Below are 54307 nucleotides of genomic sequence, written 5' to 3'. Positions count from 1 at the left end.
CTTTCGAAACTACTGCTCAAATTCAAAAAATCAGTGTTGAAGACTTTCAAGAAAAAGCCTACGAGTATGCTAAACAGTATGACCTGGTGAGAAATGACAGAGAAACCTTTACCTATAATGTAACACTTAGTGTAGAGGAATACAATGCAATACGAGCGATCAATACTGCAGAGGAATTTATCAACATAATAAGGCAGTTGATGGTATAAAATGCCGGAACTTGATGTTTTAGAAGAGCTAGGCTTGTCAGAAGCAGAATCAAAAGTCTATCTTGCATTAATAGAAACAGGATCAACTTTAGCAGGGGCAGTAATCAAGAAAACAGGCCTGCATAGGGGAACAACTTATCAGATCCTGCAGCGATTAAAGGAAAAAGGCCTTGTTTCATCTGTTATTAAAGGCAAAAAGCAGCATTTTGAGCCTGCAAGCCCTGAACGATTGATGGATGTTTTAAAGGAAAGGCAGGAAAAATTACAAGAAATAATGCCGATTCTTAAATCAAGATTAGAAGCAAGCAAGGAAAAGCAGGAAGTTACTGTTTATTATGGCATTAAAGGAATTCGCTCTGTATTGGACAAAATACTGGAAGAGCTTGGCAATAAAGGAGAATATTATGATTTTGGAGTTTCTGGATTGTTTAAAGATATAATGGGCCCATACTGGGAGCTGTGGCAGAAAAGAAAGAGAAAGCAAGGAATAAAATCGTATTGCATCTTTAATGAAGAAATAAAAGAAAAAAATTCTCAATTATTAAAAGACTATATTGGCGAAGCAAGATTTCATCCAAAGGAATATTCAAGCATTACAGACACAATGATCTACAAAGACACAGTAATCTTATTTATCTGGACTGCAAAGCCGCCGATTGCTGTTGTTATTAAGAACAAGGACAATGCAATGAGCTACCTGAATCAATTTAAGCTAATGTGGAAACAGGCGAGGAAATGATTGAGCTTTGTTGTATTGTACAACATAAACTACAAAATAACGTTATTTTGTTGTACTGTATGAATTGTTGTATATTACAACCAAAAAGCTTAAATACTCATATTAAGTTGTATCATACATGAATGAAAAGGAAGGAATATTAAAAGAAAATTTTTATGAGTATTACGAGCTCGGTGTAAGCGCATTTAAACAAGGCAAGCATAATACAGCTACGACTCTTTTCTTTAAAGCACTAGTTGCTTTATGCGATATATACATCCTCAGAAAAGAAGGCCGTGTCCCGACTTCCCACTCTGACAGATTCAGGGTTCTTGAGGAGAAATTCAGAGAAATCTACAAAATAGTGGACAGGGATTTCCCTTTTTACCAAGACAGTTACACTAAAAAGATGGACAAGGAATCCGCGGAATTGATAAAAAATGATATTGAAAAAATTAGAAAAATGCTTGAAATCTGAAAAAGCAGGAAAGGAAATATTTGATATTGTTGTATACGGATCGCTGGTTAAAGGAAAATATAAAGCCAGAGATATAGATATACTTGTTATCTTTCTGGCAGGAAGTTTGGAGGAAAGGCTCAATGCCATTCAGGCAATAAAAAATAAAATAAAAGAAAAGCTTGAAGAAGACATTGATATAAAACAGATATTGCTGAAAGATTTATTTTCAAATGAATTCATGGCAAGAACGGGTGTATTTTTTGAGGGCATAAGCATTTTTAAAAATAGAAAATTTTGTGAAACACTCGGATTTAGGTCGTATTCCTTATTTTGGTATAATTTAAAAGGATTAAACCATTCTCAAAAAGTAAAATTTAACTATATCCTTGCAGGCAGAAAAAAAGAAGGCATTCTTAAGATGCTTAATGGGATAAGGATTTCGGCAGGCGTTGTAAAAATTCCTCTTGAACATTCAATGGAATTTGATGAGATATTAAAAAGAAGCAACGTAGAATATAAAAAGAAAGACATTCTGGAAGAATTATAGGAAAATTGAAGTGATAACAAAATGCAGATCTACAAAAAAGGCAAGCGCGGATTGATTTATTTTTCCAAATACAAGAACAAGAAAATAATCATCAAAATAAAAAATCCTGAAAGCAGGGCTGAGAACAGGATCGAGAATGAATTCAGATTCTTGAAAATACTGAACAAAAAGAATATCGGGCCAAAGGCTTTATTTTTTAAAAATGGAAAGCTGGGAATGGAGTTTATTGACGGCATTTATTTTCTGGATTTTATTGAAAAAGAGAACAATAAAAATATAATATTGAAAATGATAAAAACACTCTATGATCAATTATATCAATTAGACAAGCTGAAAATAAACAAGGAAGAGATGTCGCATCCGCACAAGCACATTATAATAACCAAGCATAATAAACCTGTTCTGGTCGACTTCGAGCGCGCTCATTATATCGAAAGGCCAGCCAATGTCACGCAGTTCTCGGTTTTTCTGGTCTCAGATTTTGTTTCAGAACTGTTAAAAGAGAAAAGTATAAAAATAAACAGGAAAGAAATGATTGAAAGCTGCAAGATTTATAAAAATAACATAAATGACAATAATTTTTTAAGAATAATAAGGCAGATCGAATGACGAAAAAGAGGATTACACAGAAAAGCTTCAGATGCGAGAACTGCGGACAGTGCTGCAGGCTTCTTTTCAGGCTGAATAAATCAGATATAACCAAGATAGAGGCTGCAGGCCATGCTGATTTTCTCATGAACCATCCGTTCAGGAAGGATCAGGAAGGCTATATGAGGCTGATCAACGGAGACTGCGTCTTCCTGGTAAAAAATACCGACGGCACAACGTCATGCAAAATATATAACATACTGCCGAAGGCATGCAGGGATTATCCTTTTTTCAGCAAAAAAACAGCTGAAGACTGCAAGCCAATGCACCATCTTGAGGAAGTAAAGGTCAGATATGCAAAAAATTTATATATTCCAAAGATATAGCAGCTAATATGATCGAAATATTCTCAAAAGAGGGCATTGTAATCGCCGTTGTCCTGTTTGTTTCGTTCTTTGTCTTCCACTGGCTGTTCAACAAGCCTGACAACTCGTTTGACAAGGAAGTTGAAGAGATCCTGAAATCAGACAAATACAAGGTCAAGGGAAGGTTTGAGAGCTAGGATATAAAAGAAAAGTTTTAAATAGAGAATACTCGTTAAAAAATCTTATGCAGTTGAAATTAAGGATTACACTATCTCTGTTTTTATTAGTAAACGTTCTTTTATTATCTGGCTGCAATAGTTCACAGTTTCCTATAGAATTTGAAGAAAGAATTTCATGGGCTCCTAATGTAACAATATTTTATGCTACTCAAGATGGACTCTACTCAATACAGGCCGACCGAACAAATAGCAAAAAAATATTTGATGGTTTAGTAGACCATTTTATGCTTGACCCTGCTAAACACCAGATTGCTATTCATTTAGGCAAACAGATATATATAACTAATGAGAATGGTACTGAAACATCCTCTGTTTTCCAAACTAAAGGTGAGAAGATACGCTTATCACGTTTCTCACCTGATGGAGACTGGTTGTTTGTTATTTCTACTGAAACAGATAGTAATTATAATCCAAAATTACTTCATTCCATTGATGGTCAAATAAATGGACTAGACCAACCATATTTTTATATCGTAGACCTTAATACTAATCAAGTTACCGAATTAAAAGAATTAGAGGATATTTCAAGATTTAGTGCAGCTGTTGGAGTAAATGCTTATTTTTACAAAGAGGGCAAAAAAGTTCTTGTTTATGGTTCACGGATATTTTCAGAGAACGATGGGCGTGATTTATTTTTCGAATATGACTTTTCATTTGAAAAGGCTGTTTTAATTTGTAGTTATGCTCAGAAAAAGCCATGGGAAGAAGGATACGTAGACGACCCTTTCGAATCCTGTATTAACAATGCTTCTTTATCTTTATATCAACGAGATTTTACATCTGGAATGGGGGATGGTTATGAATCCTCCAATGATTACAAAAAAGTAATTTTCATAAACGAAGGCAGTATTAAAATGAGCTCTTATGCTCCCGCTGCCATAGAACATGATTTGAGTGCTAAGATGAAAAAGATGTATGCCAATCCAAATTATACAGAGACTATCATCCAATGGAGAGGTGATAGATATAGTGGTTATAGTGACCCAACATGGCTTCCTGACGACAGGCACATACTTGTTTATCTCCCTATCGGGCATATCTTTATTGTGGATACCGAAACAAAGAAGATAGCAAGGCTTGTTGATGGCGGTGATGCGAAATACTTTATGAAGGGTCGCGGGTTGTAAACTCAGAATATCTTATTTTTAGACTAAACACACTTCTTCATGTTGTTTATTAGAAAATCACAATCTTTAAATACTAATACTGATAAAATACTATATAAATACCTAAATAATACTATAATAATACTAAATACAGAACCCGCACAATGAAAAAAAACACCAGAAACAACATGGTCCATGTTTACCTTAATGACCATGAAAAGGCTGCAATTGAAGAGGAAGCAAAAAAGCTAGGGATCTCTGTTTCTTCATATATCAAGATAAAGCTGTTCTCAAAAACCGAGGTGAAATAATGGACAAAAGATTAAGGGACGTGGTAGATTACCTTGATGAAGATGAATTAAAAAAGATAAAAAGAGACCTTGAGGAAGGCGGCTTTCACCTGAGAAAATTCGTTGAAAACAAAATAAAAGAAAGGGAAAAACTGCATCAGACAATATGCAAGGTTTGCGCAAATGAGCTTGATCCGTACTCCACAAGCAACTATACCTTGATCTTCGGCCCGGATGACTTCAAGAAAAAGGCATCGTTCTGCGGCATTGACTGCTTAGAGCATTTCTTGAATAATCTGAAAGAAATAAAAAAAGAATCATTGAGATGGCAGAAAAAAGAATAAGATGGAATATTATCAAAAAACAGCTGGTGAAACTCTGAAAGCCTAAACAGCTCAAGAAAAGGCTTAAGCAATGAGGAAGCTGCAAAAAGGCTGCAGCAATAGGCCTTAACTAGCTTAAAGAAGGCAAAAGAACCAGCCCTTTTGAGATTTTACTGAATCAATTCAAAAGCTCAGCCTTAAAGGCAGGTGTTCTGAGAAACAATGAAGTCGAAGCAATAGATGCCATCAATCTTGTACCTGGCGATATAATAATTCTGGAAACAGGCGCAAAAATACCCGCAGATGGAAGGCTCATTGTGATTGCCATGTTCGAGCTTTACCAGGCATTTTCGTGCAGGTCTGTGAATTATCCATTATCAAGAGTCGGATTTTTCAAGAACAAATGGCTCATTTTGTCAGTGCTGGTTTCTTTGCTGGCAGTCATATCAGTTGTCTATATTCCGGCATTGCAGAATGTATTTGATACAACCGCATTGAGCATTTACGAATTCCTGCTGCTGATCCTCATGTCAGGAGCCGGAGCGCTTTATCTGGAGATAAATAAGTTTGTGAAGATGAAGATTGCTAATGTAACAGTTTAGTGTTAGGATCGGCCATAATTCTTAGTAATTCACTGAAGCTGTTTTTCTTAATAAAGAAATAATCTCCTCTAAGTTTTCAGGCGCTCTTTGATCTTTCAATTCCAAATACATCTGTTCATATTCTATTCTTATATCTCTATTTACAGCACCATCGTACGCTTTTGTTTTTAATTCCTGAACTAATCCGTGAAATACTCGTTTTATTGCTTTTAAATCATTGGATCCGAGTTCAACTTGGTAATCAACGCTTCTCCCAAATTCTTCCAATTCGTCTCGTGAAAGAAACAGTCTCTGGGCAAACATATATTCGCTTGTTGCAGGATTCACTTTATGATGTTGTGCAACCCATAATTCTAATAATCTAACAAATGCTCCTGCTTTATGCCTGCTCATCATCCCGGAATCTTTTTCTACACTTATTCTTTGTTCAAGGTCTGGAGTATTTTCTTTATCTAGCATTAGTCCAAAAGTTTCTGGCTTCAATGCCATAGGAGACCATTTTGAAACTTTATACATTATTGGCTTCATAGTAGTAATGTATTGAGCAGTTTCTTCTAAGAAAGTAATTAGCCGAGATGCCTCAATTATACTGTCATCTGGCAATCCAATTAGAATAAAGGCATGATTCATAATCCCGGTTTCATATGTATTTCTCAAAACTCTTCCAGTCAATCCGGATTTGTAGCCTTTATTACTTGTGTCCAGAACTTTTTGGCTGGCAGATTCAATACCGAACTGTATAAATCTACATCCGGCCTCTCTTAATCTTTTGCAAAAGTCTTTATCTAAATAAATATCTTCAATCCTTCCATAACATTCCCATTCTATATCTAAATCAGATTCTAAAATTTTATCAACAAAATCTCTTAATGAATCTCCAGCCAATTCTTCATCCCCAAAACTAAAATACTTTGTGCTATATCTTTCTTTTAGGTCTCGAAGGTCTTCAATAACCTTATCCAAATCTTGGACTCTTCTTTTTCCAGTACTGCCTTCCACTTCAAATTTCTTGCCTGTCACTTTTTCCATTCTTGTTCTAGAACCATCATAACCCGCAGGGATATCGCAGAAATTACAACCTCCCCAATCACAACCTCTTCCAATCAAATATGGAATTACTAATTCAGGAGTCCAATGGTTTCCTTGAGCAACTAAATCATCGAGATCTGGTGCAGGAATGGCATTAACATTTTCAACAACAAACCGAAGATTTTCTTTGATTCTTCCACCATCTCTGTAAATAAGTTTAGGGACACCTTCTACAGCCTTACCTTCTTTTAATCTTTCTACTAATTCTTTAATTGCAACTTCTCCTTCATGATGAACCAAATAATCAAAATGATCAAATAACCTTCTATTCAATTCATTATCCTGTGAAAGAACATCGTAATTTCTTGTGATTATATTTCCACCAATAACAACTTTGGTATCAGGATACTGTTCTTTAATCACAGAAGCTAAAACCATTGTAGGAACCAATTGTTTCTGGTCGCTAACAGACAGACCAACAAGATTAACTCCCTCTAAAGATGGAAGAACTTCAGTTCTGAAATATTCATAAAATAAGTTTCTTTCTTTTTGTTGAGCAACTTGAAGCAATCCAGTTCTAGATTTGTAATCCTCTCCTGTTTGGGCTAAGTCGTAATTGACAGTGTTTCTTACAATATGTAATCTTCCTTCTGTTGCGTGCTCTATTCTGGCAGATAGTTCTCTTCTTGCTTGTTTATGCCCCTGAAAATCCCTGTACGAAGCAATATTTCTCATGAACTTCGGGGTAGATCCTAAAAAATAATCCAAAGAGCCTGTATTAAGATCTTTTTGAACAACTTCAACATCAGGCAAATATTTTTTAAGATAACCTGTTAAATAAGGAACTGCAGGGTGCATATAAACAGGCTGGTAAGGAGGTAAGCTAAACAATGCGATTTTGTAGTTTTTTTGTTTTGCCATTATTTTATCACATTACAGTAATAACTTGATAGATAATTAAAATGTTCTATTGATTTTTTTGTCAAAATAACAAAATTTATAAACTAATTGTCATTATATCATAATATGCTCTCAGAATTCCTTGATCTGAAGGATCGAAAGATATTGTACCAGCTTGATGTTAATTGCAGGCAGGCAGATTCAGAAATAGGCAAGAAAGTAGGATTAAGCAAGCAGGTTGTGGATTACAGGATTAAAAAACTCTTAAAAGATAACATCATCACAAGATTCTCTACTGTGATCGATACTTACAAGCTCGGCTTTTCAAAGTATAAAATATACCTTTCGCTTGAAAACGCAGATAAAAAGACAATAAGCGAAATTATCGGGTTCTTAAAGCAGCATAAAAAGACAGAATGGATTGCCACCTGCTCCGGGAAATTTGATATAATTGCAGGGTATATAGTTAAAGATGTTTATGAGTTTAATGAAGCGATAAAAGAACTGGATGAAAAATTCAGCCAGCACATAAGCTTAAGGGAAACTTCAATCAGCACAGGAGTTCCTCACTGGAGAAAGGAATACCTTTTGGAAAATAAAGAGCCTTTCCCTGCTGTTTTTCAGGGAGGCAAAAAAGATGATTTAAAAATAGATCCCGTGGATGAGGAGATCATAAAAATCCTTGTCAATAATGCGAGAATGCCGATAATAGAAATTGCGCAGAGGCTGAAAACCACGCCAAGAATCGTGAATTACAGGATTAAAAATTTGAAAAAAGAGAATATTATTTTGATCCACAGGGTATTCTTAAACTTAAATAAATTCAACTGGATTTACTGCAAGGCACTGATAAAGTTCAGGAGCTTAACAAAACAAAAATACAGCCAGTTCTTCCAGCACTGCAATTATTTAAAGAATCTAACATATATTATAAACTGCATTGGTGAATGGGATATTGAACTGGATTTTGAAATAGATGATTTCAACGCATTCCATAATATTATGCTGGATATAAGGGACAAATTCTCAGATATAATCAAGCACTATGACTTCGTTATTGTGATGAATGAGGACAAGCTGGACTATTATCCTGGGTGCTATCCACAATTTAAGCAAGCTCTATGATTTAATAGAACTCTAACTAAAAACCTCTATCATTTTCGCTATTACTTCATATCCTTTTAATAATCTGAATATATCTTCTTTATATTGTATTGGAAACATTACACAACTTTTTCCAAGTTTTTTTCCGTCAAATTTTGAAATCAGGCCGGCATAATGTTTGCCTTTGATTTTGAAGCCGTATAATTTATTAAGAAAGGCTCCTCTGTTTTTTCCTATTTTCTGCCAGAAAACAATGACGGAATGCTTAACCCCGGAGGGAATTTCTTTTATTTCATATGGGCCGTATAAGACAATCCCGGTGGAGGCTATGCTCCTGTATAATTCTTTCCAGTCTTTTAATTTTCCTATCTTAATATTAAATTTATTATCTGCGCCTTTTGATTTGAATAAAGCAGCATCCCTGCTCTGATAAAATCTTTTTTCTGCTTCTTTTAATTCTTTCTCAATTTTTTCTGTCTTTTTTTTAACTTCAATAAAAATATCAATATCGCTCTCTTTCGTGGCCTCTTCTTTTGCAACAGAGCCATAAAGTATGATCCTTTCTATATTTTCTGTATTTTTCAAATTATTCAGCAGGTATGCTGCAAAATATCCTGAGTATGCCTTTAACATTTTAACATCTTTTTAAATTCGAAAAACAGATTTATTTTTTCCTGCAATGCCCTCTCCGTTGCAGGAGCGCCATAAGCCAGGTCATCTCTTTTTTCTTCTATCTTGATGGCCATTTCAATAACCTTATCTATGTCCTGCACAGAATTTATTGGTGAAATTATCTGTTTCTGCAGATACCCCAGAACCTTTTCTTTTTTCTTTTTGAACCATAAATGATTAATTTTCGATCCTTCTTTTATGATACTGAGCTTATGAAAATGAAGTTCTAAGAGATTCGTTGCTCCCAAAGAAAGCGAAAAAGCCAGTCTCCTTTGATGCGCTAATAATCCCCTTGGGTCTTTGAGCGCCGCCTCTATCTCATCTAAAACTTCCTTTAAAGTTTCATCGTGCTTCTCTTCTTTCATTTTAAGTCATCTGTCTCATTACTATTAAGACACCTGACTTTATAAATCTTTCGATTTTTATCAAGACACCTGTCTTATACCAATAAAGGCATTTGTCTTGATGATATGCGCATATTATTTGCTTTATTCTGTTTCTGCAATAAATGAAGTTTTCAATAGCTTTATAAAATAAATGCACCTTCTTATTTCTATGGAAGGCTTTTTCAAAGAAATAATTGAAACCATAAAAAAACAAAAGATCAGCAAGAACAGGCTGAATAATGTAAAGATAAAGCTCTCTAAACAACACCAGATGAAGGTTATTCCTACAGATATACAGATCTTAATGCACGCTTCTAAAGCGGATCTTCCAAAAATAAAAAAATACCTGCAGACAAAGCCAACCAGAACAATAAGCGGAGTTGCTGTTTGTGCAATTATGACTAAGCCGTTTAAATGCCCTCATGGAAAATGCATATACTGCCCCGGCGGGATAAAGAGCTATTTCGGCACAGTTCCTCAGTCCTACACAGGAAAAGAGCCTGCAACATTAAGGGCAATGAGGAATAACTATGACCCTTATCTTCAGGTGTTCAACAGGCTGGAGCAGTACATTGTTCTCGGCCATTTCCCGGGAAAGATCGAGCTGATCATAATGGGCGGAACTTTTCCAAGCTTTCCGAAAAAATACCAGGAGAATTTCATCAAATACGCGTTTAAGGCAATGAATGATTTTTCTGATTTGTTTTTTGAAAAAAATAAAGAATTTAACATTTTGAAATTTAAAGATTTCTTCGAATTGCCTGCAGAAGTGAAAGATAAAGAAAGGACAAAAAGAATCCAGAAAAAATTATCAGTTATGAAAAATAAAATAAAAAGCATAGCGCTTGAAAAAGAGCAAAAAAGAAATGAAAATTCAAATATCAAATGCGTTGGCCTGACAATGGAAACAAGGCCGGATTACGGAAGATTAAAGCAGGGGAATGAAATGCTGAGATTGGGGGCAACAAGGGTTGAGCTTGGCGTCCAGACAGTTTATGATGATGTTCTGAAGAAAATTGAAAGAGGCCATACAATAAAAGATGCAATCGAATCAACAAGAATTTTAAAAGACCTGGGTTTCAAGATAAATTATCACGTCATGCCCGGCCTGCCCGGAGTTTCATATAAAAAGGATTTAGAGGCATTAAAAGAGCTTTTTGAAAATCAGGATTTCAGGCCTGATATGCTCAAAATCTATCCCTGCATGGTTCTGAAAGGAACTAAATTATATGGTATGTACAAAAAAAAGGAGTATAAGCCATTAACAACTGAAAAAGCTGCGCATCTGATTGCAGAGTTCAAGAAATGCGTTCCTTCTTATGCGAGGATAATGAGAATACAGAGAGACATCCCGACTTATGCCACTGAAGCAGGTGTTGATAAAACCAACTTAAGGCAGTATGTTGAAAAAATAATGAAAGACAAGAAAATAAAATGCAATTGCATACGGTGCAGGGAAGCTGGGAATTATTTAAAAGGCAAAAATATCAAGAAAATCATGAAAAGCATAGAAATAAAATCAATTTATTATGAAGCATCAAAAGGCACAGAATTCTTTATCTCTGCAGAGGATTTCAAAAACAAGATTTTGTTCGGATTCTGCCGCTTAAGATTCCCTTCGCAGTTTTTAAGAAAAGAGATAACAGAGGATTCTGCTTTAATAAGAGAGCTGCATGTCTATGGCGAGGCAGCTGCTATTGGCAAAAAAGGCGCAATACAGCACCGCGGCCTGGGAAAAGAATTATTGAAAACGGCGGAAGAGATCGCAAAGACATATTACAAAAACAGGATTGTTGTGATTTCAGGGATCGGCGCAAGGAATTATTACAGAAGATTAGGCTATAAAAAAGAAGGGCTGTATATGGTTAAAAACTTATAACATCTCTTAAGTAGTAAATATAGAAAGGTTTTTAAATAAGTTGTTTTTTTCATAGTTGCATGGATGATACTAACTACCAACCAAGCAAGGATGTCGCAGAGCGTTTTGGTCTAGAGCGCTGTACGTTAAGAAAATATGCTAACATGGGTTTAGTTGGATTCGTAAGAAAAAGTAAAGAGCTTTACGTCAGCGTAGAAGACACAGCACGTCTTGTAAAGGGGATTAAAGGGAGAAGATTACTTGATTCTTTCATTAAAAAAATGTATGTGCTTCAAAGAGAGGAAGTAGAAATTGAAAGGTTACCTACACTGTTTGAGTTCTCTAAGAATGATCAAAGGCTAACTGAACTAATTGAACCTGCCCTGTGGTTTTATTCACACGAGAGAAAAAGGTATATCGATGTATATGATCTGGATGGAAAAGAAAATGAGGTTTTACTCATGGGAGAGGTATTAGCCAGGTTGGGAATAAGCTGCAAAAATGTCATCTACTATTTAGTTTCTGAACGCTACCTTGTCGGTTATGAGCCAAAAAAGAACAGGGCTAAAAACGGAGTTAGATTTATCCTGCTTGATTCGTGGTTGGAATATATAGGAAATAGAAAGGGCAAACCGCTATTTAATTCGGAGAAAGTAATCAAATCATTATCCTTAATAAAGCCAGAAGTGAAAATAACTAATCAAAGGCTTTGTGATATTGCCAGAGAAAACAACATAGGATCTAAAATTTCTCCAAAAAAGAAACAAAGCACATTCTTGTTTACTCAGAAGGACATATACAATTTAGTTAGTTTAATATAAAAAGAATAAATAATATCAGACCAGCATGGCAACATTCTTAATAAGTGAATTCCCGACCATAACCAACGCCAGCGAAGCAATGACAATTAAAGCATAGGCAATTACATTCCACCTTATCACCTTTGCTCCGTCTAAAATTCCGAAAGGAATCATGTTAAACAATGCAAGCCAGCTGTTGATCAGCAGCCCGTACAAAGCAAAGACAGTAATAAAAGAAAAAGGAGTTGCAAAGCTTAACCCTAGAAAGATCAATGCCAGAAAAATATTAATTAACGGGCCTGCTGCTGAAATCATTCCGTATTTGTTTTTCTCAACTCTTCCTGCTATCATGGTTGCTCCAGGAGCGGCAAAAACAAATCCTAAAAAGCTCATTACAATCATCAAAAAAAGCATCTGAAAATTCGCCCTGAATTCAGACCAATACCCAAAATGCTGCGCTGTAAGCTTATGCGACAGCTCATGCAGCAAAAATCCGATTCCGACTGTGAATGCTGCGAATATTATGTTTAGCAAAAATTTGAAAGAGAACAGGCTGACTGAAAACCCTCCGCCAAGGACTATTGCAAATGCTATTGAAATGGCAAGCCATGCTTTCCACAGATGATCGATTTCTGTTTTTGATGTTTTTAGCCTCATTTTATGCCAGAAAGTTTTTGTTATTTTAAAAGCTTTGCTCTAAAATGTTCTTTCCACGAATAATATCATTAATGCCCAATCCATTTGCTTCCGATGTGATGAAAATTTTTTTAATGATTTCTTTGTCAAAATCCCTTAATGTTTCTTTATTTACATTCTTGTGCTGATCATAGCTCCCGTCATTCTCATGGCAGTGCACTGCAAATGCCTTTGGCTGCATTGATTTTATAAAATCGCCCCTGTCAAAGCCGAATTTTTTAGCTGCAGTGTTCAAATGCCCTACATCAATCAGGATTCCGAGGTTTTTTATTTTTAATTTTTCAAATAAATTTAAAAAATGCTCTTTTCTTGTGAAAAAATCATCCCCGCATTCGCCGCCATGGTTTTCAATTGCGATTTTTATTCCCTGGCTGCCTGCAAGCCCGCAGATCTTTATTAAATTCTCTTCAAAAGTTTCAAGCACTTTTTCCTTGTCGTATTTCTTTGTTATGTAAATCCCGTGGGCATCAACCTCGCCAAGCACTGCTGCATGCAGGCTGTAAAGTTTTGCATCAAGCTTTCTGCACAGATCTATGGCATTTGTCGCAATCAGCATTGACTTTTTAAGAATGTCCTTGTTTTGCGATCCAATATTGATCATTACACTTTCCTTAATCGGAGGAAAAAATCCGTGGATTATGAATTTTGCATCGTTTTCTTCCTTGTACTTCAATAAAAATTTTAAAAGAAAATCAGGATCCATTTCAGAATGGACGCTGCCAAGCTCTATATTTTTTATATTGCTGTTTTTATAAAGCTCTAAAACCCTGAATAAGTCCTTTTCAAATCCTCCATTAAGCCCTTTCAGGCAGGCTGTTGAGACGAAGATCATTAATTTAAGCAAAAGCCATTCGGTTTTTAAAGATTATGAAGCTCAAGAGCATAAAATAAATCTCTTTCATAGTAGTTACAAAAGAAAAGTTTATAAATAACATCTTATTTCAATAAAGCAGGGGGTATGAATGCCAAAATATAAAACAGTTGCACAAGCGATAAAAGAGTTAAAATCCATTGATCCTGAGTTGATCAGCAAATATGCTGTTCAGCCTTTTAATGGCGGCGTTGTGCTGTTGCGTAGAGGAACAATCATAAGTTCGCATCGCGGCGTAGGCAGCGGAGGATATGGGCTATATGAAGTCTACCCGATAATACGTGGAGATGGATTCAGAAGCTTGTTTGGAACAACAAATGATGCAATCGGAGGCTTGTCTTTGGATAAGGCAGTAATGATTGCTGAAGCCACCAATAGTGCTGCAACACATAAGTCATTCTCATCCATCATGGCGCTGGAATTGATTGCAAAAGAATATTTTGGATATGAAAACAAAAAAACTGAATCTTAGATTCACATAACTTTAAAAATAATTCATTTTCTATGTTTCATGCGTGAAAAAAGAGAGCCAGTAAAAGTGATGGAAAAAGCATGCCCTCTCTGTGGAAGCGACATTAAAGGCAATGAAAAGATTCTTTATTACTGCAAAAGATGCAATTTGTTGTTTAAAATAAAAACCACGAAAAAAAATTCACCATAAAAACATTTTCCCAAGAAACCCTTTCTTGCCCTCTTTCTCAAACTCTTCGATCAGCTCTTTCTGCTTCTTTGTCAGTTTATCAGGGACTTTTACAACAACCTTAACATTCTCAGATCCTTTCCCGAAGCCATTCAGATTGGGAATTCCTTCTCCTTTCATCCTGAAGATTGTATTCGACTGGGTTCCAGCAGATATCTTCAAAGTTTTCTTGCCATTCAAAGTCGGCACTTCTATCTCGCCGCCAATAGCGGCAGTTGAAAAGCTTATTGGGATTTCAACATTAATTTCATTGCCATCTCTTTCAAATGTTTTGTGCGGCTTTATGCGGATAACCACGTAAAGGTCTCCTGCTCTTCCGCCTTTACCGCCAGCCTCGCCCTCTCCTGTAACCCTAAGGTGCATTCCATCTTCAACACCAGCAGGAATTTTGAGCTCAATTTTTTTATTTGCAGTTATTCTGCCTTTGCCATTGCATTCAGCGCATTTCTCCCTTATATATTCTCCAGAGCCGCTGCATTTCGGGCATGCTGTTGTGGTTGAAAAAATTCCGAATGGAGTTCTCTGGCTTCTTTTAATATAACCAGTTCCAGCACAATCAGGGCATGTGATAAAATCAGTTCCCTTTTCAGCCCCGGTTCCATTGCATTCAGGGCATTTCTCCAGTTTTCTTAAAGAAATTGTTTTCTCTGCGCCAAAAGCAGCATCTTCAAGCTCAATATCCATGTTAAACCTTAAATCAGACCCATGCGCTGCCTGCCTTCTTCTGCCTCCGAATATATCGCTGCCGCCAAAAAAACCCTCAAATATATCGCCAAAATCAACATCCATTCCAAGGTCTCCAAAATCAAATCCCGTAAATCCAGGCGGAACCTCTGCTGTGCCGAATCTGTCATACTGCTCTCTCTTCTTCTGGTCGCCCAAAACAGCAGCAGCCTCATTTATTTCCTTGAATTTTTCAGTTGCATCATTGTCTTTGTTCAAATCAGGATGGTATTTTTTAGCAAGATTCTTGTAAGCCCTTCTTACTTCTTCAGTTGATGCATGCTTATCAACGCCAAGTATTTTGTAGTAGTCTTTTGCCATATTGCTCTGCTGCAGTCAGCTTGTTTATTTCTTCAGGCTTCAGTTTAATCTTTGAAAATATCTCTTTTTCCAGCCTTTTCACTTTAGGCTCTGCTTCGTTGATCATTTTCATTATTTTTTTATCTTTTGTTCCATATTGCTGCCTTAAATAATCAAATCTGTTTTTCGCTGAAACTATCCCTTCGGGATTGACTCTCCTGTCAGCATAATAAAAAATCTTTTCTTCCCATGTTTTAGGCATGGTTCTGGTGCTTAAGATTGCATGCAGTACGTGTATGAGAGCAAATCTTGCAATCGCATTGAATCTTTCTTTTTTCAGAATATCGCAGGACATTATGCCGTGCCTGCCGTTGTTCAGTGTATGGATCTTGTCAATATCATGCAATAAGGATGCTGCTTCCAATAAATTCAGATTTATCTTTTCTCCCCTTTTCTTCATTCTCTCTCCGATAAACAAAGAAACCCTGCACACATCTTCAGCATGCCTTATTACATTAAGTGGAACAGAATATTTCTTCAACAGCTTATAGCACTCTTTTTTTGTTGGAATTTTCATCTTTACCCTGCAATGCTTAATCTTCTGACTCTCTGCTTTGCCTTTTTGCCGCTTTCTTTCCTCATCGTAACCCATGACCTGTCCTCATACTGTATGAATGCAAAGTTGTTGAGAACATAATCCATTGAAATATCATCCATTTCCTCGTTTGCGCTGCAGAGATCAATAACCTCTTCTTTGCTCAGGATCCTGCACTTTCTAGTATCCTTGCATACGCCTTCTATTTTCAGCTCGCAGATTTCGCAGTATGGTGTTTTATCTGCCCGAACATACGGAGTGCTTTTGGCATCGCTTTGTGATTTGATTTTTTTCATTCTTTATTTTTTCTTTTTATTATTTTTCTCATCTTTCTCTTTTACAACCTCTGCATCAACAACTTTATCTTTCTTTTTAGGCTGCTCTTGCTCTTCTTCAGGAATGTCTCCTGGATTGACGTAATCAGGGCCTGCTCCATTTTGCTGCGTATCACTCTGCTGCGCCTTAGCCCTTTCTTCTGAAACCCTTTGATACAGTTCAGTGCTTAATTTCTGTATTTTCTCATTTATCTCTTCAAACTTTTTCTTTATTGCATCAACATCTTTCTTCTCAGCTTTCATCAGCTCTTTCAATTCATTTATTTCCTTTTTCACATCATTAAGCTCGTCTTCTTTTACTTTGCCTTCGAATTCCTTGAACAACTTTTCTGTTGTGTAGATCAATGTATCCGCGTTATTGATGATCTCGACATCTTCTTTGTGTTTTTTATCCTCTTCAGCATGCGCTTCTGCTTCTTTCCTCATTCTTTCAACATCTGCTTCATTTAGTTTGTTTGGCGCAATTATCTTGATTGACTGCTGCTTCCCTGTTCCAAGGTCTTTTGCAGTAACATGCAATATCCCATTAGCATCAATGTCAAATGTAACTTCAATTTGAGGAATTCCCCTTGGCGCAGGCGGTATGCCAACTAAATCAAACCTCCCCAAGCTCTTGTTGTCAGTAGCCATAGGCCTTTCACCCTGCAAAACATGTATTGTAACTGCAGTCTGGCTGTCGGCAGCTGTTGAAAATACCTGGCTCTTCTTTGTCGGGATTGTTGCATTTCTTTCTATAAGCGGAGTCCTTATGCTGCCCAATGTTTCAATTCCCAATGTCAACGGAGTAACATCAAGCAATAAAATGTCTTTAACTTCTCCAGCTAATACGCCTGCCTGTATTGCTGCACCCATTGCAACGCATTCCATCGGGTCAACCCCTCTTTCAGCTTTCTTGCCAACGAAATCCTCGACAAATTTCTGAACAATGGGCATTCTTGTAGGTCCACCGACTAAAATAATCTTGCCAATATCTTTTGCTGCAAGCTTTGCATCAGAAATTGCCTGTTCCAGAGGGTGTTTGCATCTCTTTATGATTGGATCAATGATCTGCTCCAGCTTTGCCCTTGTCAGCTTGAGCTGCAAATGCTTCGGGCCTTCATTTGTTGCTGTTATAAATGGAAGATTGATGTCTGTTTCAATAACATTTGAAAGCTCTATCTTTGCCTTTTCCCCTGCTTCTCTAAGGCGCTGCATTGCCATCTTATCTTTGCTTAAATCAACTCCTTCCTGCTTTTTGAATTCAGAAACTATAAAATCAACAATTAAATTATCCATATCAGTTCCGCCAAGCTGCGTATCGCCGGATGTGGATTTAACCTCAAAAACACCCTGGCCGAATTCCATTATTGTAACATCTAAAGTTCCGCCGCCCAAATCAAAAACAAGTATCTTGAATTCCTGATGAGCTTTATCCAAGCCATAAGCAAGGCATGCGGCAGTCGGCTCATTTACTATTCTTACAACTTCCAATCCTGCAATTGTCCCGGCATCTTTAGTTGCCTGCCTTTGGTTGTCATCAAAATAAGCAGGGCAGGTTATGACAGCCTTTTCTATTTTCTCGCCTAAGAATTCTTCAGCATCTTTTTTTATCTTTTGCAGCAAAAATGCAGATAATTGCTGAGGCGTGTATTCTTTGCCCCTGATATTATATTTGAATGTTGTCCCCATTTTTCTTTTGAATGCAGAGACTGTTCCTTCATGATTGGAAACAGCCTGCCTTCTGGCGGGCTCTCCAACTAACAGCTGCCCGTCTTTTGTAAATGCAACATGGCTAGGAAATGCCTTTCCATATGCTGTAACGCCCTCGCTGCTCGGTATTATCTTCGGCCTTCCGGCTTCCAAGAATGCTGCTGCTGAGTTTGATGTTCCAAGATCAATTCCGATTATTTTTTCCTTTCCCATTTTAGTCCTCCACTTTTAATTTTTATTTGAATTAATTTTAATCGCAATCATTATTTTGTCAAAGCTTTCGCCCTTAATTCTTCCACTCTTGCATCAGTCAGTATGCTCTTCTGCTTGTGCATTGTTTCCTCGTATGAAACAATCTTCACAACTTCAAACATTTTTGTCAGCTTGTTCAGCTTGAAGCTGTCATATGGCTTTATTGAGCCGAGCGCTTCATAAATCTCAAAATCTGATGTCAGGATTTCAACTTCTGAAGATTCGCACATTATCAGCGTCTCTATCTTGTCATCTTCGCCTATCAAATACCTCAGTATTGCTTCTGACGTGATGTATTTTTTTTGCTTTGTAGTTGTGTTCATTTTTTACCTCTTATTTCAACATTTCATAACTTAAAATTTCTTTCAGCCTTTTTTCGTCTTTTATTAGCTCCCCTAACTTGCCGCCTTCTATTGCATTGCTTGATTTTAGGAACGATGCATACTGCCTTACTGATTCCGGGTCATTTGCATTCACGCAAAAATTCAAGTCAAACCATTTCACTATCTCTTCGCCGTCTTTGCTGCACGTTCCTATTCTGCAGTATAGCGGCTTGAACTCGTTTATTGCGCATTTTTTATTTTCTAAAAAAATGCACGGCCCGTAATTGTTTTTTATTTTTATTGACTTAAAGCGGAATAATTTTGTGTTGAACTTTTCTGCTTCTTCCAAATGGTTTTTTTTGAACTCATCCTCGCTTAATTTCAAATTTTTTGAAATTTCTTTGATCTCTCCAGGCAGCAGATAACCGCCTCCAAAGCGGCAGCAGTGATCGCAGTCTCCGCATTCTATTTTGCCTAATTCTACAATTTCTTCTTCTTTTGTTTCTCTTGTAATAGTCATTTGAATTTATATACGCGGACTCATTGCATGATCATATGCAATTTCATAAATGCCTTCTACACCTGTTCTTTTTCTTGTTTCTTTGGACAAACCATCTTTTACAACATCGTAAAAAAGATCCCCTATTATTGTCATCTCTGCTTTTTTGTTTATTTTATCGGCTTGAGCAAAAACTCCATCTGTTTCTTCAATCATTTTTTGCTCACCTTCACTTTGCTGTGCCTGATCACAACATCTCCCAGCTTGTAGCCCTTCTGCAGCTCTTCCAAAATAATATCCTCATCCTTGTCTGATTTTTCGCTCAATAAAGCTTCATGCTCGTAAGGATCAAACTTCTTTCCAACTGTCTCAATCGGAGTTAATCCAAAATCTTCCATTAACGAATAAAACTGCGAGTAAATAAGCTCAACGCCTTTTACAAATTTCTGATGATCCTGGTCATTCTTCAATGCAAGCTCAAAGCTGTCCAGTATTGGCAAAAACTGCGAAACAAGCTTGCATGCAGTATATCCTGCAAGATCGCATTTCTCTTTTTCAGCCCTTTTTTTATAGTTTTCAAAATCAGCCTGCAGCCTCTGCAATAATTCTGTTAATTCTTTTATTTTGCTGTCTTTTTCTGATAAGTGTTTATTGAAATCCAAGTTATCTTTCAGTTCTTTTTCTTTGTTTTTATTCTCTGATTTTTCAATCATTTTTGCCTTGTCAAAACACTATAACCCCTCTTTATTTCGTTGACTTTAAATCAACGAAAACGTGGTAAGATGAACTTATTTAAATAGTTTTCGGTTTAAAAGAGAAAGTTTTATATATAAAGACGTCTTGCTCTCAGATATGGCGCCAACATTTAAATTCACCATAATAAGCTCCAACAAGCCTGTTGAAAAGAACATTAATCGTGAACTGCAATGGCTGGGCAGCTCTCTTGGCCTGTTCAATCTCCGCGACAAGGACAGCAGCTGCTTCCGAATCTTTGTTGAGTTTGTGAAAAGCGCCAAAACAAAGAAGCCGCTGTCAAGCGATGAAGTCGCTTATAAGCTTGACCTGACCAGGGGAACTGTTGTGCATCATATGAACAAGCTCATGGAAGCAGGAATTATCACGCACGAAGGAAGGAAATACCTGCTGAGGGTTGACAAGCTGGAAGTTCTTATTGATGAGATCGAGAATGATGCAAAAAGGGCTTATGAAGATCTGAAAAAGATAGCAAAGGATGTTGACAAGTGGATTGGATTGTAGAACGTTATCATTTAGAATGTAATTATTGCTATCGTTCTATCATCCTTAGATTTAGTCGATTTATATTTTTTCCATTTATCTGGATCTTCTTCTTCAACTTTTTCAAAAGCTTTTTCCCATCCTTTAATTGAGACTTCTTGGGATGTATCAAAATAACCATCAGTAAATAGTTCGATTGTCTTTATTTTTTCAGTATAGTATTCAAAGGTTTTTATAAACTTAGAGGGTGTTTTAGAGCCATCAATTACTCCATATCCCAAAGAGTCATTGGGATTATTTTGATATTCGAATTGTTTTACGAGTAAATGCATTATGTGATTTCTGCTTCCTTCAACGTCATTTGTTTCTCGAATATATTTTGATCTTTCTTCTGAATCATTAATGTCAATTTGTTTTATTTCCTGATAAACTTCAATTCCATTAATTCTAAAACCCAAATCTCCTAAATAAGTGATTATTGTTTTACCGCCAATTACCCTTACACAAATGAATCCGCAAGTAAATCTATATTTTGGGTCTTTGATATCTTTCAAAATGTTCAGTTTAGTATATGCTTCCCTGATTTTTTTGTTAATGTGGTTGATCAATTCAATTCCATTTAGATTGGTTGATAAACATTCATTTACGACAATTCGAGAAACAAGTTCTCCTCCTGTTTGGCCATTATAATTTCGACCGCTTTTATCAGTAGCACCATCGGCAATAACAAAACAACTCTCACTATAATTAAAATAATCCTCATTTCTGTTTTTCACCTTTCCTTCTGAAAAAGTTTGTACTTGTACCATGATAAATTAAATGAATAGACTAAGTTAAAAATGTATCGGATAAAAGAAGCGATAAAGGGATCATTTTCACTTAACTGCTATTCACAGCCTTAATCAGTAAATCGGAAACTTCCTGCAAAGATCAAGAACATTCTGCCTTACTTTCTGCTTTAATGCTGCATCATTTGGATGTTCAATAATATCTGCAATCCACTCTCCGATCTGCTTCATTTCATCTTCATTCATTCCCCTTTGCGTCAATATAGGAGTTCCCAGTCTTAATCCGGATGGCTTAAACGGAGTTGAGGGATCAAATGGGATTGTGTTTGCATTAAGGACTATTCCTGCTTCTTCAAGCGCAACAGCTATTTCTTTGCCCATGCCTTGTTTTCCTGCTGATTTTGTTTTGATAAGATCAATCAAAATCAAATGATTGTCTGTTCCATTTGAAACCAGCTTTATGCCCTTAGCCATGAGTGTTTCTGCAAGCGCTTTTGCATTTTTAACGATCTGCATTGCATACTGCTTAAATTCAGGCTCCATTGCTTCCTTAAAGCAGACAGCCTTTCCGGCTATGGTGTGCTCATGCGGTCCGCCCTGCAATCCAGGGAATACTGCCTTATCCAGTTGAGCTGCATATTTTTCCTTGCAAAGAATTATGGCACTTCTTGGGCCCCTCAATGTTTTGTGCGTTGTTGTCATCACAAAATCTGTGAACGGCAATGGAGAAGGATGAACATCTCCGACTATAAGCCCGGCAATATGAGATATATCTGCCATTGAATATGCTCCGATTTCCTGGGCTATTTCATGAAATCTCCTGAAATCAACTGTTCTCGGATATGCAGTATAGCCTGAAACAATCATCTTTGGCTTTTCTTTAAGCGCAATTTCCCTCACTTTGTCCATATCGAGCATTTCAGTTTCTTTATCAACGCCGTAATGCGCAAAGCTGAAAAGCTTTCCTGAGAAATTTACAGGGCTTCCGTGAGTCAGGTGGCCGCCGTGGCTTAAGTCCATGCCCATTATTTTGTCTCCGGGATTTAAGACAGAAAAATAAATTGCCATGTTTGCAGGGCTCCCGGAATTTGGCTGCACATTTGCATGCTCTGCATTAAAGAGTTTTTTGGCCCTTTCAATCGCAATAGTTTCTATTTCATCGCAATATTTATTTCCCTGATAATATCTTTTTTTAGGATAGCCTTCAGCATATTTATTGTTCAGCACACTTCCCATTGCCTCTAAAACAGCCCTGCTTGCGTAACTTTCAGAAGGGATCATGTTTAATTCTGTTCTTTGCCTTTCTAATTCATTTTGTATTGCATTATAAACTTCAATGTCTGATGATTTCAGCTCTTCTGTTTTCATTTTCTCTTCCTCTTGTAAGTCAGGAAAGAAAACTTAACATTCTCTCCTGTTTTTTTATCCTTTCCTTCTTTATCTTCTTTTTTAACCAGTTCCCATTCATTAAAATTAATTTCAGGGAATAAAACATCGCCTTCATAATCTTTATATATTCTTGTCAGCTCAAAGGTATCTGCCACTTTTAATCCTAATTTGTAGATGCTTGCCCCTCCTGCAATGAATGCCTTCTCCACGCCTTTTTTCCTGCAGCACTCTATTGCTTCATCAAAATCAAAGAATATTGTTGTTCCTTTTGGCTTGTAATTTTTGTCAAAAGTAAGCACAATGTTTTCCCTTCCAGGAAGCGGCTTTGCATTTTCAGGCAATGATTCATATGTTTTATCACCCATAATGCACGGATGGCCCCATGTTGTTTCCTTAAAATGCTGGAAATCCTCCTGTATTCTCCACGGAATGTCGCCTTTATTTCCGATCACATTGTTCTGCGCAACTGCAGCAATCACGATTATTTCAGTCATTTCTTACACCGCTATCTCAAATTTTATTGCCGGATGACACTCGTAATTTTCAGCTTTTGTGTCTTCAAATTTCCAGTCAAATATAGACTTAAAATTCTCGGTTTTTATTGAAGGCAGTTTGAATGGCGCTCTTTTAAGCTGCTCTTTCAGCCCTTCAACATGGTTTAGATAAATATGTGTGTCTCCCAAGAAACCAACAAGCTTTCCCTCTTTAAAGCCGGTTTCCTTGGCGAGCAGATGCAGCAATAATCCATAGCTTGCAATATTAAAAGGCAGGCCTAATGCGCTGTCAACAGATCTCTGATTCCACATCAGGTTCAGTTTGTTATTTAGGACAGTTACCTGAAAACCATAATGGCAAAAAGGCGGAATTACTTTGCTTACATCAACAGGATTCCATGCCAGCACTAGCATCTGCCTGCTGTACGGCTTATTTTTTAAATCATCAACCAATCTTTTAAGCTGGTCAACTCCTTTTCCATTATAATCCTTGTCATAGCCTTCGTATTTTGCTCCAAAATGCCTCCACTGCCATCCGTAAATCGGTCCTAAATCCCTTTCTTCCATCATTCGTTTTTTTGCTGCTTCATCATGGGAATAAGGAATTATCTCTGGAGAACACCATTCATCCCAAATGTGGTTGTTTCTCTCCTGAAGCCATTTTTTATCTGAAATCCCTTTAATAAAAAATTCAAGCTCAGACGCAACCAGCCTTAAAGGAACTTTTTTAGTGGTAAGCAAAGGAAAGCCTTCAGCCATGTCATGCTGAAACATAGCTCCTGCAATAGCGATAGTGCCTGTTCCAGTCCTGTCTTTCTTAATAACTCCTTCATCAAGAATCCTCTTAATAATATCCAGATATGCTTTCATCCAAAACCCCCTATATGGATTTTAGATATCTTGTTTATATGCTTTATGGTTTTGGATTTAGTAGTCTCGATTTATCAAATAAAAAACTCCATTTAGAAGCCAACTATAATTCTTCCTTGAAATACTCTTGAATAATAGGAGCATATTTCCTATCAAAATCCTGTTCATTTAACCGAAAATCCATGGCATTAATTCTTGATACCACAAACCAATGATATTTGATTGAAGATCTCAAAGTTAAAAATTCCCCTCTTTTATAATCGTCATAAGATCCTGCTAAAAAACTAATAGAAAAAGCAAACGGAACACTAACCGCCATATTAAATGCAACGAATTCGCCCAATAATGCCGTCAAAGTTATGCTCATATATCAGAATAATTAAGACTCATATAAAAACTTTTCCTCTCTGCTCTTTTTTCACAAACTATATAAATAAACTGATAAGACACAATCACGGGGTGCATCAAGATCATAATCGGGCTTACAGGAACAAACGGAGCTGGAAAGACAACTGCTGCAGACTATTTGAAGCAGAAAGGATTTGCTTATTTTTCGCTTTCTGATGCCATAAGAGACGAGCTGAAAAAGCAGAACATCGCTGAAACAAGGGAAAGCTTAATAAATATGGGGAATAAACTGAGATCAGAGCTTGGGGCGAATATACTTGCAAAGAGAATTGCTGAAAAGATTGATCTGTCAAAAAATACAATCATTGATTCAATAAGAAATTCAGAAGAAGTGAATGAACTGAAAAAATTAAAAAATTTCATTTTTGCTGCTGTTGATGCTCCGATTGAAGCAAGATATAAAAGGCTGAAAGAAAGGTTTGGAAGGCAGGAAGCTTACAAAACACTGGAGCAGTTCAGGGAACAGGAGCAGAAAGAGTTCAGCCAGGATAAAACAAAGCAGCAGCTTGGGATCTGCATCAAAATGGCTGACAAAATCATTATTAATGACGGAACAATTAAAGAGTTAAAAAATAAGATCGATAATACAATAAAATGACACAAGAAAGAAAAACAAACAGGCCGAGTGTTGATGAATATTTCCTGAAGATAGCTGCGGTTATTGGCGAGAGAGCTACCTGCCAGCGCCATAATGTCGGAGCTGTTTTAGTCAAAGATAAGCACATCATAAGCACAGGCTATAATGGCGCACCTGGAGGCTGCAAAGACTGCCTTGAGCTCGGCTGCTTAAGGGATGAATTGAAAATACCTTCCGGAACAAGGCACGAGATATGCAGGGCAGTGCATGCTGAGCAGAATGCAATAATACAGGCTGCGCTGCACGGCAAGCATACAGAAGGATCAACAATGTACTGCACTCATTCGCCGTGCAACATCTGCGCAAAGATGATCGTTAATTCAAAAGTTAAGAGATTTGTCACATTCAGCGATTACCCTGACAAGGATGCCATTGAGCTGTTCAAAGAAGCAGGGGTTGAGTTTGTAAAGCTGAATATTCCAGATACGAAGATTTATTTGAAAGCGTAATTATTCTATTCTTATGATCTTTTCTTTATCTTTCAATCCATAGATTATTTTTACATCTTTCTTCAGCAGCTTTTTAAAAAACCTTATGATCTCTATATTCGCCTTGTTCTCTTCAGGAGGGGCTTTCACATTCAGCCTTAATGCGGATTTTTCCTGATCATAGCCGATGATCTCTGTTTTAGAAGAATTTGGCTTTGCAATGATCTTTATTTTTTCCCTGTCTTTTAAGAAATCCGGAAATTCACTCATTTCAATTACTTATATTCTCTCCATACATGCTTGCATTTTTCGCATTTGTAGAATCTTGTTTCAGCTTCATCACCTGCCCTTGTCTGCATTGTCCAGAAATATGCCTTGCCATGCCTGCATTTGTCACATTCTGCATCTGTCAACGGAAGCATCTCATTACCTGCATCTGCAACCCCGAACATTATGTCTTTCTTGGCTTCTTTTTTTGATTCATCTTTCAGCTTTAAGTTTTCCTTTCCTTTATCCTTATGGCCGCACGAGCACTGCCAAATGCCTTTTTTAGGCAGCATTATTGAGCCGCATTTTGGGCAGAACATATTATTCACCTCACGCAAAAGTTAAATTTTCCAAACACGCATAAAAACTTCACAAAGCCGATTTTCACATAGCCGAGATAAGGAACCCTGAAAAGAGTTTTTCCAACAAGCTGCGCTTCAGTTATCTGCAGCTCATCCTGCACATGGCCTGCATTGTTGTCGCCTTTTGTCCTGAAATAATAAATATTGCCGTCTGTCCATTTCTTGATGACTCGATGAATTATCGGATCAGACCTATATGGGCTTCTGAAAACAATTATATCTCCCATTTTTACGCTTTTGGGATCAGCTTTCCTTAAAAACATTATATCGCCTATGTTAAAGCCCTTTGCAAACGGATATTTCTGGAAATCTTCTTTTGTGACATTGTACTTAGCATAAAACTGGCCCTGATTGCATGCCCCTGACTCGCACAATGCACGAGAAGCCCACCATTCATCGAATTGCTGATGATGCTCCATGCTTGATGAAACAACAGCGACTATCGGATGGGATGTGCCCAGGACCAATCCCAAGCCAGGATAGACGATGAATTTAATCAGAACAAAAGCAAGGATTATGTTGACGATCCAGCTCAGTAAGCTGTCCTCATGCCATATGAAGTGCCATGTTTTTTTCAGAAATTTAGTTAATTTTCCCATTTGCTTTAAAATAATGAAAAATATTATAAATATATCGGTTTTATAACACAAATTATGAATGAAAATTATTATGAAGGTGTGCTTCAGCTGAGAAATCCGACTGAAGAAATAATAAGCTTTGTCAAAGCTCAGATCAACAGGGAAAAAAGCGAACGCATATTTGTAGCGAAAGCTGTTGATGTTGAAAAAGGGGTTGATCTTTATCTGAGCAACAATGGGTTTCTGATAAGCTTAGGCAAGAGATTAAAAAAGCATTTCAGGGGCGAGCTTTTGATCACCACCAGGCTTTTCACAATGGACAGGCTGACAAGCAAGGAAGTCCACCGCGTTAGTGTGAAATTCACACCGGCAGCGATCAAGAAAGGTGATATCATAACTTACAAAGGCGAGAAAGTGGAGATCATGGGGACTGGAAAGAAGATAAGCGCAAAGAACATTAAAACCGGAAAGAAGATGATGCTGGATTTTGGCAAGCTTTAACTTTAAGCTGCTTTTTCTCGTCTATATTCTTGCACAACCTTGCTCAGTATATCTGCCTTCTCTTTCTGACTTTCAAAATCCTTTTTATTCGCAATCGCAAAATACTCGTTTTCCTCGATCTGAATTTCTTTTGAATTAATAAAAATGAAGTTTTCCCTTAATTTCTTTGATGGCTCTTTTTTGAATATCACAAACCTTACTTTGTCTTTCAAAGATTCAATTATTCTTTCGCTGTAGGTATTTGGATCATCAACAAACAGCACGTCTTCTTTGCCAATGTTCAATATCTTATTCTTTGATTCAAATTCCTGATTTGTGAAGTTATCCAGTTTTTTAGCAAGAAAATTCTCATCGCCAATCTTTGAAATAAAGCTGTGAATGTTCTTCAGATCCTCTTTTAATCTGCTTAATTCTTCCTCCTGTTTTTTATTGTTCTTCGACAATGAAAAAATCTTGTTTTCCTTAAACCCGAGCATTTCCCTATATTTTCCTTCGGGCCTCACTTCTGGTTTTGAGCTGATCCTTTCAAACAGCTTTTTATTCTTTGCCTGCAAAATCTCTATTCTTTGGTTTAATTTCTTATTGAAATCCCTGACCAATTCAAGCTCTTTTCTTAATTTCTCATAATCTTCAGGCTGCCTTTTTATTATGATTTCTCTTTTTTCATAGATCGTCACAACACTTTTCTTCTTTATTTCATCCAGAGCAGTTTTCATGCTTATCTTCTCTCTGATAACTTTTTCCTTCAGCTCGTTTTCAATGTCTTCTATTTTATTTTCCTTGACAAAAATATCGAGCTTTGTAAACAATGCAGACAGCCTTTTGAAAACAAACAATGCAGAAGAGATGGCGTCTAATTCGTGAGGATTGCTATAAACCAGTTCTTTCGCAAATTCCTTTTTTTCTTCAACAAGCAGGTCTTTATCAGGATATATCAACTCAGCTCCTGTTTTGGCTGCAAACTCGACAACAAAGCTGGAAGGTGGATTCTTGTCAGAGCCAACTAATAAAGGCTTTCCAAGCTTCATCACTTCAGAGATTATTCTGCTGATATTGTGCTCTTTGGAATAATCTTTTTTAATAAGCTGTTTGTTTATATCAAACACTGCATAAGCAGATGTTGTTCCGGGATCAATGCCTATAACTAACAATGTTTTCATCTTACATATCAAGAAGATTCAGGCCAATCTCTTCGCTGTATTTCCTGTTTATTTCAGAATCCAGCTTTACAAGGAATACTTCGCATGTTGCTGCAACTGTTGCTTCTTTCAGATGCCCGGCATAAGGCCTCATATCCTTGTCAGAAACAGTAATGTGCGTATGAAGTATTGGCTTGCTGTCCATGATCATCACATTGCCAGTCATATTCGCAATCTCCAAGGGCTCTTCTATAATTTTGGAAGAATACGTCTTTGTATCAACAACATAATGCATAAGCTCAACTCTGTTTATCGCTCCCAATCCAAAAAACAGGCCGTTCCTGATTTTATTTTTACTGCAAAAATCAATAATGCCTTCAATTATCTTTTCTCCTTTCTCCAGCCTTATAACATAGAAAATATCATTTGCCTGTTTGTGCTTCATTTTTCTCTCCCTTTTATTTCATTCACAATTTTGATTATTATCTCTGAATAATTATAACATGGAAGCCCAAATTGTTTTAATTTATCTTGCGTAACAGTTATAACAGGGGTTTTATCATTTTCATTTTTTGGCGTTACTGAAATATTAAAGCAAGACAATATATCCTTTGCAATGTCAAATCTGGATTTCAATTCAGGAACAGCTATTGGAATGATTTCATTTGTTATACTTTTTTCAAGCGATATTTGTATAACCTCTGAAATATGGCTGAGCCATGTAGGCTGAAATTTCCACGATGTATCATAAATTGCAGGTGTTTTCTCATCAATATTTTGAAGTATTCTGTTAAATGGCCTGTCATTAGTTGTATTTGGGCTAAGTCCGATGATCAAAGAAGGCCTTAATATTATGAACCCATATTTCGTATTTTTAACATATTCTTCCCCGGCGAGTTTTGTTCTTCCATACGCATTTTGAGGAACAATCGCAATCATAACAGAGGAAATGTAAATAACTTTTGCTTTTATTGCATTTGCAGCATCAACAATATTTTTTGTGCCATCTTCGTTAATTTTTACTGCGAGCTCTGGATTTGATTCACACCATCTGGCGCTTGGATTGGCTGCAGCATGTATAATTGCAGCGGGCTTGAATTTTTTAACAATCTGCATAACCGCATCATGGTCAGTTATGTCTAATTGAACAAGCTCTGGAAAAATTTTATTTGTATTGTATGTTCCAACAACATCGAATTTTTTAGATAGATCAGAATATAAACGCGCCCCGACATAGCTGCTTGCGCCAGTAATCAATATTTTCATTTTAAGATTATTATATTCCCCCTTCCCTTCTTTATCTTTTTAACCACGCCTTTGTCTTCAAGCTCTGCAATCATCAAACTTATTTTTGCCTCTGATAAAGGAATCTGTCTTCTTAAATCCTTTTGCGTTGCCCTTCCGCCTTCTTTTTTTATGAGCTTTATTATCTGGTCCAGATCAGAAGGTTTGCTTTCTTCTTTCGAGATTGTTTTTTCAGTTCCTTTTATTACTGGTTTCTTTATTTTTTTATAATAATAAAAAACAGCCAATAAGACGATCAAGACTAAAATGATAATCAAAAAATAAACTAAATAATTAGGACTTTCAAAAGTTGCTGGAACTGTAATGCTCTCGTTCAGCAACTGATTTTCATCTTCAAATGAGGGGAACAGGATCAGATCAAGCCTGAACCTTCCTTCTGCCTTTACAGAGATCTTTTCAACAGCAGAAGATTCGAGAACATTATTAAGATAATAATTTGCCTTTATTATATAATCTCCCGCTGGTGCATCAAAAGAATAAGTTCCGTTCTTCGAGACATACTGCTGATTCGGTATGGTGTTGATCTCAACTATTACATTGTCTATTCTGTTTAAAGAAAGGTCATAAATATCGCCGAATATTGTTGCTGCGTATGTTATATTTACGAATAATAAAAAAAGCAGTATTAAAGATATCGCCCCCTTCATAGCAGCAGTAAACATATATCACTATAAAAATGTTTCTAAGACTTTAATTTTATCCTGTAAATATCAGAATAATTATTGCTATATAAAGTAAAAAGAGGCCAAATAGAGCTTTATAAAGCATTAAAAGGCTGATAAAAACTTTAAATTTCGGCTAAAAAAAGTTTATTTATAAATAAAGCGCTCATAATAGTTGTTAAAGATTATATTGTTTAATGAAAATTAAAACAACACGGGAGGTCATGAAAATGAGAAAAACAATAGCACTTTTTGTATTGGCTGTATTTCTAATCAGCCTGATGCCAATGGCATTTGCAGAAAATAATTCAAAAGAGAACTTTGGGAAAAAGATTGTAACGGCTGTGAAGATAGCAAAAAACAGTAATTTAACCCTTGATGAACTGAAGGAAAAGCTCGGAAGCAAGGTCGAAGCTGTCAGGGAGCATCAAAAAGGTCAGCTTATGATTGCTGTTGATAAATGCAATGAAAAGAATTTGACGGGATGCCAAGATAAATATGAAAAAAGAATTGCGCTTGTTGAAAAGCTAGGGGAAAAGGATCTTGAGAGATTAGATAAAATCCTTGAAAACAAGGCAAAACACGAAGCTGACTTTGAAAAATTAAAGAATTCAGGCGAATTCAGGCAGTATAAGGCAGAGCACGCTTATAAGGCAAGAGTTATAGTAAAAGAAAAGCTTGAAAATGCAAGAGACAAATTCACAGATGCAAAAGAAAGATACAGCGAAGCAAAAGAAAAATACCAGGATGCACGCCTTAAGTTCAACGAAACAAAAGAAAAGCTTGCAGAGTGCAAGAACACAAACACAACTGAATGCGCCGAATTAGGAGCATCAATAATGACGCAGGCAAAGGAACAGTTGCTGAATACAGCTGATGTGATGATAGAGTATCTTAACAAGCTAAGCTCAAAGATCGAGTCCAGCGAAGATCTGGCTGATTCAGATGCAAACGAATCAATTGGAGAGATTAATGCGCAGATCAGCGAAATCGAAGCAATCAAGGCAAAGATAGAAGCTGCTCAGACAAAAGAAGAAATAACAGCAGTAGCAAAGGAGTTAAAAGACAAATGGGCTGCAGTAAAAAACAAAGCAGAAATTCATGCCGGTAAGGTTGTGAATGCAAGGATCGGCGGCATTATAGTCAAGTCAAAGCAATTGGAAACCAAATTAAGCAGCATCCTTGAAAGAATGACAGAAAAAGGCAAAGATACGTCGGCAATTGCTCCATTAATAGTAGACTTCAATGCAAAACTCAACGAAGCAAGAATTCATTACAACCTGTCACTTGAAACATTCAAGGAAGCGAATGTGACTAATACACCAAATAGTGATCTGATAAAAGAAGCTCAAGGCTATATGAACGATGCGCATAAGGCATTGCAGGATGCCCAGAAAATACTGAAGGACATCGTTTCTGCGATAAAGCAAAACGGCGGGGAGGATGAATTAGAGGAAAACGATGAAACGACATGCACAGACTCTGACAGTGGGATAAACTATAATATAAAAGGGACAACGACAAAAGGAACAGAATCTAAACAAGATTATTGTCAAATGTGGAGTCCTTTTAGTGGTGATGAGGAACAGTTATACTTAGTTGAATACGCCTGCAGTAATAATGACATTTCATTTGACTTTTACGAATGTTCAAATTGCAGCGATGGTGTTTGTATAACACAGGCAACAAACTAGACAAATTCCACTGGCTAGATTTTATTTTTTTATTTTTATTTAATATTTAATTTGTATTTACTGGTAAACAAAGCAAAAAACTTAAATATAGGAATATGCGATTAATGCCTGAAGAGGTGATTTGATTGAAAAAAATAATAACTGTCTGCTTACTGCTGTTGGTGATCTCTTTAATCGGCTGCGCAAAAAAAGAAGCACTGCCAACAGGGCCAACATCAACTGAAGCAAGCGTTAATGACATCGGAAATGGCATTTCTGATGCTGATGCTATAGATAAGGATCTTAGCACAAGCGACCTGGATGATCTGGGTTCGGATCTGGACAATATAAACTGGTGATTTAGTCCAGTATAACTGAGAGAGATATGAAAAAGTCAATCATTCTAACTGCTTTTATCGCAGCACTTGTTTTGATTAGTAGTTGTGCTGGCAATATTGACAAATGCGACCTAAACAAAGACGGAAAAGTAAGCGCAATTGAACAGCAAAAATGCGAACAACCCACTGATGGAGGCGCCAAAGGCAAATGCGGCGATGGAATATGCGGAACTGTTGAAAAAGAAAGAGGAATTTGCCCAGAGGATTGCGAAGAAGAACCAACAACCACTCAGTTATACCAAGATTCGCCTTTTGGTGCGCATGGCGGATATACGGGATTAAGCGAAATTGGAATAAAATATAAAAGAAGCGCAGGCAATAATGCGCTTATCTGGGATTTAGTTGAACCTGAACTTGACACTAATTACAAATGGGATGATTTTGATAAACTTTTGGAAGCTGCTGATTCCTTTGGATTAAAATTAATGGTAACCATAATACCTATGAACACAAAGGATCAAATATCGTGCGGGAAATGTTCTTCAGGAGATGAAAGATGCAAAAGAAAGAATCCTTGCAGTTGGGAGAAATATTCAGAATTTCTCACAAGCGCCATAAACAGGTATAAAGATAAAATAAAATACTGGCAAATAGAAAATGAGCCTGCAGCAGGGCACTATTACGATGGAACTTCTGGGGAATATGCTGAGTTATTATTAAAATCTTATAAATCAATCAAAGATAGCTGTTCAGATTGTAAGGTTATTATTGCAGGAATGGCTGATTACCGCCCAACTCAAGTAGAATATTATGAAGGAATATTTTCTTATCTAAAAAACACAGAATGTGCAGAATCCGGCTGTTTTGATATATTTGACTTTCATACGAGTGATTACACTAAATTAACAGATAATTATGATAATATTATATCATTATTGTCAAAATATAGGTATGCAGATAAACCGATTTGGAGCACCGAATTTGGGCCTTTGCACAATACGCCTGCCTGCGAGGCGCAAGAAAACAAAGAAATCGGCGATGAGCTAATTAAGTCTTTTGTAGTTGCATTAGATGTTGGCTTTGAAAAGCTTTTTTGGAGAACTCATGAATGCCCAAGCTGGATTATGAATAAAGAAGGTGAAAAAACAAATGCTTATTATGCCTATAAAACATTGATCAATAAAATTGAGGGGTTTGATTCAGTTTCAAAATCAGCCGAAGGCCAGTACAAATTTAAGATTAATGAAAAAGATACCTATGTGCTTTGGTGCGATTCTGGAAGCTGCAGTTTGCCTTTAGAGGTAGTTGGCGAGGTAAAACTAACTGATTATTACGGCAATGAAGAGGCAATGAGCGCAAACAAAATCATCTTGTCAGAAAGCCCGATTTTTGCGGAGATTAAATCATGAATAAAAAAATCTTAATTACTGCAATTGTAATTGTTTTGATTATTGCTGTAGGCATCGGTATCTATTTTGTTTTACAGAAACCCCAATTTGACAAATGCGACCTAAACAAAGATGGAAAAGTAAGCGCAATTGAACAGCAGAAATGCGAACAGCAACCAGGAGGGAAATGCGGAGATGGTATTTGTGGAACTGTTGAAAAAGAGAAAGGAACATGCCCAGAAGACTGCGAAACAACCGGGTTGGAAAGTTGTTCAACATTGAAAGGCAATATATGCTCGACATCTCAAACATGCTCTGGCTCTTGGTTAGATGCTTCATATACTGAAAAATGCTGCAGCGGAGAATGCAAAACAGGCTCTGGACAAACCTCTAATTACAGTATGGATACAGGTGGTTTTATATGGGGAACAGAACTTTATCCAGACCAAATTGAAAACACCAAAGAGATTATTATTAATGATTTAAAAATAAAATATCTAAAAGTACGATTGCAAATAAATCAATTTTCCAGTGATGGAAAAACCTTTTCATCAATTGTTTGCAAACCATCTTCGTCGAATTGCAAAACAAGTTATAATATGGATGAAATAGTTCAAACATTCATAACAAACAGCTGGAGTATGCTTCCGATGTTTACACATAATACTGCTGACTCCAGTATAACTACTGATGATATAGATGATTATGTGAATTTTGTTGACTGGTTTGTCAGCAGATATAAAAATGATGCAAATATAAAATATATTGAATTGCTGAATAATCCAGCATCAACCTGGAAGGGAACTGAAGAACAATTGCTGGACTTGAATAACAAAGTCTATGATCGCCTTAAGGGCAAATATTCTGATTTAATGATTGGAACTCCTGGCTTTGAATACTGGAATGATATGTCTGCTGGTGAAGAGCTAAGCAGAACCAGTATGCTTGAATATTTCTTAAACAAAGAAAATGGAGCAAAATTTGATTTTTGGGCATTCCATGGATACTCAGCGCAGATAGTTAAAGATAAGAGCGGCATCTATCCGCCAACAAAAATCGCACTTTATAATAAATATGCAGGTGTTGAAGGAATTTTAGAAATACGCAAAAAACTTGATGAGAATGGCTGGCAGGATAGAGAGATTATTGATACAGAGCATGTAGGCGCTCTAGGAAATAAAGCAGAATCTCAAATTTCAGAAGAGGATTATCTTATGGATGCCGCATATTTACTGCAAGAATTGATTTTAAAAAGAACTTTGATGTATAACGGTAAATTAGTTTTATCAGGTATTTTATCTTTAAAAATTATTCCAAAAGGAGACAATGGAGAATTCCTATGGGGTTCTTTAATGCAAGATAGTTCATTAACACCCGGAGCAAGTGCTTATTCACTATTGCTTTCTAAATTAAATACTTATAATTATGATTCGCACATCAGCGGGGAATTTGACAATGAAAATCAAGTTTGGATTGAGAAATTTCAGTCAGGTAACAATAAAGAGCTTTATATATTTTTCAAGCCATTTAAATATCGAAGCGATGGAGAGCTTCAGAGGGATAATGAAGTCATGGATTACACTTTGAATCTGGCCAAAACGCCATCATCTGTTATTTTAACATATACGGACAGCACAACTAAAACTATTACTCCAAACAAAGCCATTATTCTAGAAGCAGAAAACTCACCCGAGTTTTTAGAAGTGGTTTATTAAACGCGGATAGCCTAAATACACGATATTTCAACAACTTTTTTAAATAATGCGTTCTTTCTCTGATTTATGATCAACATCAACGGCAACTATCTTGAAGGAGGAGGCCAGATTGTGAGGACAGCTCTTGCCCTGTCAGCCATAACAGGCAAATCCTTTGAAGTTTACGATATACGAAAAGGGCGAAAGGATTCTGGACTGAAAGCTCAGCATCTTTACTGCATAAAATCATTGGAGCAGCTATGCAACGCAAAAACTGAAGGCGCTGAACTTGGCTCAACTTATCTTAAATTTGAGCCTGGGAAATTAAAAGCAAAAGATATTGAGATTGACATCGGGACTGCCGGATCAATAACTCTTTTATTGCAGTCATTATTGCTGCCTTGTTTCTTCGTTGATAGAAAAATAAAACTCACAATAAAAGGCGGAACAGATGTGTCATGGAGCATGCCTTTTGATTACTTCAGAAATGTTTTCATTCCGCATGCTGATACTTTCTGCAGCAAGCTCAATGTCAATTTAATGAGAAGAGGCCATTATCCTAAAGGCGGAGGCATGGTTGAGATTGACATCAAGCCGAAATACAAATTAAGTGATTTTAAAACCTTTGAAGAGTTTTACAATTCTTTAAAAAACGAAACTAATAAAATAAATCTGGCAGATCGCGGCCAGTTAACCAAAATAAAAGGAATATCGAATGCAACAAAAAGCCTGGAAAAAGCGAATGTTGCTGAGCGCCAGAGTTCAGCTGCAAAATCTATTCTTAAAAAATATAATTGCCCGATTGACATTCTGTCAGAATACTGCGACAGCTATTCTGACGGCAGCGCAATTGTTCTGTGGGCTGTTTTCAAGAATGCAGTAATCGGAGCAGATTGTTTGGGAGAAAGGGGCAAGAAAGCAGAGATTGTTGGAGAAGAAGCTGCAAAGAAGCTTGCTGAAGAGATAAACTCAGGAGCAGCTGTTGACGAGCATTTGGCTGATAATTTGATTCCCTTCTTGGGCCTTTTTGGAGGAAAGATAAAAACTTCAAAGATCAGCAGCCATACACTGACGAACATCTATGTTGTTGAGAAGTTTCTGGATGTGAAGTTTAATATTGATGAGAAAGAGAAAATAATTTCTATCTAAGCATCGCCAGATTAATATCGTTATAAAGCTCTCTCACCGTATTCAGAAGGATCCTTCTCTCACCGTCTTCAAGCTTCATGCTGTAGAACTGGTCCCTTAGCTGGCTGTAGAACTGCTTTGCAGCAATCAGCTGGCCTGCCTCAACTGCATCCCTGCAGTTTTTTATCAATGCATCAAATTTGCCAGGCTCTGCTTCAATTTTCTTCGGCTTTCTTTCGAAATATTCAGCGCTTTTAATGCCTTTTGGAGAGAGTTTCTGCTTTGTCAGGTCAACAAACTCATTGAATTCTTTCTCTTCGATTTCTTCAGCTTCTTCTGCATAGCGCTGCTCTTTGTTTTTCAGATGTATAAATTCCTTCTCCATTGCGCCTTCTCTTCTGTCAAGCTCTTTTTCCTTGTCTTTGAGCATTTCCTTTGACACAACAGACTGCAGCATTATCTGATCCAGTTTTCTCTGCTCTTCATTAATTTTCTTGCTCAGCTTTTCATGCATATCTTCCAATGAAGGCAGATCTGCTTTTAATTCTTTAATGCGCGCAACTTTCTCCATATTCTTTTTTATTTGTTCTTTATCTTTTGCAAGCATTAATCTGTCATACTCGAGCTTTTTCTGCAGCTTATCCATATATGCCATTTTTTTGTTTGTTTCAAACTCCTTTTTATCTATAGTCTGCCTCTCTGATGTTATCTTCCCGACGGTGGATATAATTTCCGAATCTTTTTTATCAAGATGGGCTATATCCGCTTCAATCTTATTGACTTGCGCTGAGAAATCTGCAACTCCCATAAACTGTGTGACAGCATCCAGCTTTTTCTCTTTTTCCATCCATGCGCCTGCCAACTGCCTTAATCTTTCTTTTTGCTCATTTAAAAGAGCCTGGAGCTGCCCCTTGCTTTTTGCTATCTGCTCCTGGAACTGCTTCAAAATCAAGGCTTTCTTTGCATTTGTTTTCTCTAATTCAGCTAATTCATTTCTTCTTTCATCATTTTCCTTTCTTGATGCAAGTATTGATTTTTCAAAATCACTGCTTCTTTGGTCGAAAAGATGCTCCTGCTTTAATATTTCATCTTCTTTCTTTTTTAATGACTTTTCAAGTTCATCCAGCTTAGCATACTTTCTCTTATCGCCTGATATTTGTTTCTTTTCCAATACAAGCCTTTCTTCTTTTCCCAAAAGCTCATTTTCTTTTTCTTTTATCTCATTTTCAATCTGCTTCAGAATAGTTCTTCTTTCCCTCAGCTCATTATCATGCACGCGCCTTAAAGTTTCCAGATAATCCAGATCGCGCTTATAAGTGTCTTCTCTTTCTTTCAGCTCTTTTTCCTTCTTATCCAAAGCTTTCTTTTTCATGTGTATTGGCTTTTCAAGCAGGGCTGTTATTGCTGACTTTTCCTCTTTCCTGAACATTTTTTTCTCTTCTTCAAATTTCGGCAGCTGCAATAATCCCAATTTCTTTAAGGGCTGTTTTAATTCTTTCAGCTTAGGCAACTCGGCCGTTTTAGGAGCTTCCTTTAGCTTCTTAGAAAATGGCGATAAATGCGGAGGAGGTGGCGGCGGGGGCATATCTATGTCTTTCATTACTGCTGTCTCTTTTTTCCTTTTAAGTAGAGAATTTAATATCCCCATCATCGAGATAGGGAAATGCTTTATTTAAATACTTTTGTTGTATCTTGAGAAAGGTGAAAACCAATCAATAAAGAAAGATTTATAAACAAAATGCTTTTTCGCTTTGGTATGGCTGAAAAATTATTATGCGGAACATGCAAGAGAAGAATTGCAAACAAAGAAGGCTCTGTTATCCTCAAATGCCCCAGCTGCGGCAAAGGCGACATAGTGAGATGCTATCATTGCAGGGAGATCTCCGCAAAATACAAGTGCGACCAATGCGGTTTTGAAGGGCCAAACTAAAATGGCAGTTGTTTATGTGACTGTAAAAATAATGCCTGAAAGCCCTGATTCTGATTTAAGCAAAATAGAGGAAGCTGCAAAAGAGCTTATTGTAAAATTCGGCGGCAATATAGCCAAAGTAGAGCAGGAGCCTGTTGCTTTCGGGTTGAAAGCTGTGAAGATAATCTTTAGCATGGATGAGAAGAAAGGCAGCACAGATCCGCTTGAAGACCTGTTAAGGAATGTTGACGAAGTTGAAAGCGTGGAAGTTGTGGATGTGAGAAGAGGGATTGGATGATCAGGCCTCAATTGATGGAAGATGTTTATGGCGGAAAAGTGGATTATTGGCTTAATAAAGAGCAAACAGGATTCTTACAGGGAATAACAAGGACACAGCTGCAGGAAGATATTTATTTAAGCATGGCTGAGCAGACATCGTTTATTGAAGAAGAAAATTATTCTAGGGTTAAAGTTTAATCAGCGTATTAGTTTTATTAACATATTTAATTTGATATCTGTTTTTATTCCTTCCGGATCGAAATGCGTCTCTGAAGCCTTATAGCCGAGCTTCCTTATTTTTTCAATTATGATCTGTTTCTTGGGGATTGTTTTTAGATGATTTCTTTCAGCTATTTTGGAAGTATTATAAAAGCCGATTGTGTTTATTTTTGATTCTTCTTTTATTATTCTTAAAAGACTGTAGCTTTCTTCTTTGCTGTTTTTAACCATTTCTTCGACTAATTTTTCATCCCATAATGAACCGATCCATAATGGACCTGCATTTTCAAATGTTCCATGCTGCTTTATAATTTCATCAACCTCTTTTGTCCCCTTCTCACACTTTAAAAAAACTTTGAAGTAATGATCCTTGTAATAAGAAAAAATCGGAGTTAATGCTTTGTCATACTGCATAGCTATTAGCTGTATTTTTCTGATCAAGATCCTCAATCCAATCTCGTGCATTAATTCGTTCCGCAAAGGAACTGCCCAGTACTTTCTTTGGCATGCTTCCGGATAAGTGCCGCATAACGGCGCTGTGTCTGTTGCTGTAACTGCTAAAATGCCCTCTCTTGAAAGCCTTTTTGCAGCAGAATCCAAAAAGGGGTTTGGCGTTCCGAAGGGATCAATATCAATATAATCAAAACCAGATGAATTCAAAAGAAACAGGTTTGCATCTTCGCTTTTTATGATTATTTTATCATTGATTTTTATTTTATTCAGCCTTAAGCTTTTTTTAAAATAACTTAAAAAGCCCTTAGAATAATCATTCACAGATATTTCCTTTATTTTATCTTTATTCAGCTCCAATAAAAACCTTAATGACCTTATGCCTGATCCTGCCAATAGATCCGCTATCTGCATATTATTCTTATCTAACGAGTTCAGCAACAGAATTGAAATATCCCTGTTCAGCTTCATCACAGGGTTGTAGAAGACAGGCATTTGCTTGGAGATTTTTTCTGTTTTAACGATGTGTATCTTTGCCCTGCCTTCATGGATTGTTTGGTTCATAATTAATCCAGAATGGGAGCCAATATTAAAACCTTTTTATATGAACAAAACAACAAACTTTAAAAGAACCCTTTTATTCCTATTCTTATGGCGCAGATCAGAAGCCTCATTTGTACAATAGTGGGGCATGTGGATCATGGAAAGACCTCGATCTTAGACAGAATTAGAGGCACTGCTGTCGCGAAGGGAGAGGCAGGAGGCATAACGCAGGCAATAGGAGCTTCAATTATTCCGATTGAGGTGATCAAGAAGATATGCGGCAATTTGCTTACATCATTGAAAATAAAAATAACTATTCCCGGCTTATTGTTTATTGATACTCCGGGCCATGCTGCTTTTACAAATCTGAGAAAAAGAGGCGGAAACCTGGCAGATATTGCAATTGTGGTTATTGACATCAACGAGGGCTTTAAGCCGCAAACTATTGAGGCAATCGAGATTTTAAGGCAGTACAAGACTCCATTTATTATCGCTGCAAACAAGATTGATATGATCAGCGGCTGGGTTTCTGACACGAATACAAACCTTGTTTCCAATATTTCAAAGCAAAGTGAAAAGGTAAGGGAAGAGTTTGACAAAAAGCTCTATACACTTGTTTCCAAAATCTTTGAAAAATTCAGCCTTAATGCAGAAAGATTTGACAGAGTTGAAGATTACACAAAGCAGATTGCCATTATCCCGACATCTGCAGTAAGCGGAGAGGGAATTCCTGAATTGCTGATGGTTTTAACAGGATTGGCGCAGAAATTTTTAGAGGAGTGCCTCAAATGCGACATTACTGGAGAAGCAAAAGGAACAGTTTTAGAAGTCAAGGAAGAAATTGGATTAGGCAAAACAGTTGATGCAATAATCTATGACGGGCATTTAAAAATCGGAGATACAATTGTGATTGGCGGCTTGGAAAAGCCAATTGTAGCCAAAGTCAAGGCATTGCTGCAGCCAATGCCTCTCGCTGAAATGAGGGACAAGAAAACAAAGTTTCTCGCTGTAAAGGAAGTTTTTGCTGCAACTGGCGTTAAAATCTCTGCTCCTGACATTGAAGAAGTTGTTGCTGGAATGCCCTTGAGAAGCGCAGAAAATGATATCGAAAAAGCAAAAGAGGAAGTTCAGAAAGAAGTCGAGGAAGTGATGCTTGAAACATCAAAAGAAGGCGTTGTCATAAAGGCAGACAGCCTTGGAAGCCTGGAAGCATTGAATAAAATGCTTGTTGAAAAAGGAATAAAGGTCCAAAAAGCTTCCATCGGCAATATAAACAAAAAAGACATTGGAGATGCAGAGTCAATGTTTGAGAAGGACCCTCTGCAGGCAGTTATTCTTGGCTTCAATGTTGAAAAAGAATCCGGCATTAAAAGCGAGAAAGCCAAAATAATAATGGGCAACATAATTTACAAAATAATTGAAGAGCTTGAGAATTGGCAGGCCGAGGAAAAAAAGAAGGAAGAAACAAGGGAATTGGACTTGTTAGTCAGGCCGTGCAAAATACAGGTTTTAACTGGTTATGTTTTCAGGCAGAGCCATCCTGCAATTGTCGGAGTGGAAATCTTAGTTGGCAAAGCAAAGGTTGACATGCCCATTATGAAAGCAGACGGAAAAGAGCTTTCAAAGATAAGAAGCATGCAGGCAGAGCAGGAAAACGTAACAACAGCTGAAAAAGGAAAGCAGATTGCAATGGCATTTGATAATGTTACAGTCGGAAGGCAGCTGTTTGAGGGAGATGTTCTTTATTCTTCGATCCCGGAAGGCAACTTCAGGAAATTAAAGACACTTACAAGGCTTCTTATGCAGGACGAGCTTAAGGTGATGAAAGAGATCGCAGAGATCAAAAGGAAAGAAGATTCAATGTGGGGGATTTAATGATACCTCGCCTCAAACGGAAGCTCTGACTTTACTTTCTGCCTGATCTCAATCTCAGAAAGATGGGGATATTGCACATGCTTAACTTCGTGGAACTTGACTTCTTCAAAATCTGAGCCGTACAATGTTTCCAGGATCTCTATCACATTCAACCCCGGAAATGCCCTTCCCAAAACGCCAAACCCAAGGTGAGCCTGCGGCGCCCTTCTTATTGTTACTCCTGACGGAATGAATGTGTAGTACGCCTCTGCAGGCTTTATGATCTTCGGAGAATAATAATAAACCGCTTTCGGCTTATCTTTATTTTTCTCTTTCTCAATAATATAGGAATATTCGGGATTCGGGGTTTTGATGGGCTTTATTTTAGGCATTTTAAATTTAATATTTATTTTTGAATCTTCAGCCTCTTTTTCCCGGCTTTCTTTATTCTCCTTTTTATCTGTTTCACTTTTATCAACATAATGCATCAGAATTCTTTCTACATCAGCGTTCTGTACCTGTTCTATTGCATTTTGGATCTCAAGCAAAGGGTCCATAATCAGAGTGATTTTTTTTGAAGTATTTAATATGTCGGAAATATACTCTCAGTCTATGACTGATGGGCAAAGCCATGTTGCATATTTCGCAGTATAGTATATTTCTGAGCATGCTCAAATGTCAAAAATGTTTGCATTTTTGAGCAAATTGGAAATGTGAACATTTCCAATTAACCACCTGATGCCGTAAATGGTAGCAACATGCCACCCATCTCTGATGGGTGGTTTTTGACATTTTTTGTTTTAACCAACACAAACCTTAAAGAACGCATCAAACAATTTCATGTCTGTTGAAACTGAAAAGAACCTTGCCCTTACATCACTGCATGCCTGCTCGATCTTCGCATTGTGCTCGCCTAATTGCCCCTGGTACCTTTTCCTGAGATAAGGGCTTATATAAGTCTGCATCAATTGCCCTGTTTCCGAGTCTTTCAATTTGTAATCCCCTTCCAGATTCAGGTCAACTTCAACCGGATCAAGCACCTGTATCAGCTTTATCTCGTGATGCTTCAGCCTGTAAAGCGTGTTTTTTATCTCTTCAGGATTGTACAGGAAATCAGAGATTATTACAACAAGCGACTTGGATGTTATCAGCTTTTTATATTTTGCAAGAGATTCCTCAAATTTTGAAAGCCCTTTGGGCTCTTTCTCAGACAAATAGCTGAATATTGTAGCAAGCTGCCTTCTTCCCTTTCGAGGCCTGAATAATTCTAATTTATCAGAGAATGTTGAAAGAACAAATTTTTCATTGTTCTTCATTGCCAGATATGCAAAACCCATGCCCAGCATTGAGGCATATTCTGCTTTCTTAACCTGCTTCCCGAATTTCATGCTTGAGCTGAAGTCAAGCACAATGTGAATCACGAGGTTGCGCTCTTCCTCGTATCTTTTCACAAATAATTTATTTGTTCTGGCATAAACTCTCCAGTCAATTGTTCTTATATCCTCTCCAGGAGCATACATTGTAAAATCCTTGAAAACAAGCCCTTTGCCCCTGAACGGGGTTTTTCTCTCGCCGGAAAAAGAAGAGGTTATTCTTTTATTTACAATTATGCTAAAACGGTCCAGCTGCTTGAGAAAGTCTAAATCGATCATTTGACTAGCTTCTTGATCACATCATCTTCTGAAAGATTCTGGCGCTCTGCATCAAAGCTGAGTATTATCCTGTGCCTTAATACAGGATACATCATTGCATTAATATCGTCTTTGCTGACATATTTTCTTCCTTCCACAAGAGCGCGGGCTTTGGCAGCAAGCACCAGGCCAATGGATGCGCGAGGAGATGCGCCATACTCTATCAAATCCTTTTTCTTCCTGCTTTCTGTTACAATATCAATTATGTGCTTTTTTATATCATTTGCAATAGGCACCTGCCTTGTTATATTCTGGAGCTCCAAAAGCATTTTTTTTGATATGATTGGCTTAAGCTCCCTATCCTTCATGACCTCGGTATATTTGTTGACAATTTCAAGCTCTTCGTCATAAGTAGGATAATTGACTTTTATTTTTAACAGGAAACGGTCACTCTGGGCTTCTGGCAAAGGATAGGTTCCCTCCTGCTCAATTGGGTTCTGTGTTGCAATAACGAAGAAAGGAAGATCAAGCTTAAATGTTTCATTCCCGACTGTAACCTGCTTTTCCTGCATTGCTTCAAGCAGAGCAGACTGTGTTTTAGGCGTTGCCCTGTTGATCTCGTCTGCTAAAACAACATTCGCGAATACAGGCCCGTACTGGAATTTAAATGCATTTTTGCCTGCGCTTGTTGTTTCTATCATATATGTGCCTGTTATATCTGACGGCATCAGATCAGGAGTTCCCTGTATCCTTGCAAACCGCAGATCCATAAGATTAGCCAATGTCTTGACTGCCAATGTTTTTGCCAGCCCGGGATAGCCCTCTATCAGAGCGTGGGAATCTGCCAGCAAAGCAACAAGCATCTGCTTGAGAACTTCATCCTGGCCGACAATCACTTTTTTCGCTTCCTTGAACAGAAGATCAAACACCTTTTTTGCATCATCTATTATCATCTTATCACCTTTTTTATTGGTTTATACTTGATTATTTTTAAAGTTATTGGATTTTGAGTGTTTAGAGCAATTCTCCAAAGCAATTATTCATTTTTCACTTTCAGATCACTCTAGTTATCATTTATGATAACAATGTACTATCAAAAGTTTGTAAATCTTTCGGTTTTGGACCGCAAAAATATATGATCATAATGCTTTGGTTTATCCTTTATGCCAACTATCATAAGTTCCTATTTTTTTTAAGTTATAGAATATAAAAGTAGCACCAGTACCACCTCCACGCTCACCACCTTCATTGTAAACAATGCCATCAAATCCTTGCTCTAACATGAATTCAGAAAAAAACATAGTCCATGGCGGTGCTGGTAGATTCATGGAAATTTCAATTTTTGGGCATGGTGCTGTCCCTAACAAAACTCGCAAATCAATTTCATCAAGCACCATTACGTGTTCAAGATATGCAGCATATTTCACTTCAAGAGAATCGATTATCATACCTATGTTTCCTTCGCGTGGTTTTTTAATTCGATAGTATTGTAAAAATCTTTCTTTCCATTTCCCAGCAAAATCCATTGCGACAGGAGCATTTTTAGATAAATTGTCTCTTCTCCTAAGATCCAGAACTCGTGCTTGGTAGGGTAAGACAGCCCATACAAAGGGCATCTTGTTTCCACCACTTTGTCTTACCAGAGAATAATGTTCTGCTTTGGCTTTGTCCTCGATTGTATAAAGCCCGAATCCCAGTGTGGCGCTACCATCGTTTTCTGTAAGATATTCTTTTGAACGATAATCAAAGTTTGGTAAAAATTCTGAATGTCTCGGAGTACCATGAAATAATAGTTCAGGTGAGTTTTCAAATTCCTCTTTGGTTAATAGCCGTGGATCACTTTTTCCAAGCACATGTACACCTACAGGCCCGATTTTTGAATATTGGCTAACTGATCTCGCCACAGGACCTTTTTCCACTTCTTCTCTAACTTTGTTAAGCTCTTCTTTTGTAAACCCATTCTTCAAAAGCTCTTCACTTAACAGACTTAAATTTTCAAGAAATTTTTTGTTATCAATAACCCCAGAAGTAAAGCCTTCTCCCAGCCATTTATTTTCCATTATTAGCTTTCTCTTCCATTTCGGTAGAAAATCGAAATACCCTGCCATTTTTATTTCTGCGTCAAACTATTGAAATAATTCTTTACAATCTTCTGATAGCTTAATGGAATGTCTTCCTTGAATGTCGTGTCTGAGGAAGCATAGATGTCATAAGGATATGATTCGCCAAACTGCTTTTTTTCTATGTCCTTTAAGTCATTTATATTGATGTCTGACGATAAGGGATTAAGCTGGAGTTTTATTTCCTCCTGCCCAAGCTCTGCAACTGATTTGTTGCCGTAAATTGAGGAATCATTCTGCTCAAAATCAACATTTTCGTGCTTTGCGTAATATCTTGGAAGCGCATTTCCGATGTCCTGCACAGCCTGGTTGAAGTCAAGGAAATGCACATTAAGCGCAGAGGCAAATATTATAAAAAAAGATAAGACAAACACCGCAAGAAGCCTCTTTGATAATGTGCCAAAACCCAAAAAATATGAGGTCTTTACTTCTTTCATCTTTTTCAGAACGTCCTTATTGAGCTCATCAACCACTTCATTGTTCTTATCTAAGTTATCTGCAACCGTTATCAGCTGCTCTTTTAAGTTCGGCACCTTTTCCTCGACATAATTGTACTTTGCCATCTGGATTCTTTTTCTTAGGTCATACGCAAAGAACGCAATAAAAGGAATTAACGCAAAATACCATTTCACCCTTATTAAAGAAAACAGCAAAACACCGCCAAGCAAAACTATAAGAGAATAAAGCAGGCTGTCAAATATGTTGATTGTTACTAAAACCTCTTTCACTTCCTTTAGTGCCTGTTCTATTCCGCGCATTTTAACATGTTGTAGAGTTTGTATATCCTGCGAGTATTGCTCTGCATGAGCTTAGCGTTGATTTATAGCCGCTGATTTGGATCGTTAAAGTTGTCATCTGTGCATTTAGGCTTGTTATTTCAATTTTCTTGTTCGCAATGTCTGTTGTTGCTGCAAACAACTGGTTTGCTGTATCCTTCAAGTCAGCGTCTAATTTCGCCTTTTCCAGCAGCAGCTTTGCCTTTTCAGCTTCGAGTGTTTCTTTTTCCCCTTTTACTTCAGTATATTTTTCTGTGAACTGCACTTCCCTTTCTGATTTTAATGAGAGCTCTTCCCTTATTTTTGTCAGCGATGCCTGCTCTTGCTCAAGCTGCTTTGAAACATTGTTGAGCTGGGCAAGCTTTTTGCCGTATTCATTATTTATCTTATCAAAATTATTCTGGAAATATATAGAGGCTGCTGCAAGCGCTACTGCGCTGACTATTATGAGCGCCAGAAGCAAAAGGTTTGCGTTTTTCGTTATGTAGGACATTTTATATCAGTTAATTTTCTCTGTTTTTATTCTTTTCTATACCATCTCCTTATGAATATCTCTATCAGCAGAATAATGATCGCTGCTATTATAAACGGCCACCTGATGCTTTCCTTTGATGTTATCTGCCTCATTGACTTTGTTTTTGTATAATCTATGATTTCTTCCAGTTGATTTGAGTTAAAGAATTTGCCTCCAGTGCTTTCAACAAGGCTTCTTAATTCCTCATTAACGCCAATGTCTTCAAGCTCTTTAGGATAGTTTGCAGCGAATACAGCGCCGTATGCATTTGAAAAGCCGGTTTTTTCAGGAGTTAAGGCTGCGGAATATGTGTTTTCTCCAATCTTCACAAGGTTTTCATAAGCAGGCAGTGTTTCTGATTTTATTGTTGCTTCCGTTGGCTCGTTAACCCTTGTATCAGGAATATCAACAGCCTGTTTGCTTCTTCTTTCCGGGTCGCCTATTGCCCAGTTCATTGTCCTTACAATCAGTTTTGAATTGTCTTCAGCAAGAAGCTCTGTTGCCCATCTTGTTCCGTCATCTGTTGCAATTGTTATGACTTTCCCCAGGCCCAGGCGCCAGGCATTCACTATTGGATTTCCATTGTCTGTTGTTACAAGCATCTTTGCTGTTGATTTCGGGACAACTGCATTATAGCCTGTGACTGTTGCCTTTAAATCCAGGTCGCTCGTTATAAAATGATCCCTGTCTAATATAACAAGGCTGTACTCATTTGACTGCCTGTTTTTGTCAACATCTCCGAAAAGTATTTTCAGCCTTGACGAATCTGTTGCCCTGAAATAAATGCCATTGGATAATGAAGCAAGTTGTTTCATTAGAATCTCATTGGTGGAAGGGCCTACGCCAACTGTATAAATTTTTATTCCGTTGTTTGCAGCAAGCTTTGCAGCCGCTCTTGCATCATCATCCTGCTGAGACTGGCCGTCGCTTATAAGTATTATATTCTTGCTTCCCTTGAGTGTTCTTAAGATATCTATTGATTTCATTATGCCTAAGCCGATTAAAGTGCCGCCATGGTCCTGCAGGCTTGCAATCTTGTCCTCCAAATCAGTCTTTTCCATCACATAGCTTGGCTCTGAAACCAGGTAAACTTTGTTGTTGAATGCTATGACTGCCAGCTTGTCATCAAATTTGAGATCATGAAAAACTCCGATTGCAAGCGCCTTTTCAACATCAACAGTTTTTCCCTTTACTCCAAACATGGCGCCTGTGCTTCCTGATATGTCAAGCAAAAGGACCACATTTACGTCGCCTTCTTTCTTTCCAGGGGTTGCAATAAAAGAAGGCAATAATAGCTCGAAAACAGAGTCCTTGTAATTTCCTCGCTCAAATGCGCTTGGCCCGCCAACAACAATCATGCCGTTGCCATCTGATATGAAGCCTGTAAACTTGTCAACTTCATCATTGAGCTTGGTTGCTTTTATGTTATTTATAACAAGCGCATAATACTGCTCAAGAGCGCTGGGAACAGAGCTTTTAATGTCAACATCATACAGCTTATTCAGCAATATTGCCAAAGGAGAGCTTTCTTCTGAAACAAACAATATTTTCGGCCTTTGGACAACCTTGACTGTTTTATAGAATATGTTATTTTCGTTAAAGTAATCATTTATGTCAAGCTTTGCTGTTATTTTATGATAACCTATGCTGAACGAATGTTTTACCCGAATCTGTTTTTTGCTTGTTATTTCATCATAAACAGTGCTGCCATCAATTTCGACTGTAACTTTATAAGATCCAATATTTCCTGCTGTTGCTATGTCTATGACAAATGTTTCCTCTGTGCCTTCTGTTGTTTTTGATGGGCCTTCTATCACAATGCGGGCATCATCCTGCTCTGCCTGCAGGTTGACGGCATTTATTGTTGCATTAATTTTCGCCGCGTAAAAAGCCACATCGCCAAGGTCTGCGCCAATATTGTTATTTCCGTCGGAAAAAAGAAGGATGCTGCCGTACTGGTCGATATTCGATAGAATAGAATCTCCGATATCCGAACCGTATTCTGAGCCAAATACCTTGAACTCTGAATGTGTTTTTTTCTCGAGCTGAGACGCCAATAATGATGCTTCGCTTTTGAACAGTTTCATTGATGTGGAATTATCTGCAACAAGCTTGACAACAGCATCCCCTCCAAGGGTTTTTTGCCTTTCAATAAAAGGCGAGGCAATTGCGATAAAAATGCATATGAATATCAAAGTTCTCGTGACATACATCCATTTTCTTGTTTTTATTTTTCTGTCTATGAATTCCTTGTCTTCCCTTATTTTCACAAATTCTGCTCTGAGCGCGAGAAACATCAATGCAAGCAAAACCAAGAGTATCAGAATGGCGTAAGGATATTCCAGATGCTTGAATGCATATGTTATGAAGTTCATTATATCTCGCCTCTTATTTTTATATAAAGCAATTCGAGCATCAAAATAAGCATTGATGCGATAAGCAGGGGAATTTCAAGCTGGAATTTTCTCTGCTCCTTTACAGGCTTTAAAACAAATTCCTCGCCTTTCTGGCCGTATGACTCGGACGGCGCAATGTTTGATTCACGCTCATTCAGAAGATTAACTGCGATAGTTTTGCCTCCGACCTTATACAATCCCTGCTCTTCCAGAATCAATGTTGCCTGCTTTATCTTCTTTGACGGAGTCTCTATTGTTTCTGCCTTGTCAAGGATCAGCATATTGCCTGTCCTGTAGTTGAGGCTTTTTATGTCCTGCCTTCCGACAAGGTAGTTAACAAGCTCAAGCCAGAAGATCGGATAGTCTGGTGAGAACTTGAAATCGGATGCCTTTTCAAGGATTCCGTAATAAAATACATTGCCGCTTCCCCTTTTTTCCATTGATAATATCGAGCTGTTTGATGCCGTTGCAATGACTGTTCCCTTGTGGGCTCTTGTTGAAAAATAAGAATTAACCCTGCCGAAATTTATGTTTTTTGTAAATTTAGTTGTTTGTTCTGTGTTGATGAAGGCGCTTTCTGCAGCTCCTGTAATTATAAGAGGCAATGCTCCCCTATAGTCTATATTTGCGGATTCTTCCTGGACATGAATGATCAGGCTTGCGCCATCATTTGCCTTTTTTTGAAGGTCCTCAAATGTGCCTGGCAATATCTGGGCTTTGTCAATGTTGTGGACTATGTAAATATCATAACTGTCTTTTGCGATTATCGGCGGCTCTGATATTGAAAGATCAACAGCATCTGATGCCTTCAATGCATTTTTAATGAATGCAGATTGGTTGTTGGTTATTAATAAAACTCTTATTTTCTTATTAGACGGAACGCTCATATATGCTGTGTTGTCAACTGAAAAATCATCCTTTGTTTTTATTTCAAGCTTTGTTGTTCCTGACGGAGTTTCAAATGAATATGCCTCTGTTGATTTTGGGTTGAGCGTTATATCTGTTTCCTTGCTGCCAACAGCGAGCTTTATTGTTTTTGCCTCATCATTGAAATTCTTTATGTATGCTGTTGTCGAATCTTCTTTTATATTTAAATCTACAAATCCTACATTGCCTGAAATTTTGCCTCTGACATTGATGAAATCAACTGAAAGGCCTTTTGAAAGCAGAACTTTTTTTGCAACATTCGGATCCTGGCCGCCTGTATTGATGAAGTCGCTTATTGCAATAACGCGGCCTTTTTTCCCGGACATCAATTCGCCTGCAAGTATTATGGCATCGCCTATCTTTGAGGCTGTGTCCAAGGGCTTTAGTTTTTTTAAATAATCTGATGTTTCCCCTGATGATGCGTCCTGCAATGCAACTAAAGGGGCATCTTTGGCAAGAACAACTGTATTTCTTCTGCCGATAAGGCTCTGGGCTTTTTCTATTATTTTGTCGAATATTATTTTTGAATTTTCAACTGACTTTGAGCTTGCGGAAACATCTATCACAAAAACAGTGTTTTCTGATGAAACATCGTGGCTGTACATCTTGTAGGGCTGGGCAATTGAGAATGCAAGGGATGCCAGCACGAGCAGCTGCATGAGGAAGATAAGATCGCGGATGAATGTCTTGAAGAAGGATGTTATCCTGTTCATCTTTGACTGGCGCATGAAGAACATCAGCGAAGGAATGCTCATTTCCTTTGGCTTTGGCCTTATTAAATAGAGGATGATGAATGGGACAAGGAACAGCAATGCCCACAATCCAAGCATGTAGCCGATTTGAATGAATGCCATGATTTAACCTTGTTTTGTTTTGTTTATAAAGTTTTTTGTTTAGTTTTATTTTTTATAACAAATTATATAAATCCGTTATTGTTTTTTGTTTTAATGCACCAATTAAAAATCCTTAATTCAAAAGAAACAAAGAAAATGCTGGAGATAGCCAAAGATCAGCATGACTGCGATATCAGGCTGGATTACAGCTTTCTTGAATCTGACGAGAATAAAATATATTTAATAAATAAGGATATTGCTAAGATTGATCTCAGCAAGTTAAGGCTGAGCAGCGTTGGCCTGTATTTCGGCAGAATTGGCGAGAACGGATTTGAGCCTAGCATTGAAGGCAGCCAGATGATCGGGCCTGATGCAAAGAAAAATGTTGTTTTATTAAATGACGAAGAAGTGAAGAAATGGCTGAGGGGAGAAGATATAGAAAAGGAAACTAATTATAAAGGAATTGTTCTCTTAAAAAACAATGAAAATGATTTTCTTGGTTGCGGAAGAATAAAAAACGGAAAGATCATTAATTTGGTGCCGAAAGAGAGAAGGCTGAAATATCAATCTTGATCTTTATTTATTAGACCTAAAAATCTATTAAAATTTCCTGAATAACTCCGTTGCAACAATTCTTGTATTTTATCTAATTCGGGTTCTTCATTATTTAGCTCCATCAACCCCACTAGATTAACTATGTCCATTGTGTCTTTACCTCTAAAATGAGAGACCTTTGTAGCTAATAGGTTAGTTGTAGAGATTGCCTTTACATCCAAAGAAAGTTTAGAATTGTAAGGTATGGTGATTCTTTCTCCTTCATTTACAAAAACCTGGTATAAATTAGATTCTAAATTTTTCAAGTCTTCTGGCTTTCGGCTTATGTTTAAAGCAATAAGCTGTTCATCGCTTGTTGCCCCATCCATACTAACTTGAAAAACTGGTCTTTTGACGCCTCTTCTAATAAGCTTGTACTCCAATATATGATCTTCGCTTGGCGAGATTAACTCCTGCTGCAAAGAATCCAAAATCTTATTTATTGCAGAAGCATATTCGATTTCATTCCTTCGGGCATACACATCTGAAGATAAAGCAAGGTCAATATCGTCGGTTGACCGTATATAATCTTGCAACCTTTTATCTTTTGATAATGTGCTTATGTCTGTATCATGTTTGTTACATAATCTTTTAAGAATCTGTAGCTGAATTGCAGTACCACCTACAAAAATATAAGGTATATCCTCTTTATTCAAACTTCTTCCTACTTCATTGAGAAAATATGCAAATTCCTCATCAGATAGATCATATAATTCTCTCTTTGCCATATGGTGATGTAATCACTTTCTATTTATAAATCTTTCGGTTTTGTAACTACTTTTAAGTAAAGATATTGATGATTTCATTCAAATCAGCTATCTCGTAGTCTATATAAGGCGGTTTTTCCTGCCCCTTGGCTTTGCCTGTGTTCAACCATACTGTGACTAACCCGAGCTCTTTTGCTGGCTCCAGGTCGAAAGCAGGCCTGTCGCCAACCATGACGCACTCTTCAGGCCTTAATTTAAGTTTTTTAAAGATATAGGTATAGAACTTCTTGTCAGGCTTTGTTGTGTTGACATCTTCTCCTGTGACAATCAGATCAAAAAAGCCATAAATTCCTATTTTCTTTATCCTTTGAATTTTCGTTTCATCAGGATCAGTCGCTATGGCTAATTTGTATTTTTTATTTTTTAATGTTTTTAACATTTTTATTGCATTAGGCAGGGGCTTTATTTTCTGGATTACTGTTTTCCAGTACAGCGTGTTTAATCTGTTGATTTCAGGGCTTTTGGCTTTAATTTTCAGTGTGTCAAATGCCTTTTTGATCCACAATCTGCGGTCATACAGCCCTGTGTTTTTTTCCTTGAATGCCTTTAAAGTGAAATATTTTCCGGCATCATGGATGGATTCCAAAAAATTTTCTGCATTATGCGTTTTAAAGGCATATTCGCTGAGTTTTTTGTAAGCGTATTCTCTTGCGCTTTTGAATTCCTCCAATGTGCCATCGAAATCAAAGATGAAGCACTTTATGCATAAAGGCGTGATTTTCACTTTTATTTTTTGGTTTTTATTCTTAATTTTTTTAATCATCTTTTTATTCAAACCCGCAGCTGCCTTATTTGCGTTTATCCCGAGCGTTCTTTCGGACAAGAAATCTGTTTTTCTGACGACAATTTCGTGATCGCTGCAAAAACCCGTATTCAAATCGCAAATAACATCTTCTTTCAGGCCATTTGCGCTGATTGTTATTCTTATTTTTTTAATTTCGTTTTTTATTGAAAATTCAATTAATTCCCTTAACCCCGAAAAATCAAAATCTGAAGTAACGCCAACAATGCAGTCTCCATTTAATGTCAGATCCTTGTCTTTTGTGAACTCTATTGTTGTTTTATGTGTTGACAAGATATTTTCATGGCCAAAAGAATCAAAAGCATACTCCATTTTGACTTTTATCTTAATGCTATTTTAAAATGTCTTCAATCGGCTTTTTGGATTTCTTTGCCTCTTCTGCCGCCATCTTTTCCAGGTCAACTCCGAGATCTTTCAATGCCTTTATATGCATCTGCATCAGCTGCTCGACTATGGAAATCAGCTTTGCCAATTCCTGCCTTTCCTTTGCCAGTGTTGTCAATGATCCCTTATGGAATCCAACTTGTTCGTCTTTGCTTTCCTGCGCCATTAAATCACCTGTTGTTTTATTTCATTACTAATTATCGAGCTGTACCCATTGGTAAGCTCCGGTAGCATCAACTCTGCAGCCGAAAAAGTGGCTATTAGTTCCACCGCCGCCAGTTACTTCATATGCAATTGCGCCTGCTGTTGTTGCATCGCATGCTGACTTTGCAACTGCACTCGACATTATGACCATGCCTTCTTTGCCGCCTGATGTTGTTCTTGTTAGCTTGAGATTGCCGTTAGAGATTTCTAGTTTTTCTGCTGGGCTTGTTGTCCCGATGCCGACGTTGCCGCTAGATAAAATCGTAACTTTTTCAGTACCCATACCCTCAGCGGCTCCAGCTTCTCTTGTATAAAATGTGAATTTTCCATCATCAAATTGCATCGTAGCAGAACCTTCACCAGTATTATCATTTTTCCATCCTCCGCTATAATACACGTTATCAGTTATCATTGAATTAGCAAAAATTCTTATGTTATCTCCGCCTTCGGAAATCTCAAATTTTGTTTTTGGATTCGTCGTCCCGATGCCGACGTTGCCATTTTGTGTTAAAGTAAGAACCTCTGTTTCCCAAGTGGCTCCTGCTGACCTCGGAGCAAAAAGTAATTTATGGCCCAAATAATTGCCTGTTGCTGTTATTTTCCAGCCGGCACCGCCTGCGCTAACAGAAGATCTAAATTCT

69 protein-coding genes (1 of these 69 cut by a window edge) are annotated in these 54307 nt (G+C 37.3%); 30 read left to right on the top strand and 39 right to left on the bottom strand.

The features are described 5' to 3' along the window. From Q7J54_04880 to Q7J54_04830, 11 genes are all read left to right on the top strand, one after another. Positions 1-209: the end of a hypothetical protein gene (locus Q7J54_04880; GenBank protein MDO8740876.1), read on the top strand. Its footprint begins 415 nt before the window's first position; the window shows 209 of its 624 coding nt (coding positions 416-624); its start codon lies off the left edge, out of view; the stop codon is at positions 207-209. Between the two features lies 1 nt (position 210). Further along, positions 211-948 carry a helix-turn-helix domain-containing protein gene (locus Q7J54_04875; GenBank protein MDO8740875.1) on the top strand — a complete coding sequence of 246 codons (738 nt, stop codon included), beginning with the start codon at positions 211-213 and terminating at the stop codon, positions 946-948. Positions 949-1066: 118 nt separating this feature from the next. After that, a complete protein-coding gene (locus tag Q7J54_04870) occupies positions 1067-1405 on the top strand; it encodes a hypothetical protein (protein ID MDO8740874.1) in 339 nt (112 codons plus the stop codon). Further along, positions 1368-1934 carry a nucleotidyltransferase domain-containing protein gene (locus Q7J54_04865; protein MDO8740873.1) on the top strand — a complete coding sequence of 189 codons (567 nt, stop codon included), beginning with the start codon at positions 1368-1370 and terminating at the stop codon, positions 1932-1934. Before Q7J54_04870 ends, Q7J54_04865 begins: the two co-directional genes overlap by 38 nt. 21 nt (positions 1935-1955) lie before the next feature. Further along, positions 1956-2543, top strand: coding sequence for a hypothetical protein (locus Q7J54_04860; GenBank protein MDO8740872.1), 588 nt, complete (start codon positions 1956-1958; stop codon positions 2541-2543). Beyond that, complete coding sequence (locus tag Q7J54_04855) at positions 2540-2908, top strand: YkgJ family cysteine cluster protein (protein MDO8740871.1); 369 nt, start codon at positions 2540-2542, stop codon at positions 2906-2908. The genes Q7J54_04860 and Q7J54_04855 overlap by 4 nt, the downstream gene beginning before the upstream one ends. Positions 2909-2916: 8 nt before the next feature. After that, a complete protein-coding gene (locus Q7J54_04850) occupies positions 2917-3084 on the top strand; it encodes a hypothetical protein (protein ID MDO8740870.1) in 168 nt (55 codons plus the stop codon). 47 nt (positions 3085-3131) lie between these two features. Beyond that, positions 3132-4253 carry a hypothetical protein gene (locus tag Q7J54_04845; GenBank protein MDO8740869.1) on the top strand — a complete coding sequence of 374 codons (1122 nt, stop codon included), beginning with the start codon at positions 3132-3134 and terminating at the stop codon, positions 4251-4253. A 143-nt stretch (positions 4254-4396) separates the two neighbouring features. After that, positions 4397-4543, top strand: coding sequence for a hypothetical protein (locus tag Q7J54_04840; GenBank protein ID MDO8740868.1), 147 nt, complete (start codon positions 4397-4399; stop codon positions 4541-4543). Beyond that, the gene (locus Q7J54_04835) at positions 4543-4866 is read left to right on the top strand and encodes a hypothetical protein (GenBank protein MDO8740867.1); all 324 of its coding nucleotides are present in this window, start codon (positions 4543-4545) and stop codon (positions 4864-4866) included. Before Q7J54_04840 ends, Q7J54_04835 begins: the two co-directional genes overlap by 1 nt. Before the next feature lie 296 nt (positions 4867-5162). Next, positions 5163-5447, top strand: a complete 285-nt coding sequence (locus Q7J54_04830; GenBank protein ID MDO8740866.1) for a cation-translocating P-type ATPase C-terminal domain-containing protein — start codon at positions 5163-5165, stop codon at positions 5445-5447. A 21-nt stretch (positions 5448-5468) separates the two neighbouring features. On the opposite strand, the gene Q7J54_04825 is transcribed toward Q7J54_04830, so the two are convergent. After that, positions 5469-7397: a radical SAM protein gene (locus tag Q7J54_04825; protein MDO8740865.1), complete on the bottom strand. Its 1929-nt coding sequence runs from the start codon at positions 7395-7397 to the stop codon at positions 5469-5471. A 105-nt stretch (positions 7398-7502) separates the two neighbouring features. Here Q7J54_04825 and Q7J54_04820 point away from each other — a divergent pair, with 105 nt between their 5' ends. Then, on the top strand, positions 7503-8501 hold the full coding sequence (locus tag Q7J54_04820; GenBank protein ID MDO8740864.1) for an Lrp/AsnC family transcriptional regulator: 999 nt from the start codon (positions 7503-7505) through the stop codon (positions 8499-8501). A gap of 12 nt (positions 8502-8513) precedes the next feature. On the opposite strand, the gene Q7J54_04815 is transcribed toward Q7J54_04820, so the two are convergent. Beyond that, positions 8514-9113 (bottom strand): nucleotidyltransferase domain-containing protein, encoded by a 600-nt coding sequence (locus Q7J54_04815; GenBank protein MDO8740863.1) that lies wholly within the window; start codon positions 9111-9113, stop codon positions 8514-8516. Beyond that, positions 9107-9517: a hypothetical protein gene (locus Q7J54_04810; protein MDO8740862.1), complete on the bottom strand. Its 411-nt coding sequence runs from the start codon at positions 9515-9517 to the stop codon at positions 9107-9109. The genes Q7J54_04815 and Q7J54_04810 overlap by 7 nt, the downstream gene beginning before the upstream one ends. A 190-nt stretch (positions 9518-9707) precedes the next feature. Here Q7J54_04810 and Q7J54_04805 point away from each other — a divergent pair, with 190 nt between their 5' ends. After that, complete coding sequence (locus Q7J54_04805) at positions 9708-11417, top strand: tRNA uridine(34) 5-carboxymethylaminomethyl modification radical SAM/GNAT enzyme Elp3 (GenBank protein ID MDO8740861.1); 1710 nt, start codon at positions 9708-9710, stop codon at positions 11415-11417. A gap of 59 nt (positions 11418-11476) precedes the next feature. Further along, entirely contained in the window at positions 11477-12217 is a 741-nt protein-coding gene (locus tag Q7J54_04800) for a hypothetical protein (GenBank protein ID MDO8740860.1), read from the top strand. 15 nt (positions 12218-12232) lie between these two features. Here Q7J54_04800 and Q7J54_04795 read toward each other — a convergent pair whose 3' ends face one another. Beyond that, positions 12233-12853: a hypothetical protein gene (locus tag Q7J54_04795; GenBank protein MDO8740859.1), complete on the bottom strand. Its 621-nt coding sequence runs from the start codon at positions 12851-12853 to the stop codon at positions 12233-12235. A gap of 25 nt (positions 12854-12878) precedes the next feature. After that, the gene (locus Q7J54_04790; protein ID MDO8740858.1) at positions 12879-13724 is read right to left on the bottom strand and encodes a TIM barrel protein; all 846 of its coding nucleotides are present in this window, start codon (positions 13722-13724) and stop codon (positions 12879-12881) included. A gap of 130 nt (positions 13725-13854) precedes the next feature. Here Q7J54_04790 and Q7J54_04785 point away from each other — a divergent pair, with 130 nt between their 5' ends. Continuing rightward, complete coding sequence (locus tag Q7J54_04785; GenBank protein ID MDO8740857.1) at positions 13855-14235, top strand: hypothetical protein; 381 nt, start codon at positions 13855-13857, stop codon at positions 14233-14235. A gap of 39 nt (positions 14236-14274) precedes the next feature. After that, the gene (locus Q7J54_04780) at positions 14275-14424 is read left to right on the top strand and encodes a hypothetical protein (GenBank protein ID MDO8740856.1); all 150 of its coding nucleotides are present in this window, start codon (positions 14275-14277) and stop codon (positions 14422-14424) included. Here the strand turns inward: Q7J54_04780 and dnaJ are convergent. Genes dnaJ through grpE form a run of 8 tightly spaced genes read right to left on the bottom strand, consistent with a single transcriptional unit; the run spans position 14416 to position 19892 of the window. Further along, complete coding sequence (gene dnaJ, locus Q7J54_04775) at positions 14416-15507, bottom strand: molecular chaperone DnaJ (protein ID MDO8740855.1); 1092 nt, start codon at positions 15505-15507, stop codon at positions 14416-14418. The genes Q7J54_04780 and dnaJ overlap by 9 nt on opposite strands. Continuing rightward, positions 15473-16063, bottom strand: a complete 591-nt coding sequence (locus tag Q7J54_04770) for an HD domain-containing protein (GenBank protein ID MDO8740854.1) — start codon at positions 16061-16063, stop codon at positions 15473-15475. The genes dnaJ and Q7J54_04770 overlap by 35 nt, the downstream gene beginning before the upstream one ends. Positions 16064-16065: 2 nt before the next feature. After that, positions 16066-16377: a hypothetical protein gene (locus tag Q7J54_04765; GenBank protein ID MDO8740853.1), complete on the bottom strand. Its 312-nt coding sequence runs from the start codon at positions 16375-16377 to the stop codon at positions 16066-16068. Between the two features lie 3 nt (positions 16378-16380). Further along, complete coding sequence (gene dnaK, locus Q7J54_04760; GenBank protein MDO8740852.1) at positions 16381-18318, bottom strand: molecular chaperone DnaK; 1938 nt, start codon at positions 18316-18318, stop codon at positions 16381-16383. A gap of 50 nt (positions 18319-18368) precedes the next feature. Continuing rightward, on the bottom strand, positions 18369-18680 hold the full coding sequence (locus Q7J54_04755) for a hypothetical protein (protein MDO8740851.1): 312 nt from the start codon (positions 18678-18680) through the stop codon (positions 18369-18371). 10 nt (positions 18681-18690) lie between these two features. After that, complete coding sequence (locus Q7J54_04750) at positions 18691-19200, bottom strand: YkgJ family cysteine cluster protein (GenBank protein ID MDO8740850.1); 510 nt, start codon at positions 19198-19200, stop codon at positions 18691-18693. Positions 19201-19206: 6 nt separating this feature from the next. Beyond that, the gene (locus Q7J54_04745; GenBank protein MDO8740849.1) at positions 19207-19395 is read right to left on the bottom strand and encodes a hypothetical protein; all 189 of its coding nucleotides are present in this window, start codon (positions 19393-19395) and stop codon (positions 19207-19209) included. Beyond that, the gene (gene grpE, locus Q7J54_04740; protein MDO8740848.1) at positions 19392-19892 is read right to left on the bottom strand and encodes a nucleotide exchange factor GrpE; all 501 of its coding nucleotides are present in this window, start codon (positions 19890-19892) and stop codon (positions 19392-19394) included. Before grpE ends, Q7J54_04745 begins: the two co-directional genes overlap by 4 nt. 139 nt (positions 19893-20031) lie before the next feature. Here grpE and Q7J54_04735 point away from each other — a divergent pair, with 139 nt between their 5' ends. Further along, positions 20032-20436 (top strand): winged helix-turn-helix domain-containing protein, encoded by a 405-nt coding sequence (locus Q7J54_04735; protein ID MDO8740847.1) that lies wholly within the window; start codon positions 20032-20034, stop codon positions 20434-20436. A gap of 11 nt (positions 20437-20447) precedes the next feature. Here Q7J54_04735 and Q7J54_04730 read toward each other — a convergent pair whose 3' ends face one another. The 5 genes from Q7J54_04730 to Q7J54_04710 form a co-directional block, all read right to left on the bottom strand. Further along, on the bottom strand, positions 20448-21224 hold the full coding sequence (locus Q7J54_04730; protein MDO8740846.1) for a protein phosphatase 2C domain-containing protein: 777 nt from the start codon (positions 21222-21224) through the stop codon (positions 20448-20450). A gap of 93 nt (positions 21225-21317) precedes the next feature. Then, a complete protein-coding gene (glyA, locus tag Q7J54_04725; protein MDO8740845.1) occupies positions 21318-22571 on the bottom strand; it encodes a serine hydroxymethyltransferase in 1254 nt (417 codons plus the stop codon). After that, a complete protein-coding gene (locus tag Q7J54_04720; GenBank protein MDO8740844.1) occupies positions 22568-23086 on the bottom strand; it encodes a dihydrofolate reductase in 519 nt (172 codons plus the stop codon). The genes glyA and Q7J54_04720 overlap by 4 nt, the downstream gene beginning before the upstream one ends. Positions 23087-23089: 3 nt before the next feature. Continuing rightward, positions 23090-23956: a thymidylate synthase gene (gene thyA / locus Q7J54_04715; protein MDO8740843.1), complete on the bottom strand. Its 867-nt coding sequence runs from the start codon at positions 23954-23956 to the stop codon at positions 23090-23092. 103 nt (positions 23957-24059) lie between these two features. Beyond that, on the bottom strand, positions 24060-24323 hold the full coding sequence (locus Q7J54_04710) for a hypothetical protein (GenBank protein MDO8740842.1): 264 nt from the start codon (positions 24321-24323) through the stop codon (positions 24060-24062). Positions 24324-24431: 108 nt separating this feature from the next. On the opposite strand from Q7J54_04710, the gene Q7J54_04705 reads away from it, so the two are divergent. Continuing rightward, the gene (locus tag Q7J54_04705; protein ID MDO8740841.1) at positions 24432-24962 is read left to right on the top strand and encodes an AAA family ATPase; all 531 of its coding nucleotides are present in this window, start codon (positions 24432-24434) and stop codon (positions 24960-24962) included. After that, positions 24959-25450, top strand: a complete 492-nt coding sequence (locus Q7J54_04700; protein ID MDO8740840.1) for a dCMP deaminase family protein — start codon at positions 24959-24961, stop codon at positions 25448-25450. Before Q7J54_04705 ends, Q7J54_04700 begins: the two co-directional genes overlap by 4 nt. On the opposite strand, the gene Q7J54_04695 is transcribed toward Q7J54_04700, so the two are convergent. Genes Q7J54_04695 through Q7J54_04685 form a run of 3 tightly spaced genes read right to left on the bottom strand, consistent with a single transcriptional unit; the run spans position 25451 to position 26657 of the window. Next, on the bottom strand, positions 25451-25699 hold the full coding sequence (locus tag Q7J54_04695; protein ID MDO8740839.1) for a DUF167 domain-containing protein: 249 nt from the start codon (positions 25697-25699) through the stop codon (positions 25451-25453). Positions 25700-25704: 5 nt separating this feature from the next. Beyond that, positions 25705-26016 carry a transcription factor S gene (locus Q7J54_04690; protein MDO8740838.1) on the bottom strand — a complete coding sequence of 104 codons (312 nt, stop codon included), beginning with the start codon at positions 26014-26016 and terminating at the stop codon, positions 25705-25707. A 5-nt stretch (positions 26017-26021) separates the two neighbouring features. Beyond that, positions 26022-26657, bottom strand: coding sequence for a signal peptidase I (locus tag Q7J54_04685; protein ID MDO8740837.1), 636 nt, complete (start codon positions 26655-26657; stop codon positions 26022-26024). A gap of 54 nt (positions 26658-26711) precedes the next feature. Here Q7J54_04685 and Q7J54_04680 point away from each other — a divergent pair, with 54 nt between their 5' ends. Beyond that, complete coding sequence (locus Q7J54_04680) at positions 26712-27137, top strand: NMD3-related protein (GenBank protein ID MDO8740836.1); 426 nt, start codon at positions 26712-26714, stop codon at positions 27135-27137. A gap of 2 nt (positions 27138-27139) precedes the next feature. Here the strand turns inward: Q7J54_04680 and Q7J54_04675 are convergent, their stop codons facing one another. The 4 genes from Q7J54_04675 to Q7J54_04660 are packed head-to-tail and all read right to left on the bottom strand — an operon-like array spanning position 27140 to position 30228. Next, positions 27140-28297 carry a DUF460 domain-containing protein gene (locus Q7J54_04675; protein MDO8740835.1) on the bottom strand — a complete coding sequence of 386 codons (1158 nt, stop codon included), beginning with the start codon at positions 28295-28297 and terminating at the stop codon, positions 27140-27142. Position 28298: 1 nt separating this feature from the next. Further along, a complete protein-coding gene (locus Q7J54_04670) occupies positions 28299-28721 on the bottom strand; it encodes a DNA-binding protein (protein ID MDO8740834.1) in 423 nt (140 codons plus the stop codon). Beyond that, entirely contained in the window at positions 28718-29542 is an 825-nt protein-coding gene (locus Q7J54_04665) for a sugar nucleotide-binding protein (GenBank protein MDO8740833.1), read from the bottom strand. Before Q7J54_04665 ends, Q7J54_04670 begins: the two co-directional genes overlap by 4 nt. Beyond that, entirely contained in the window at positions 29539-30228 is a 690-nt protein-coding gene (locus Q7J54_04660; protein MDO8740832.1) for a hypothetical protein, read from the bottom strand. The genes Q7J54_04665 and Q7J54_04660 overlap by 4 nt, the downstream gene beginning before the upstream one ends. Before the next feature lie 245 nt (positions 30229-30473). Here Q7J54_04660 and Q7J54_04655 point away from each other — a divergent pair, with 245 nt between their 5' ends. From Q7J54_04655 to rtcA, 5 genes are all read left to right on the top strand, one after another. Then, positions 30474-31937, top strand: coding sequence for a hypothetical protein (locus Q7J54_04655; protein ID MDO8740831.1), 1464 nt, complete (start codon positions 30474-30476; stop codon positions 31935-31937). Positions 31938-32062: 125 nt separating this feature from the next. After that, positions 32063-32275, top strand: coding sequence for a hypothetical protein (locus Q7J54_04650; GenBank protein ID MDO8740830.1), 213 nt, complete (start codon positions 32063-32065; stop codon positions 32273-32275). A 26-nt stretch (positions 32276-32301) separates the two neighbouring features. Beyond that, a complete protein-coding gene (locus tag Q7J54_04645) occupies positions 32302-33663 on the top strand; it encodes a hypothetical protein (protein MDO8740829.1) in 1362 nt (453 codons plus the stop codon). Further along, positions 33660-35357: a hypothetical protein gene (locus tag Q7J54_04640; protein MDO8740828.1), complete on the top strand. Its 1698-nt coding sequence runs from the start codon at positions 33660-33662 to the stop codon at positions 35355-35357. Before Q7J54_04645 ends, Q7J54_04640 begins: the two co-directional genes overlap by 4 nt. A gap of 66 nt (positions 35358-35423) precedes the next feature. After that, complete coding sequence (rtcA, locus tag Q7J54_04635; protein ID MDO8740827.1) at positions 35424-36485, top strand: RNA 3'-terminal phosphate cyclase; 1062 nt, start codon at positions 35424-35426, stop codon at positions 36483-36485. Here rtcA and Q7J54_04630 read toward each other — a convergent pair. Then, positions 36478-38115 (bottom strand): hypothetical protein, encoded by a 1638-nt coding sequence (locus Q7J54_04630; GenBank protein MDO8740826.1) that lies wholly within the window; start codon positions 38113-38115, stop codon positions 36478-36480. The two genes, rtcA and Q7J54_04630, sit on opposite strands and share 8 nt — an antisense overlap. Before the next feature lie 105 nt (positions 38116-38220). Between Q7J54_04630 and Q7J54_04625 the strand changes: the two genes are divergently transcribed. From Q7J54_04625 to Q7J54_04615, 3 genes are read left to right on the top strand one after another with little or no spacing between them, the layout of a single operon-like run. After that, positions 38221-38394 (top strand): zinc finger domain-containing protein, encoded by a 174-nt coding sequence (locus Q7J54_04625; GenBank protein ID MDO8740825.1) that lies wholly within the window; start codon positions 38221-38223, stop codon positions 38392-38394. Between the two features lies 1 nt (position 38395). Further along, positions 38396-38671: an elongation factor 1-beta gene (locus Q7J54_04620; protein MDO8740824.1), complete on the top strand. Its 276-nt coding sequence runs from the start codon at positions 38396-38398 to the stop codon at positions 38669-38671. After that, positions 38668-38850 (top strand): hypothetical protein, encoded by a 183-nt coding sequence (locus Q7J54_04615; GenBank protein MDO8740823.1) that lies wholly within the window; start codon positions 38668-38670, stop codon positions 38848-38850. The genes Q7J54_04620 and Q7J54_04615 overlap by 4 nt, the downstream gene beginning before the upstream one ends. On the opposite strand, the gene Q7J54_04610 is transcribed toward Q7J54_04615, so the two are convergent. Beyond that, positions 38851-39885, bottom strand: a complete 1035-nt coding sequence (locus Q7J54_04610; GenBank protein ID MDO8740822.1) for a tRNA (guanine(26)-N(2))-dimethyltransferase — start codon at positions 39883-39885, stop codon at positions 38851-38853. Positions 39886-39972: 87 nt separating this feature from the next. Here Q7J54_04610 and infB point away from each other — a divergent pair, with 87 nt between their 5' ends. Beyond that, a complete protein-coding gene (gene infB / locus Q7J54_04605; protein MDO8740821.1) occupies positions 39973-41739 on the top strand; it encodes a translation initiation factor IF-2 in 1767 nt (588 codons plus the stop codon). Here the strand turns inward: infB and Q7J54_04600 are convergent. The 8 genes from Q7J54_04600 to Q7J54_04565 form a co-directional block, all read right to left on the bottom strand. Next, on the bottom strand, positions 41736-42275 hold the full coding sequence (locus tag Q7J54_04600; GenBank protein ID MDO8740820.1) for a hypothetical protein: 540 nt from the start codon (positions 42273-42275) through the stop codon (positions 41736-41738). The two genes, infB and Q7J54_04600, sit on opposite strands and share 4 nt — an antisense overlap. A gap of 243 nt (positions 42276-42518) precedes the next feature. Further along, positions 42519-43370 (bottom strand): DUF58 domain-containing protein, encoded by an 852-nt coding sequence (locus Q7J54_04595; protein ID MDO8740819.1) that lies wholly within the window; start codon positions 43368-43370, stop codon positions 42519-42521. Continuing rightward, on the bottom strand, positions 43367-44302 hold the full coding sequence (locus Q7J54_04590) for a MoxR family ATPase (GenBank protein ID MDO8740818.1): 936 nt from the start codon (positions 44300-44302) through the stop codon (positions 43367-43369). Before Q7J54_04590 ends, Q7J54_04595 begins: the two co-directional genes overlap by 4 nt. 201 nt (positions 44303-44503) lie before the next feature. After that, positions 44504-45457 carry a hypothetical protein gene (locus Q7J54_04585; GenBank protein ID MDO8740817.1) on the bottom strand — a complete coding sequence of 318 codons (954 nt, stop codon included), beginning with the start codon at positions 45455-45457 and terminating at the stop codon, positions 44504-44506. 2 nt (positions 45458-45459) lie between these two features. Further along, on the bottom strand, positions 45460-46227 hold the full coding sequence (locus tag Q7J54_04580) for a hypothetical protein (GenBank protein ID MDO8740816.1): 768 nt from the start codon (positions 46225-46227) through the stop codon (positions 45460-45462). Between the two features lies 1 nt (position 46228). Next, positions 46229-46738, bottom strand: coding sequence for a hypothetical protein (locus Q7J54_04575; protein MDO8740815.1), 510 nt, complete (start codon positions 46736-46738; stop codon positions 46229-46231). A 26-nt stretch (positions 46739-46764) separates the two neighbouring features. Further along, positions 46765-49134, bottom strand: a complete 2370-nt coding sequence (locus Q7J54_04570) for a vWA domain-containing protein (protein MDO8740814.1) — start codon at positions 49132-49134, stop codon at positions 46765-46767. Beyond that, complete coding sequence (locus Q7J54_04565) at positions 49134-50936, bottom strand: BatA domain-containing protein (protein ID MDO8740813.1); 1803 nt, start codon at positions 50934-50936, stop codon at positions 49134-49136. The genes Q7J54_04570 and Q7J54_04565 overlap by 1 nt, the downstream gene beginning before the upstream one ends. Before the next feature lie 93 nt (positions 50937-51029). Between Q7J54_04565 and Q7J54_04560 the strand changes: the two genes are divergently transcribed. Next, positions 51030-51488 carry a hypothetical protein gene (locus Q7J54_04560; protein ID MDO8740812.1) on the top strand — a complete coding sequence of 153 codons (459 nt, stop codon included), beginning with the start codon at positions 51030-51032 and terminating at the stop codon, positions 51486-51488. On the opposite strand, the gene Q7J54_04555 is transcribed toward Q7J54_04560, so the two are convergent. The 4 genes from Q7J54_04555 to Q7J54_04540 all read right to left on the bottom strand — a co-directional run. Continuing rightward, a complete protein-coding gene (locus Q7J54_04555) occupies positions 51479-52237 on the bottom strand; it encodes a hypothetical protein (protein MDO8740811.1) in 759 nt (252 codons plus the stop codon). The two genes, Q7J54_04560 and Q7J54_04555, sit on opposite strands and share 10 nt — an antisense overlap. Positions 52238-52289: 52 nt before the next feature. Beyond that, positions 52290-53390: an HAD-IA family hydrolase gene (locus Q7J54_04550; protein ID MDO8740810.1), complete on the bottom strand. Its 1101-nt coding sequence runs from the start codon at positions 53388-53390 to the stop codon at positions 52290-52292. Positions 53391-53409: 19 nt separating this feature from the next. Beyond that, on the bottom strand, positions 53410-53628 hold the full coding sequence (locus tag Q7J54_04545) for a hypothetical protein (protein MDO8740809.1): 219 nt from the start codon (positions 53626-53628) through the stop codon (positions 53410-53412). 27 nt (positions 53629-53655) lie between these two features. After that, positions 53656-54307 (bottom strand): hypothetical protein (locus tag Q7J54_04540; GenBank protein ID MDO8740808.1); only part of this gene is annotated, 652 nt, incomplete at its 5' end.

Source organism: Candidatus Woesearchaeota archaeon (assembly GCA_030651135.1).
Classification (GTDB): domain Archaea; phylum Nanobdellota; class Nanobdellia; order Woesearchaeales; family JACPBO01; genus JACPBO01.
The sequence above is the reverse complement of the archived record's forward strand: the minus strand, read 5'-3'. Positions and strand labels throughout refer to the sequence as shown.

Excerpts from the sequence above, each read along its gene's own strand:
- Q7J54_04875 (MDO8740875.1), top strand. The coding sequence starts at position 211 with ATGCCGGAACTTGATGTTTTAGAAGAGCTAGGCTTGTCAGAAGCAGAA.
- Q7J54_04870 (MDO8740874.1), top strand. The coding sequence starts at position 1,067 with ATGAATGAAAAGGAAGGAATATTAAAAGAAAATTTTTATGAGTATTAC.
- Q7J54_04865 (MDO8740873.1), top strand. The coding sequence starts at position 1,368 with ATGATATTGAAAAAATTAGAAAAATGCTTGAAATCTGAAAAAGCAGGA.
- Q7J54_04860 (MDO8740872.1), top strand. The coding sequence starts at position 1,956 with ATGCAGATCTACAAAAAAGGCAAGCGCGGATTGATTTATTTTTCCAAA.
- Q7J54_04855 (MDO8740871.1), top strand. The coding sequence starts at position 2,540 with ATGACGAAAAAGAGGATTACACAGAAAAGCTTCAGATGCGAGAACTGC.
- Q7J54_04850 (MDO8740870.1), top strand. The coding sequence starts at position 2,917 with ATGATCGAAATATTCTCAAAAGAGGGCATTGTAATCGCCGTTGTCCTG.
- Q7J54_04845 (MDO8740869.1), top strand. The coding sequence starts at position 3,132 with ATGCAGTTGAAATTAAGGATTACACTATCTCTGTTTTTATTAGTAAAC.
- Q7J54_04840 (MDO8740868.1), top strand. The coding sequence starts at position 4,397 with ATGAAAAAAAACACCAGAAACAACATGGTCCATGTTTACCTTAATGAC.
- Q7J54_04835 (MDO8740867.1), top strand. The coding sequence starts at position 4,543 with ATGGACAAAAGATTAAGGGACGTGGTAGATTACCTTGATGAAGATGAA.
- Q7J54_04825 (MDO8740865.1), bottom strand. The coding sequence starts at position 7,397 with ATGGCAAAACAAAAAAACTACAAAATCGCATTGTTTAGCTTACCTCCT.
- Q7J54_04820 (MDO8740864.1), top strand. The coding sequence starts at position 7,503 with ATGCTCTCAGAATTCCTTGATCTGAAGGATCGAAAGATATTGTACCAG.
- Q7J54_04815 (MDO8740863.1), bottom strand. The coding sequence starts at position 9,113 with ATGTTAAAGGCATACTCAGGATATTTTGCAGCATACCTGCTGAATAAT.
- Q7J54_04810 (MDO8740862.1), bottom strand. The coding sequence starts at position 9,517 with ATGAAAGAAGAGAAGCACGATGAAACTTTAAAGGAAGTTTTAGATGAG.
- Q7J54_04805 (MDO8740861.1), top strand. The coding sequence starts at position 9,708 with ATGGAAGGCTTTTTCAAAGAAATAATTGAAACCATAAAAAAACAAAAG.
- Q7J54_04800 (MDO8740860.1), top strand. The coding sequence starts at position 11,477 with ATGGATGATACTAACTACCAACCAAGCAAGGATGTCGCAGAGCGTTTT.
- Q7J54_04795 (MDO8740859.1), bottom strand. The coding sequence starts at position 12,853 with ATGAGGCTAAAAACATCAAAAACAGAAATCGATCATCTGTGGAAAGCA.
- Q7J54_04790 (MDO8740858.1), bottom strand. The coding sequence starts at position 13,724 with ATGATCTTCGTCTCAACAGCCTGCCTGAAAGGGCTTAATGGAGGATTT.
- Q7J54_04785 (MDO8740857.1), top strand. The coding sequence starts at position 13,855 with ATGCCAAAATATAAAACAGTTGCACAAGCGATAAAAGAGTTAAAATCC.
- Q7J54_04780 (MDO8740856.1), top strand. The coding sequence starts at position 14,275 with ATGCGTGAAAAAAGAGAGCCAGTAAAAGTGATGGAAAAAGCATGCCCT.
- dnaJ (MDO8740855.1), bottom strand. The coding sequence starts at position 15,507 with ATGGCAAAAGACTACTACAAAATACTTGGCGTTGATAAGCATGCATCA.
- Q7J54_04770 (MDO8740854.1), bottom strand. The coding sequence starts at position 16,063 with ATGAAAATTCCAACAAAAAAAGAGTGCTATAAGCTGTTGAAGAAATAT.
- Q7J54_04765 (MDO8740853.1), bottom strand. The coding sequence starts at position 16,377 with ATGAAAAAAATCAAATCACAAAGCGATGCCAAAAGCACTCCGTATGTT.
- dnaK (MDO8740852.1), bottom strand. The coding sequence starts at position 18,318 with ATGGGAAAGGAAAAAATAATCGGAATTGATCTTGGAACATCAAACTCA.
- Q7J54_04755 (MDO8740851.1), bottom strand. The coding sequence starts at position 18,680 with ATGAACACAACTACAAAGCAAAAAAAATACATCACGTCAGAAGCAATA.
- Q7J54_04750 (MDO8740850.1), bottom strand. The coding sequence starts at position 19,200 with ATGACTATTACAAGAGAAACAAAAGAAGAAGAAATTGTAGAATTAGGC.
- Q7J54_04745 (MDO8740849.1), bottom strand. The coding sequence starts at position 19,395 with ATGATTGAAGAAACAGATGGAGTTTTTGCTCAAGCCGATAAAATAAAC.
- grpE (MDO8740848.1), bottom strand. The coding sequence starts at position 19,892 with ATGATTGAAAAATCAGAGAATAAAAACAAAGAAAAAGAACTGAAAGAT.
- Q7J54_04735 (MDO8740847.1), top strand. The coding sequence starts at position 20,032 with ATGGCGCCAACATTTAAATTCACCATAATAAGCTCCAACAAGCCTGTT.
- Q7J54_04730 (MDO8740846.1), bottom strand. The coding sequence starts at position 21,224 with ATGGTACAAGTACAAACTTTTTCAGAAGGAAAGGTGAAAAACAGAAAT.
- glyA (MDO8740845.1), bottom strand. The coding sequence starts at position 22,571 with ATGAAAACAGAAGAGCTGAAATCATCAGACATTGAAGTTTATAATGCA.
- Q7J54_04720 (MDO8740844.1), bottom strand. The coding sequence starts at position 23,086 with ATGACTGAAATAATCGTGATTGCTGCAGTTGCGCAGAACAATGTGATC.
- thyA (MDO8740843.1), bottom strand. The coding sequence starts at position 23,956 with ATGAAAGCATATCTGGATATTATTAAGAGGATTCTTGATGAAGGAGTT.
- Q7J54_04710 (MDO8740842.1), bottom strand. The coding sequence starts at position 24,323 with ATGAGCATAACTTTGACGGCATTATTGGGCGAATTCGTTGCATTTAAT.
- Q7J54_04700 (MDO8740840.1), top strand. The coding sequence starts at position 24,959 with ATGACACAAGAAAGAAAAACAAACAGGCCGAGTGTTGATGAATATTTC.
- Q7J54_04695 (MDO8740839.1), bottom strand. The coding sequence starts at position 25,699 with ATGAGTGAATTTCCGGATTTCTTAAAAGACAGGGAAAAAATAAAGATC.
- Q7J54_04690 (MDO8740838.1), bottom strand. The coding sequence starts at position 26,016 with ATGTTCTGCCCAAAATGCGGCTCAATAATGCTGCCTAAAAAAGGCATT.
- Q7J54_04685 (MDO8740837.1), bottom strand. The coding sequence starts at position 26,657 with ATGGGAAAATTAACTAAATTTCTGAAAAAAACATGGCACTTCATATGG.
- Q7J54_04680 (MDO8740836.1), top strand. The coding sequence starts at position 26,712 with ATGAATGAAAATTATTATGAAGGTGTGCTTCAGCTGAGAAATCCGACT.
- Q7J54_04675 (MDO8740835.1), bottom strand. The coding sequence starts at position 28,297 with ATGAAAACATTGTTAGTTATAGGCATTGATCCCGGAACAACATCTGCT.
- Q7J54_04670 (MDO8740834.1), bottom strand. The coding sequence starts at position 28,721 with ATGAAGCACAAACAGGCAAATGATATTTTCTATGTTATAAGGCTGGAG.
- Q7J54_04665 (MDO8740833.1), bottom strand. The coding sequence starts at position 29,542 with ATGAAAATATTGATTACTGGCGCAAGCAGCTATGTCGGGGCGCGTTTA.
- Q7J54_04660 (MDO8740832.1), bottom strand. The coding sequence starts at position 30,228 with ATGAAGGGGGCGATATCTTTAATACTGCTTTTTTTATTATTCGTAAAT.
- Q7J54_04655 (MDO8740831.1), top strand. The coding sequence starts at position 30,474 with ATGAGAAAAACAATAGCACTTTTTGTATTGGCTGTATTTCTAATCAGC.
- Q7J54_04645 (MDO8740829.1), top strand. The coding sequence starts at position 32,302 with ATGAAAAAGTCAATCATTCTAACTGCTTTTATCGCAGCACTTGTTTTG.
- Q7J54_04640 (MDO8740828.1), top strand. The coding sequence starts at position 33,660 with ATGAATAAAAAAATCTTAATTACTGCAATTGTAATTGTTTTGATTATT.
- rtcA (MDO8740827.1), top strand. The coding sequence starts at position 35,424 with ATGATCAACATCAACGGCAACTATCTTGAAGGAGGAGGCCAGATTGTG.
- Q7J54_04630 (MDO8740826.1), bottom strand. The coding sequence starts at position 38,115 with ATGATGGGGATATTAAATTCTCTACTTAAAAGGAAAAAAGAGACAGCA.
- Q7J54_04625 (MDO8740825.1), top strand. The coding sequence starts at position 38,221 with ATGGCTGAAAAATTATTATGCGGAACATGCAAGAGAAGAATTGCAAAC.
- Q7J54_04620 (MDO8740824.1), top strand. The coding sequence starts at position 38,396 with ATGGCAGTTGTTTATGTGACTGTAAAAATAATGCCTGAAAGCCCTGAT.
- Q7J54_04615 (MDO8740823.1), top strand. The coding sequence starts at position 38,668 with ATGATCAGGCCTCAATTGATGGAAGATGTTTATGGCGGAAAAGTGGAT.
- Q7J54_04610 (MDO8740822.1), bottom strand. The coding sequence starts at position 39,885 with ATGAACCAAACAATCCATGAAGGCAGGGCAAAGATACACATCGTTAAA.
- infB (MDO8740821.1), top strand. The coding sequence starts at position 39,973 with ATGGCGCAGATCAGAAGCCTCATTTGTACAATAGTGGGGCATGTGGAT.
- Q7J54_04600 (MDO8740820.1), bottom strand. The coding sequence starts at position 42,275 with ATGGACCCTTTGCTTGAGATCCAAAATGCAATAGAACAGGTACAGAAC.
- Q7J54_04595 (MDO8740819.1), bottom strand. The coding sequence starts at position 43,370 with ATGATCGATTTAGACTTTCTCAAGCAGCTGGACCGTTTTAGCATAATT.
- Q7J54_04590 (MDO8740818.1), bottom strand. The coding sequence starts at position 44,302 with ATGATAATAGATGATGCAAAAAAGGTGTTTGATCTTCTGTTCAAGGAA.
- Q7J54_04585 (MDO8740817.1), bottom strand. The coding sequence starts at position 45,457 with ATGGCAGGGTATTTCGATTTTCTACCGAAATGGAAGAGAAAGCTAATA.
- Q7J54_04580 (MDO8740816.1), bottom strand. The coding sequence starts at position 46,227 with ATGCGCGGAATAGAACAGGCACTAAAGGAAGTGAAAGAGGTTTTAGTA.
- Q7J54_04575 (MDO8740815.1), bottom strand. The coding sequence starts at position 46,738 with ATGTCCTACATAACGAAAAACGCAAACCTTTTGCTTCTGGCGCTCATA.
- Q7J54_04570 (MDO8740814.1), bottom strand. The coding sequence starts at position 49,134 with ATGAACTTCATAACATATGCATTCAAGCATCTGGAATATCCTTACGCC.
- Q7J54_04565 (MDO8740813.1), bottom strand. The coding sequence starts at position 50,936 with ATGGCATTCATTCAAATCGGCTACATGCTTGGATTGTGGGCATTGCTG.
- Q7J54_04560 (MDO8740812.1), top strand. The coding sequence starts at position 51,030 with ATGCACCAATTAAAAATCCTTAATTCAAAAGAAACAAAGAAAATGCTG.
- Q7J54_04555 (MDO8740811.1), bottom strand. The coding sequence starts at position 52,237 with ATGGCAAAGAGAGAATTATATGATCTATCTGATGAGGAATTTGCATAT.
- Q7J54_04550 (MDO8740810.1), bottom strand. The coding sequence starts at position 53,390 with ATGGAGTATGCTTTTGATTCTTTTGGCCATGAAAATATCTTGTCAACA.
- Q7J54_04545 (MDO8740809.1), bottom strand. The coding sequence starts at position 53,628 with ATGGCGCAGGAAAGCAAAGACGAACAAGTTGGATTCCATAAGGGATCA.